The organism is Microvirga sp. GCM10011540 (genome assembly GCF_042650665.1).
GTDB classification, from domain to species: Bacteria; Pseudomonadota; Alphaproteobacteria; order Rhizobiales; family Beijerinckiaceae; genus Microvirga; species Microvirga lenta.
Genome location: NZ_JBHSBQ010000041.1, coordinates 1 through 54,710, shown reverse-complemented (window position 1 = coordinate 54,710; position 54,710 = coordinate 1). Strand labels below are relative to the sequence as shown.

The window sequence follows — 54,710 nt, the reverse complement described above, 5'->3', positions numbered from 1 at the left end:
CCTCGAGGAATGCTTCATCCTGGCTGACCATCGGAAGCGCGCCGTCATATGCCCGAACTCCCGCCTCGACAGCCTCGATGTCCGGATGGTTGGTCGGCTCGTCGAGGATCAGGAGGGCGGGGTCGGCCCGCCCAGCACGCGGCCTCCGGCAACGGGAAGGTCAATTTCAAATTTTCCCTTCCCGCTCCTCTTGACCTTGCGACGGTTGGAAGCCCGACCTTGAGCGTCTTGAGACCGAAACCAAGGAGAATTCTCATGGAACTCAGAATCGAGAGCATGACCTGCGGCGGGTGCGCCCAATCCGTCACCAAGGCGATCCAGTCAGTCGATCCCGACGCCAGGATCGAGACCAATCCCGCCGCACGCACCGTCAAGGTCGAAACGACCGCTACCTCGGCGGCCCTTCTAAGGGTTCTCGAGGAAGCCGGCTATCCGGCAACCACGAACTGAACTCGACCGGTATCATGAACAAGCTCACCCTGATCCCCGTCGCAGGTTCGGTCGCCGTCAGCGCCGGCCTCGCGACCGCACAGGGCCCAATGAACACGGATGATCCCATGCAAAATCACGATATGTCAGGCCATTCGATGCCGGCATCCGACAGCCCGTCGACGAAAGCTTACATGGCCGCCAATGACAGCATGCATAAGGACATGATGATCGAGTTCACCGGTGATGCCGACATCGACTTCATGCGCGGCATGATTCCGCACCATCAGGGCGCGATCGATATGGCGAAAGTCGTGATTGAGTACGGCAATGATCCAGAGGTCCGCAAACTCGCCGAAGAGGTGATCAAGGCCCAGGAAGGTGAGATCGCGATGATGAAGAAGTGGCTTGCCGACCGCGGCAAGTAGCCAGCGGGCCGGTCCGGAGACTGATCGCCAGGAACTGCCGGGAAGGGAAACGGGCCGCGCAACTCATCAAGGTTGCGCGGCCCGCCTTGAACAGGGCCATGCGGGCCGCGGGCTCAGCGCGATGTGCTCTTCATCGTGGTAGCGACCATCGATCTTGAGCGCTTGAGCCTCAAAGCCGAAGGGTCGAAAGCCAAGGTCATAGTACAGTTTCCGAGCCGCCAGGTTCTCGCTCGCCACAGAGGCCTGGATGATCTCCACGTGCTCGGCGGCATGACGAAGCACGGCCTCAACGAGTTGCACGAAGCCCGTCGGAGGCAGCGCCGAATCCGGAGTCCGCACCAACTTGGATTCGGCGCTTGACCTTACCATCATTGGAAGGACTACACCTCTCCTAAGTCGGATGATCAAGGAGAAATCCCGATGGCTAGCGCCACTGCAAAGCGAACGGAAAACACGGGGGCGACGCTGTCCCTGCCCATCGAAGGCATGACCTGCGCCTCGTGCGTCGGACGGGTCGAGAAGGTCCTGGCGGGCCTGCCGAATGTCACGGCGGCGAACGTGAACCTGGCGACCGAGCGCGCCGAGATCACCTTCCGTGGCCCGGCGGATCCTGCCGGCGCAGCCCGGGCCGTCGAGAACGCAGGCTACTCGGTCCCCGAGGACACGACGGAGCTTGCCATCGAGGGCATGACCTGTGCCTCGTGCGTGGGCCGCGTCGAGAAAGCCCTCAAGGCTGCCCCCGGAGTGCTTGAGGCGTCCGTCAACCTGGCGACCGAGAAGGCCACCATCCGCCACCTGGCGGGCGTGGTGACCCCGGCCGCCCTCGAGGAGGTCGTCCGGAACGTCGGGTACGAGGCCCGCCGCGTGGGCGACGAGCCTGTTGCCGACCGCGAGCGTGAAGGCCGCCAGCGGGAATACCGCGCCCTGACGCGGTCCCTCGGTCTCGCAGCCCTCCTGACCCTGCCCGTCTTCGCCCTCGAGATGGGCTCTCACCTCATCCCGGGTGTCCATGAATGGGTCATGGACACGATCGGCCACCGGGAGAGCTGGTACCTCCAGTTCGTCCTGACGACGCTGGTCCTGTTCGGCCCCGGCCTGCGCTTCTTCCGGAAGGGCATCCCGGCGCTGATGCGCCTTGCACCCGACATGAACTCACTCGTGGCACTCGGCACGGCCGCCGCCTACGGCTACTCGGTGGTGGCGACCTTCGCCTCCTCGGTCCTGCCCGCCGGTACCGTGAACGTGTACTACGAGGCAGCGGCCGTCATCGTCACGCTGATCCTCCTTGGCCGCACGCTCGAGGCCAAGGCCAAGGGCCGCACTTCCGAGGCGATCAAGCGGCTGATGGGCTTGCAGGCCAAGACGGCCCGCGTCGTCCGCAATGGGGAGACGGTCGAAGTCCCGCTCGATCAGGTCCGCGCAGGCGACCTGGTCCAGGTTCGCCCTGGGGAGAAGGTGCCGGTCGACGGTGAGGTGACCGAGGGCTCCTCCTTCGTCGACGAGTCGATGATCACCGGCGAGCCCGTTCCCGTGCAGAAGGCGGCCGGCGCAGCCGTCGTTGGTGGCACGATCAACAAGACCGGCAGCTTCACCTTCCGGGCGACCAAGGTCGGGGCGGACACCGTGCTGGCGCAGATCATCCGCATGGTCGAGCAGGCGCAGGGCTCCAAGCTTCCGATCCAGGCCCTGGTCGACAAGGTGACCATGTGGTTCGTGCCGGCCGTCATGGCGGCGGCCGCCCTCACCTTCCTGGTCTGGCTGATCTTCGGCCCCGAGCCCGCCATGACCTTTGCCCTGGTCAACGCGGTCGCCGTGCTGATCATCGCCTGCCCTTGCGCCATGGGCCTTGCCACGCCAACCTCCATCATGGTCGGCACGGGTCGCGGCGCCGAGCTCGGCGTGCTCTTCCGCAAGGGCGAGGCGCTCCAGAGCCTGAAGGAGGTCAAGGTGGTCGCCCTCGACAAGACCGGCACCCTGACCAAGGGCCGCCCGGAGCTCACCGATCTCATCGTTGCTCCCGGCTTCAGCGACGAGGAGGTCCTTGCGCTCGTGGCGGCGGTGGAGACCCGCTCGGAGCACCCGATCGCGGAAGCTATCGTCGAGGCCGCCAAGGCTCGTGGCCTGAGCCTTGCACCCGTGGACGGGTTCGATGCAGTCCCGGGATACGGCGTCTCCGCCGTCGTCCAGGGTCGAAGGATCGAGGTCGGCGCCGACCGCTACATGCAGCGGCTCGGATATCCCGTCGCAGACTTCGCCGCAGCCGCAGCCCGTCTCGGTGACGAAGGCAAGAGCCCGCTCTACGCCGCCGTCGACGGCCGGCTTGCGGCCATCATCGCGGTCGCCGATCCGATCAAGCCCTCGACTCCTCAGGCGATTGCGGCCCTTCATGCCCTCGGCCTGAAGGTGGCGATGATCACGGGCGACAACCGTCGCACGGCAGAGGCCATCGCCCGCCAGGTCGGCATCGACCAGGTCGTGGCCGAGGTCCTCCCGGACGGCAAGGTCGAGGTCGTGAAGCGGCTGCGCGAGGGTGGCCGCCAGGTGGCCTTCGTCGGCGACGGCATCAACGACGCCCCGGCTCTGGCCGAGGCGGATGTCGGCCTTGCCATCGGCACCGGCACCGACGTCGCCATCGAGAGCGCCGACGTGGTGCTCATGTCCGGAGACCTGCGCGGTGTCGCGAACGCCATCGCGCTGTCGAAGGCCACGATCCGCAACATCAAGCAGAACCTGTTCTGGGCCTTCGCCTACAACGTGCTGCTGATCCCCGTGGCCGCGGGCATCCTCTACCCGATCGACGGCACCTTGCTGTCGCCGGTCGTGGCGGCCGGAGCCATGGCGCTCTCGAGCGTGTTCGTCCTCGGCAATGCCCTGCGGCTGAGGGGATTCCAGCCTGCCATGACGAATGACGCCCTCGAAACGGACCCGAATGCAGCGCCCGCTGCCCTTGCCACCCGCTGATCGGACCGGGTCCGCCAACGAAGGCGGACCCGGCTTTTTTCCATGGAGCGAAACGATGCCCTCCCAGCCCGCCGTCATCGTCTACACGACCCCGACCTGCCCCGACTGCCATGCACTCAAGGCGTGGCTGACCCGCCTCGGACTATCCTTCGAGGAACGTGACCTGACGGATCCTGCGATCATGGCCGAGGCCAAGGCCCGCACCGGGGTACGCGTTGCACCGATCACCGTCATCGGCGATCAAGTCTTCTACGGAACCTTCCAGTCGCAGAAGGCGCGTATCACCGAGGCGCTCACACCTGCCTTCATCGGCTGACCAGGATCAAGAGAGGAGCAAGATCATGAACATCGGACAGGCAGCGGAAGCATCGGGCGTTTCGGCCAAGATGATCCGCTACTACGAGTCGATCGGGCTGATCCCGAAGACGGTTCGCACGGAAGCCGGGTACCGGGTGTACTCCGAGAACGACGTCAACACCCTCGGCTTCATCCGGCGGGCCCGTGACCTCGGCTTCTCGGTCGAGCAGATTTCGGAGCTCGTCACCTTGTGGCGTGATCGGCAACGCGCCAGCACGGACGTGAAGCGGATCGCCCTCGAGCATGTGGAGATCCTGGAGCGGAAGGCTCGCGAGTTGCAGGAGATGGCCGCGACGCTCAAGCACCTCGCAAAGCATTGCCACGGCAACGAGCGGCCGGAGTGCCCGATCATCGAAGGCCTTCAGAACGGCCATGAGGTGGGATTGATCGACATCCACTCGACCCCGCATTTCGGGGCCGTCGGCCTTCGCTCCGCACGTCGGGGCACAGCGCCGAAGAGGGAGCGCAACTAGCACGCTGCCTCATGTCGCTCGGGACCCCTTGCGGCTCTGCGAGCGGCCGCTGTACTTGCGCTTGGGACGCCGTTGGTCCGCTGCACCTGGAGGTGCGGCATTCGGCAAGGTTGGCATGGTGTCATGACGCGCCACGCCCCAAGCAGCTCCCGACCAGCGCGGCAAGGGCTGGGAAGTGGGCGAAAGGCAATCGGGAAAGGCAGGATAGCCAGTCGTCGCCAGGCTGCAAACAGACCGTCCACTCAGGGACTCCCGCATCCTGCCCGTTTCGGCAGCAGCCTCATGGAACGCCCTCAGGGGTGCCGCCCCGATCACGCAGGAAGCGGCTGGACCTCGACGGTCACATGCGACAACTCGTGGAGATGGGACAGCCGCTCCTTGTAGGCCGAAGGCGCCTTGGGAGCTGACGTGGCCAGCGATACGATCGCCGCGTGGTGTCCCGGACCGACCTGCCAGACGTGCAGGTCGGTGATCCGGTCGCCCTCGCCTTCCAGTGCCTCGCGGATCTCGTCTGGCAGGTCCTCGCCCTCCGGAACGACATCCAGGAGGATGGCTCCGGCGTCGCGGATGAGGCCCCACGACCAGCGGGCGATCACCAGGGCGCCGACGATGCCCATCAGCGGATCGAGCCAGAGCCAGCCGTAGGCGCTGCCGGCCAGCAGGGCCACGATAGCCAGCACGGAGGTCAGTGCGTCGGCCAGCACATGCAGGTAGGCAGCACGCAGGTTGTTGTCGCGTCCTCCACCATGGGAGTGGCCGTAATGGTGATGACCATGCTCATGATGGTGGCCGTGATCATGATGGCTATGGGCATGGTGATGCCCGTGATGATGGTGGTCGTCCTTGAGCAGCCAGGCGCTGGCGAGGTTCACCACGAGACCGATCGCCGCGACGGCGATCGCTTGGCCGAAGTCGATGGGAATGGGATTGGCCAAACGCAGCAGGCTCTCCCACCCGATCAGCAGGGCGATGAGGGCGAGGATGATGGCGCTGGCGAAGCCAGCGAGGTCGCCAAGCTTGCCCGTACCGAAGGTGAAGCGGGGGTTGCGGGCGTGCCGGCGGGCGTAGAAGTACGCTAGCGCGCTGATCAGCATGGCGGCGGCATGCGTGGACATGTGCCAGCCGTCGGCCACCAAGGCCATCGAGCCATAGACCGTGCCGGCAACGATCTCGACCACCATCATGGTGGCGGTCAGGGCGATCACGAACCAGGTCCGGCGCTCGTTACGCTCGTGGTCGTCGCCGAGGAACACATGATCGTGCCGCAAGGCTTGCAAGGAATCGCCGTGCATCGGAGTCACCTCTCGGGTTCGTTCGTGTGGGAGCCGCGGCTCACTTGAGGTACGTACGAACCACGTCGATAAGTTCCTGCGCGCCGCGGGCGCGGTCGGCGTCGGGCTCGCGAGCCGGATCGACCACGTGATGGCGGATGTGCTCCTCCATCAGCTCTGCGGTCAGCCCGTTGACTGCCCCACGCACCGAGGCGACCAGCATCAGCACGTCGGCGCAGCCGATCTCCGCCTCCAGGGCACGCTCCACGGCCTCGACCTGGCCGCGGATCCGGCGCACCCGCGCCAGCAACTTCGCCTTGTCCTTGGTGGTATGGGACATGATTGCTCGTACCGAGTAAAATAAGGTAGGGGGGTATATTACATTGATGGCAGGTCGGCAAGGTGCGAGATGGCCCTTGACCTTGCCAGCGTTGGAACCCGCAGGCTCCGAATCCTCACCATCGCAAAGGAGCGACAAGACATGTGCGGATGCTCAACCCACCAGACCGACAGGGCCGGACAGAACGTGTTGCCGAAGGACGGCAGCCTGACGCTGCGGGTCGAGGACATGACCTGCGGCCACTGCGCCGGCACGATCAAGAAGGCGGTCGAGTCCGCCCTGCCGGGAACCCAGGTCGATGCCGATCCGGCCTCGAAGCTGGTTTTGATCCGGGGCACCGCCGACCTCTCGGCGGTCACGGCCATCGTCGCCGAAGCCGGATACACGCCCTCCGCGGCTGCCTGACCCCCTGGCGCGCAAGGCGGTCGGGATCGTCGCACGCCCTTCCGGACCGCCTTGCCGAAGCAGGGCTTTCGTGACACTCATTCGATTCTGACGGACTGGAGAGTTCCTTGCGGCTGATCGGCCTCATCATCGCTGCCTTGCTTGCGCTCGCCGCGGGAATCCTCGTGATGTCCGTTCCGCAGGCGGTTGCGTCGGGCGGCCGGATCCTCCTGTCATCCGCAGTCGATGGGCACGTCCACGGGAGCGATGTGCATGTGGACGCGGATCACGAGCATGGGGTCCAGGCCCCGGCCCATGACCACGCCTCCGCTCCGAAGGACTGCGGCGATCCTGCCTCGGGAACCCACGGCAAGGCAGGAGCGGATTGCTGCGGCATGGGAGCCTGCCACGCCGTCCAGGCGCTCGCCGCCCCCATGCTCCATACCCCCTGCACCTCTGCCGCCGCCATCGCCCTGACCCGGGACGACCAGGTCGCAGGCGTCGCCCCCGACAGCCTCGACCGTCCCCCACGAACCCTCTGATCCAGGAGCGGGCGGCTCACGCCCGCACGCATCGGCATGGCTGTGGCCCAAGGCCAGCATGCCCGTCCTGAAGCCCAAGCCGGTCATCCTCCCGTGCCAGTGATCAGTACGCAGGTTCGCAGCGGACGGCGGACGCATCGTCCGTCCCCATCGCACCCCTGACGCCGATCACGCCGTGGAGGTCCGCCCGGAGACGGATCCCATGATGAAACCCCTTTCCCTCGCGGCGCTCGGGCTTGGCCTGGCCGCCTGCATGCCTACCCAACATCCCTCCTACCTCGTGTCGGCGGCCGACCCAGCCGTCGGAACCCGCCCCCCGGCCTACTCCTCCGTCACCGCGGGCATCCGTGGCTACGACGTCGTCGAGCCCCTCGACTGGCGCGAGCTGAACCGGCGCGTCGGCCCTCAGGGCAATCCCGAGCGGGGCGACTCGGACGATGCCGCACGACGGGGACGATAGGCGATGACCCACACATCGAACCCATCCGCCGACATGACGATCGCGTGGCAGGGCACACGCAAGGACAACAGCGAGATGAAACACGACAGGGGCAGCGGCCGGACAAGACCGCGACTGAAGCTGCTGGCCGGCCTGGCCGCCACGGTCTTCCTGGGTGGCTGCGTATCCTTCTCACAGGATGCGGGACTCTCCGTCGCGCAGACTGTCGCCTACACCGACCTGGGCAAGGATGTCGTCAAGATCACCGGCGAGGCCGAGGCGCTGGCGGCTCAGACCCGGGCCGAGGAGCTGCTGCGCCGTCCGCTCACCCCGGACGGCGCGGTCCAGATCGCGCTGCTGAAGAACAGGGGCCTCCAGGCCGCGTTCAACGATCTCGGGGTGTCGGAGGCAGCCTATGTCCAGGCCAGCCTGCCGCCCTCCCCGCGCGTGTCCCTGGGCCGCAGCGGCCTCCTGGGAGGTGGGGCCTTCGAGGTCGAGCGGCAGCTCATGATCGGCCTGTTCGAACTCGCGACCCTGCCGCAGCGCGCGGCCGTTGCGCAGCAGGAGTTCCGCGCCGCCCAGTTCCGCACGGCGGAGGCCGTGCTGAGCCTCGGGGCCGAGGCGCGGCGCCAGTACTACCGTGCCGTCGCCGCGAACCAGAGGGTCGCCTTCATGCAGCAGGCCCTCGCCACGGCCGAGACCGCGTCCGAGCTCGCCAAGCAGCTCGGCGAGACCGGTGCCCTCAACAAGCTGGAGCAGGCGCGCGAGCACGCGTTCTACCAGGAGCTCGGCGCCCAGCTCGCCCAGGCCCGGATCGAGCAGAAGGTCGAGCGCGAGCGCCTGATCCGCCAGCTCGGCCTGTGGGGACGCGACATCACCTTCACGCTGCCGGGCACCCTGCCACCGCTGCCGTCCCGCCTCGCGACCCAGAGGGACGTCGAGAGCGAGGCCCTGGCCCGGCGCGTCGACCTCCAAGCCCTGCGCAACGACCTCAATGCCGTCGCCGGACAGTACAGCCTCGACGTGATCCAGAGCGTCGTCAGCGACATCGAGCTGGTCGAGGGATCGAGCTTCGGCAAGTCGAAGACGGTCGACGACCACGGCGAAGTGGAGATCGAGAAGGAGAAGAGCCGGACCCGCGGCATCGAGGTGTCCTTCACGATCCCGATCTTCGACTTCGGGGAGACGACCCGCCGCGGCGCGCAGGAGGCCTACATGGCGGCCGCGAACCGCTTGGCGGAGCGGGCGGTCAACGTCCGGTCCGAGGCCCGCGAGGCCTATGCCGTCTACCGTGGCAAGCACGACCTCGCCCGCCACTACCAGAACCGCGTCCTGCCGCTCCAGAAGCGCATCCAGGACGAGGCCCTGCTCCAGTACAGCGGCATGCTCGTCGACGTGAGCCAGCTCATCATCGACGCCCGCACCCGCATCCTCAGCAACGTCGACGCCATCAACGCCCGCCGCGACTTCTGGATCGCTGCGACCGATCTCAAGGCCGCCCTGGTGGGCGGACTGAACGGCGGGGGCGGCGCAGGCGGAGGCGAGACCACTACGGCCGCGGCCGGCGGGGAAGCCGCCGGTGGCGGGCACTGACACTCGAGAGGAGATATCCAATGACCGTATCGCGAAGAGGTTTTCTCGGCGCCGGGGGATTGGCCCTCGCCGGGGCCAGCATGATCAGCGGGCGCACGCAGGCCGCGGGCCTGCCCGAGGCGCCGATCATGACGGAAGCCACCATGCAGCCGCCGCTCTACCCGACGAGCGGACCGGACTACCAGCCTGTCGTCACCCTCAACGGCTGGACCTTGCCGTGGCGGCAGAACGGCGACTGGAAGGAGTTCCATCTCGTCGCGGAGCCCGTCGTGCGCGAGATGGCGCCCGGCATGAAGGCCCACCTGTGGGGCTACAACGGCCAATCCCCCGGCCCGACCATCGAGGCGGTGCAGGGCGACAAGGTTCGCATCTTCGTCACCAACAAACTGCCGGAGAACACGGCGGTGCACTGGCACGGCCAGCTCCTGCCCAACGGCATGGACGGCGTCGGCGGCCTGACCCAGCCGCACATCCCGCCGGGCAAGACCTTCGTGTACGAGTTCATCTGCCAGAAGTCCGGCACCTTCATGTACCACCCGCACTCCGACGAGATGGTGCAGATGGCGATGGGCATGATGGGCTTCTTCGTCGTGCACCCGCGCGATCCGGCCGAGCGCCGCGTCGACCGTGACTTCGTGTTCCTGCTCAACGCCTTCGACATCGAGCCCGGCTCGTACGTGCCCCGGGTCAACGAGATGACGGACTTCAATCTCTGGTGCTGGAACACCCGCGTGTTCCCCGGCATCGATCCGCTCGTGGTGCGCCAGGGCGACAAGGTCCGTGTCCGGTTCGGCAACCTGACCATGACCAACCACCCGATCCACATGCACGGCTATGACTTCAAGGTCACCGGCACGGACGGCGGCTGGGTGCCGGAATCCGCGCAATGGCCGGAGGTCTCCGTGGATGTGGCGGTCGGCCAGATGCGCGCCTTCGAGTTCGTGGCCGACGCGCCCGGCGACTGGGCGATCCACTGCCATAAGAGCCACCACACCATGAACGCCATGGGCCACGACGTGAAGACCTACATCGGCGTCAACATGAACAAGACCGCACCAGCGCTGAAGAGGATTGCGCCGGGCTACATGCCGATGGGCGGTGCCGGCATGGGCGAGATGGGCTCGATGGAGATGCCGCTGCCCGACAACACGCTGCCGATGATGACGGGCTTTGCCCAGTTCGGTCCTGTCGAGATGGGCGGCATGTTCTCGGTCGTGAAGGTGCGCCCCGGGCTGGCGCACGACGATTACAAGGACCCCGGCTGGTACAAGCACCCGGAGGGCACCGTCGCGTACGAGTGGACGGGCGAGCAGCTCGCCGAGCCCGCCCGCGCGACGTCGCCCGACAGCGGCGTGAAGGCCACCGAGTTCAAGGCCATCGACCCCCGCAAGCGTCCGGTCCGTTCGGCCGGTGCCGGCGGTCACGGCAATCACTGATCCCAACCAGAACCAATGCCAAAGGAGCAACAATGATGGTTCGTACAGCCAAACCTCTCGCAGGGGCACTTGCTGCCCTTGCATTCTCGGCGGCCATGGCATTCGCCGCCCCAGGCGAGCCCGGGCACAGCCACAAATCCTTCGCGGCCGGCGAGCCGGGCAATCCGCAGAAGCCTGTCGCCCGCACGATCGAGGTCACCATGAAGGAGACCGAGGACGCGAAGATGCTGTTCGATCCCAGCACGGTCGAGATCAAGCGCGGCGAGCAGGTGAAGTTCGTGCTCAGGAACGCCGGCCAGGTCGACCACGAGTTCATGCTCGACTCGGTCGCGAATAACGCCAAGCACAAGGTCCAGATGGAGAAGAACCCGGACATGGAGCACGACGACCCGAACGGGAAGCGGCTCGCACCGAACGGCTCCAGCGAGATCGTCTGGCGCTTCACCAAGGCCGGCACCTTCGAGTTCGCCTGCCTGATCCCAGGCCACTACGAGTCCGGCATGAAGGGCACCGTCGTCGTCAAGTGACGGACCCAATCCCCTCGCCATCCAGCTACGAAAAGGAGTTTCCCATGAAGCGTATCACTATCGGCCTGATCGCCGCCCTGAGCCTCTCCAGTGCCGCCCTCGCCCAGAACCTGCCGACGGTCACCGGCACGGTCGAGAAGGTCGACACCGCCCAGGGCAAGATCACCATCGACCACGGCCCGATCCAGAACCTGGACATGGAGGCGATGACCATGGTGTTCCGCGCCCAGGACCCGAACCTGCTCAAGGGCCTCAAGGCCGGCGACAAGGTGCAGTTCACCGCCGACCGGGTGAACGGCCAGATCTCCGTCACCTCGATCAAGAAGGGCTCGTAAGGCCCTCGCCGCCCCGCGAACTGAGGTGTTCGAGACCCACCTTCCGTGGGGCGGTCCTCCTGCATCAAGAAAGACACTGCCATGAAACGCTTCGCCGTCACCCTCACCGCCTTTGGGGCACTGTCAGCCGCCCTGGCCATTGCCGGCCCCGACCGTCTTGCGCAGGCGCAGCCTGCCAAGGGAGCGCCTGCCGCCTACGAGCGCGTCCGGGAGGTCATGGACGACCGCTTCAAGGACATGAAGCTCACCGGCGATCCCGACAGGGATTTCGCCGCGCTCGTGATCGCCCATCACGAGGACCTGATCTTCCTTGCCCGGACGCAACTGGAGCACGGCGCGGACGAGCAGCTCCGCCGGATGGCCCAGCAGTTCATCAATGAGCAGCAGGTCCAGATCTCGGCATTGAAGGAGTGGCAGGTCCGTAACCGCCAAGAGGACTACCGTGCCAAGGTCGACCAGCCACCGCACGGTTCCGGACCGCTTGACCAGAAGGGCACGCCGGCCCCGCAAGCCCAGGCGGCCGCTCCGGCGCAGCCCGCGGTCGCCAGCCAGCTTCCGATGGTGTCGGGAACGGTGGAAAAGGTCGACGCGGGTGCCGGCAAGATCACGATCGACCACGGTCCCATCCCCAACCTCGACATGGATGCCATGACCATGGTGTTCCGGGTTCAGGATCCTGCCCTGCTCCAGGGCGTGAAGGCCGGAGACAAGGTGCAGTTCCAGGCTGACCGAGTGAACGGCCAGATCTCCGTCGTAAGGTTCGCGACCGGCGCGGCGCAATCGGCAGCACCCCAGCCGGCCGCGGCGGCCAACCTCCCCATGGTCACCGGCACCGTCGAGAAGGTCGATGCCACCCAAGGGAAGGTGACCATCGACCACGGGCCAATCCCGAACCTGAACATGGATGCCATGACGATGGTTTTCCGGACACAGGATCCGGCAGTCCTCAAGGGCGTGAAGGCGGGCGACAGGATCAGGTTTCAGGCCGACCGCGTGAACGGGCAGATCTCGGTCGTCAGGATCCAGAAGGGAAGGTAGCGGACGCGCCGGACGGCACCCGGGCCAGGCGCTTGACCTTCCCACCGTGGGAAGACCGAAGCTGACCGCTTTGCATGGAAACGCAGTGGAGAACCACCATGAGCGATGACCAAGTCACCAAGAGGCACGGCCACCATCACGGTCATGCCGCCCACGGGGGCCACGACCATCATCACCATGAGCCTGCAACGGACGCCGGGAAGGTGAAGGATCCGGTCTGCGGGATGATGGTCGACCCGCACACGACCACCCACCGGGCCCAGTACCAGGGCAAGCCGTACTACTTCTGCTCGCCCGGCTGCCAGTCGAAGTTCATGGCGGACCCCGCGAAGTACGCGGAGCCCTCGGCCGAGAGGACGGCAGAGGCCGTGCCCGAGGGTACGATCTACACCTGCCCGATGCATCCGCAGATCCGCCAGGTCGGCCCGGGATCCTGCCCCATCTGCGGCATGGCGCTGGAGCCCGTCGTGGCCACCGCCGAGACCGGCCCCAGCCACGAGCTGACGGACATGACCCGTCGGTTCTGGATCGGCCTTGCCCTGACGCTTCCGGTCTTCGCGCTGGAGATGGGCGGGCACCTCATCGGAATCGACCATCTCATCCCCCGCACGACCTCCAACTGGATCCAGATGCTGCTCGCGACCCCGGTCGTGCTGTGGGCCGGATGGCCCTTTTTCGTCCGCGGCTGGCAGTCGCTCGTGAACCGCAGCCTCAACATGTTCACCCTGATCGCCATGGGCACCGGGGTGGCGTGGGTCTACAGCATGGTCGCGACGCTGGCGCCCGACGTGTTCCCGGCGGCCTTCCGCGGCCACGACGGCTCCGTCGCGGTGTATTTCGAAGCGGCGTCCGTCATCACGGTGCTGGTGCTCCTCGGACAGGTGCTGGAGTTGCGCGCCCGCGAGAGCACCGGCGGTGCCATCCGTGCCTTACTCGACCTTGCGCCCAAGACGGCAAGGCTCATCCGGGACGATGGCACCGAGGAGGAGGTCCAGCTCGACACCGTGCAGGTCGGCAACCGCCTCCGGGTCCGACCCGGCGAGAAGGTTCCGGTGGATGGAGCGGTCGTCGAGGGACGCAGCTCCGTCGACGAGTCGATGGTCACGGGCGAGTCGATGCCGGTGACCAAGGACGTCGGCGCGAAGGCGATCGGCGGCACGATGAACCAGTCCGGCGGCATCGTCATCGAGGCCGAGAAGGTCGGGCGCGACACCATGCTGGCGCAGATCGTGCAGCTCGTGGCGGAAGCCCAGCGCAGCCGCGCGCCGATCCAGCGCCTCGCCGACCAGGTCTCGGGCTACTTCGTGCCGGCCGTGATCGGGGTGGCCGTACTCGCCTTCATCGCCTGGGCGATCTGGGGACCGGAGCCGCAGCTCTCCTATGGCCTCGTGGCCGCAGTGGCGGTCCTGATCATCGCATGTCCGTGTGCGCTCGGCCTTGCCACGCCGATGTCGATCATGGTCGGCGTCGGCCGCGGTGCCCAGGCGGGCGTGTTAATCAAGAACGCCGAGGCGCTGGAGCAGATGGAGAAGGTCGACACGCTGGTGGTCGATAAGACGGGAACTCTCACCGAGGGCAGGCCCGCCGTGACGGCCATCGTTCCCGCGCAAGGCCTTAGCGAGGCCGAGGTGCTGCGCCTGTCGGCCAGCGCGGAGCGGCCGAGCGAGCATCCGCTCGCCATCGCCATTGTCGAGGCGGCCGAGAAGCAGGGTATCGCCACCGCGCCGGTCTCCGACTTCGACTCGCCCACCGGCAAGGGTGCGCTCGGCACCGTTGAGGGCCGCCGCGTCGTGCTTGGCAGCGCCAAGTTCCTGGCAGAGCATGGCATCGACGTCAGCCCCCTCGCAGAGCAGGCCGACAGGCTGCGTGAGGATGGCGCGACGGCCATCTTCGTAGGCATCGATGGAAGGGTGGCAGGCGCCATCGCCATCGCCGACCCGGTGAAGGCTACGACACCGGAGGCGCTGGCCGGGCTGAAGGAGGAAGGCATCCACGTCGTGATGCTGACCGGCGACAATTGGACGACGGCACGGGCTGTCGCCAAGCGGCTTGGGATCGACGAGGTCGAGGCCGAGGTTCTCCCTGACCAGAAGAGCGCGGTGGTCGAGAGGTTCAAGCGCGAAGGCCGCGTGGTGGCCATGGCCGGCGACGGTGTCAACGACGCGCCGGCACTCGCCGCGGCGGACGTTGGCATCGCCATGGGCACCGGCACCGACGTAGCGATGGAGAGCGCGGGCGTGACCCTGCTCAAGGGCGATCTCACCGGGATCGTGCGGGCGCGGCGGCTGTCGCAGGCGACCATGCGCAACATCCGCCAGAACCTGTTCTTCGCCTTCGTCTACAACGCGCTCGGGGTGCCGGTCGCGGCCGGCGTGCTGTACCCGTTGTTCGGCATCCTGCTGTCGCCGATCATCGCCGCGGCGGCGATGGCCCTGTCGTCCGTGAGCGTGATCGGCAACGCCATCCGTCTTCGCACCGCGCGCCTTTGAGCAGATACCTGAATGGAATGGAGTCAGGAACATGAAGTCGAACGTAACGATCGGTCGCCGCTCGCTCCTGGTGGGCCTCGCCACCGCCGCCGGCGCCTTTGCCGCCTTTCCGGTGCGGGCGCAGCAAGCCCTGCCGAAGATGACGGTCACCAAGGATCCGAGTTGCGGCTGCTGCGGTGCCTGGGTCGAGCATGTCCGTGAGGCGGGCTTCGCCGTCGAGGTGATCGAGTCCGCGGAGGTGAACCGCCTCAAGGTCCGCCTGGGCGTGCCGCAGGCCCTCGCCTCCTGCCACACGGCCGAGATCGGCGGCTACGTCATCGAGGGGCACGTGCCCGCGGATGCCATCAAGCGCCTGCTCACCGAGAAGCCCAGGGCCAAGGGACTTGCAGTGCCCGGGATGCCCGTCGGCTCCCCCGGGATGGAAGTGGAGGGTGTCGAGCCCGACACCTACGAGGTGGTCCTGTTCGGGCCGTCCGGCCAGACGACGTTCGCCCGGTACCGGGGGGCAAGCGCGGCCTGATGCCGGTGAACGGCCATTCCTGAAAATCGAGTCCCTGCCCAGAGCGGGGACTCGCACTCGTGAGCGGCGGCCTACTGATTGCCTTCCTTCGCTGCGTTCTTCTTCAGCCACTCCCTCATTTCGGCGATCTCCTTCTGCTGATCGTCGATAACCTTCTGAGCCATCCGCTTGGCCTCGGCGTTGTCGCCTGTCTTCAGCACGACCTGGGCCATGTCGATGGCGCTCTGGTGGTGGGGGATCATCCCGCAGATGAACGCGACGTCGGCGTCCTTGGCCATCATGCCGGTCATCATCGGCCCGTGCATCTTCATCATGGCCTGCATATAGCCCTTCTGGGCCTCGGTCATGTTGGCCATCATGCCCTGCATGTTCTGCGACATGCCCTGCATGTCCATGCCCTGCATCATCTTGCCATGGCCGCCGGCCTGCGCCGCAGCCTGGCACTCCGCCGGCAGGCTGTCGGCGGACATGGCCATCTGGCCCCCCGACGGATGGTGCATCGGCTGCTGCTGGGCCAAGGCCCCCCAAGCGTTGACAGAGAGGAAGGCGGAGGCGAGCGTGATCATTCGAATGGTCATGGTGGTGTTTCCTGTTCCAGGCACCGCGAATTCATCAGCCCTGCGGAGGCGGCGCCTGGCGCGCCGGCGGGCTGGCTTCCGTCGCACGCGGTGTGACCGCGCAACTCCCGGTCAGGCGTGCTTCGGCGGTCGCTCGATCCCCGACGGCATGAACGGGATCGGCGTCAGGTCAGGCGGGACCGGGACGGACTCGGACAGCGGCAAGGCATGTGCCGCGCTGCCCAGCGCCGGAAGGACGGCCATGATGCAGCCGGGATGACAGCAGGACTGTCCCGGAGTGTCGGACCGGGACGGCGCGCCATGGTGCCGATCGGGCTGGCCATGGGTTTCAGGGAGAATTCGCGCGGCCTCCTCGGCGTGGCCGGAGAAGCCGGAACCGGTGTCGGCCATCCGTGCGGCCGCATGCAGCGGTGCGCTCGCGAGGCCGATGGCGACCAGCGCGACGATCCAGCGGCTGAGCATGAAGCGGATCAGGTCATCCACGGCACGATCCTGGAGGGTCATGGCCCCAACGATGGCCTTCGGCGCCTGGTTCCGCGAGGCGGCTGACGTGCGCCCGGCCTGGGGAGGCGCGACGCCATCCCAAGGCTTGATCGCTCACCACATTAGGAGTTGCCGGAACCCGCGAACGGCGCGACTCTCGCCGGGTCAGTTCCGGAGGGACATGCCATGAGAAAGCTCATCCTTGCCATCGCCGTCGCGGCAGGTTTCGCTGCCACCCCGGTCCTCGCCTGTCCGATGCACCAGGCCGCAGCCCCGGCGACGGGCTCGACCTTAGCGGCCGGTCCGATGATGTGCGGCACGCCGACGGCCACGGCCCAGGTCCAGCAACCGGGCCAGACGACCCAGCCCTCACAGCCGGGTCAGTCCGCGGGCGGCATTTGCCCATGCTGCCGGAACATGGCCATGATGCAGCCTAAGCCACAACAGCCGGGTGACATGCAGCAGGACGCACCCGCAAGTCCTCCGGCACCCTCCCCGGCCCCGGAACCGCCCAGACCGAACTGATCCAGTTAACCTGGGGCGTCACGTCCGCGCCGTGTCCGCCAGAATACCTGGCAGTGCCCCGTCACGCCGAGGATGGTGGTCACCAGGAAGGCGGCCTTGAGGCCGAGCGCGATGGTGACGTTCTGGCGGATGTTGGCCATGGTGTCCCGCGACAGGCGCACCATGCGCACGACGTCCATCAGGCGGTCAGGTCGCCGGTCGTGACGACCTTGCCATAGGCAAACGCCAGGGCGGACATGTAGGCGGCATGGACCTGCGCGGCCGGAACCGTCGTGCCGTTGAACTCGACGTCGCGCGTGGCGCAGGCGTCCTCGACGATAGTCATCGCATAGCCGAGGTCGGCAGCCGCTCGGCTGGTGGCGTCGATGCACATGTGGCTCATCGCGCCCACGACCACGACATCCTTGATGCCGTCCGCGTCCAGGGCCTGCTTCAGCCCGGTCTCGCGGAAGGAGTTGGGATAGTTCTTGGTGATCACCAGCTCACCCTCGGCCGGGGCAACAGTCGGGATGATCTCGGCCCCCTCGGTGCCAGGCACGAAAAACGGCGCGTCAGCCGGGTTCTCGTGGCGGATATGGATAACCTTGTCTCCGGCGGAGCGGCCCGCCTCGATCACCTTGGCCGCATTTGCGGTGGCCTCATCAATGCCGACGAGGGCAAAGCTGCCGGTGGCGAGGTAGTCTTTCTGAAGGTCTACGACGATGATCGCGCGCTTGCTCACAGGGCTTTTCCTTTGTTGCCGTTGAACGTGAACCTTGGATACTGCGCCCCGTTGCGCAATATAATTGGCAAAAGTGACAAACTCCGAGGCGATATTGCCAATCTCCCGAAGCACACCGGAAATCGGGATCATCCTGTACCCTGGCTCCCAGACGGCTGCGGCTCTAGGCATGACCGACCTTCTCACCTTCGCCGAGGAGCTCGCGCGGGCAAAGCTGAACAGTGACGGTCGGCTCCTGCGGGTCAGCCACTGGGAATGGCGGGATCAGGTCGGGGAGCCGATTCGAGCCTTCGACAGCGTCCCAGGTGCTGAGGGGAACCCGTCCATCCTCGTCATTCCGCCCGGCCTGGGTCAGCCACTCTCCCGTGAGCTGGCGGCGCAGTGGGCTCAATGGCTGAAGGGTCAGCATGCGCAGGGCACCTCCCTCGGGTCCATCTGCAAAGGCGCCTTCCTGCTCGGCGAGACGGGACTGATGGATGGCCGAACCGTGACGACGCACTGGTCGTACGAGGAGCAGCTCCTGTCCCGGTTCCCTGGCGCCAAGGTCGACACTGACAGGCTTATCATCGATGACGGGGACATCATTACGGCAGGAGGGGTGATGGCATGGATCGACCTGAGCCTGAAGCTTGTCGACAGGTTCCTCGGGCCGACGATCATGGTCGAGACCGCTCGCACGTTCCTGGTCGACCCGCCCGGCCGGGAGCAAAGCTACTACAGCGCCTTCGCGCCGAAGCTCAATCACGGCGACGCCGCCATCCTGAAGGTCCAACACTGGCTTCAGGCGACCGAGGGAAAGGAAACGAACCTCGCCGCCCTGGCCGTCCAGGCAGGACTGGAGCAACGGACGTTTATCCGGCGCTTCCAGAAGGCGACGGGGCTGACGACCAGCGAGTACATCCAGCGCCTTCGCGTCGGAAAGGCGCGTGAGCTGTTGCAGTTCACGAAAGCACCGGTGGAAAGGATCGCGTGGGAGGTCGGCTATACCGACCCGAGCGCATTCCGGAAGGTGTTCGGCAAGATCGTCGGCCTTACACCCCAGGAATACCGTCAACGCTTCAGCGTCTGACGAACTCCGGCAGGCACGACGTCCCACTTGGCTGCTATGCGTGCGGCTCTGGCAGCGCCAAGGGCAGCCGGCCCGCATCGTGCCCGATCGCCATCCGGCGCACAACGACGTAGACGGCCGGCGTCAGGATAAGCCCGAACAGCGTCACGCCGATCATCCCCGCGAACTCAACTCCGTCGATGTTCTTGGCCGTAGGAGGAGTTCGTCTTCGCATGAGCCCCATGGATCGGCTTTGATGTGGAGTGCTCCGGCGAAGTGAGGAGCCGCCGGCCCAGCGGGGCCGGCGGCTCCCCTGATGCGATCGTCAGTGGCTTTCGGCAGCGGCCAAGGAGCGCGAGGGCAAGCCCTTGTCCCGGCCGCCATCCGCCGTCTTCACGCCCTTGAAGCGCAGCAACCGCAGCGCGTTCAGGGTCACGATCGCGGTGGCGCCGGTGTCGGCCAGCACGGCGATCCACAGGCCCGTGATGCCAAGCATGCTGGTGACCAGGAACAGGCCCTTAAGCGACAGCGCGAAGATCACGTTCTGATGGATGTTCGCCATCGTGGCACGTGAGAGCGCGACAAGATGGGCGACGTCGGTCACGCGGCTCTTCAGGAGCGCGGCATCCGCCGTCTCGATCGCCACGTCCGTGCCGCCGCCCATGGCGATTCCGACATGGGCCGTCGCCAGCGCAGGGGCGTCGTTGATGCCGTCGCCGACCATCGCCACCTTGGTCTTCCGTTTCATCTCGTCGACGAAAGCTAGCTTGTCCTGCGGCAGCAGCTCGGCCTTCCATTCGATGCCAAGACCGTTGGCGATCGCCTGGGCCGTGCGGCGGTTGTCGCCGGTCAGCATGACCGCATCGACACCCATCGCCTTGAGCAGCGCCACGCCTTCACGGGCATCGCGCCGCGGCTCGTCCCGCAGGGCGACCAGGCCAAGGACTTCCTTCGAGTGCTCGTCGAAGAGAACCGCGACGGTGTTGCCGCCGTCCTCGAGCTTCTCGATAGCCTTGCGCTCCAGGGCCCCGACCCTTGCCGCCTGGGCGGCATGCGTCGGCGAGCTCACGGCCAGACGGCGGCCACCGACGGTGGCATGCACGGCCTTGCCGGGCGTCGCCGAGGCGTCGCGCGCGGACGGGATGGCAATCCCGGCGGTTTCGGCGCGGCCGACGATCGCCTTGGCGAGCGGGTGGTTGGAGCCGGTCTCGACGGCGGCGGCAAGCCCGATCACCTCGTTCTCGTCGCCCTTCCCGAACGCGAGGACCTCGGTCACGCGCGGCTTGCCCTCGGTCAGCGTGCCGGTCTTGTCGAAGGCGATGGCACGCACCTTGCCGATGGTCTCAAGCGCGTTGCCGCCCTTGATCAGGAGACCGCGGCGCGTGCCGACGGCGAGACCCGAGGCGATGGCGGCCGGGGTGGAGAGCACCAGCGCGCAGGGGCAGGCGATCAGCAGCAGGGCGAGACCACGATAGATCCAGGCATCCCAGTCGGCACCCATCGCCAGCGGCGGAACCACGATGACCAGGGCCGCGATCAGCATCACCGCCGGGGTGTAGTAGCGGCTGAACCTCTCGATGAACCGCGCGGTCGGCGCCTTGGAGGACTGGGCCTGCTCGACGAGCTGGATGATGCGCGAGATGGTGTTGTCGGCGGCCGTCCTCTCGACACGGACCTGGAGGACGCCGTCGACGTTGATCGAGCCGGCGAAAACGCTCTCCCCGGTCGACTTCGGGCGCGGCACGGACTCCCCGGTGACGGGGGATTCGTCGACACTGGAGGTCCCCTGGACGATCCCGCCGTCGGCTGGCACGCGGTCGCCCGGACGCACCAGCACGAGGTCGTTCACCCTCAGGGAGGCGGCAGGGACGCTGCGTTGACTGCCATTCGGATCGAGCAGGACCGCCGTCTTCGGCACCAGCGAGGCCAGCGCCCTGATCCCGGCGCGTGCACGGCCCGCGGCGACACTCTCCAGGAGTTCGCCGACCGCGAACAGGAACACGACCGCGGCGGCTTCTTCCGCCTCGCCGATCACCAGGGCGCCGATCGCCGCAACCGACATCAGCGTCTCGATCGAGAAGGGCGAACCCGATATCGCAAGCGCGAGGGCCGTGCGGGCGAACGGGATCACGCCTGCCAGGACCGCCGCGGCAACGATCCATTCCGCGTACAGCGGGAAGAATTGCGCGATGGCGTAGGCCCCGCCCATCAGGACGCCGAGCCCGATGACATGCCTGCCTTTCCTTGTCTGCCACCAGCGCTGGTTGCGCGCTACGGGTGCCGGCGCGGCCTCGACGGAGGCGTCGGCCGGCGACGGGATCCGGCGCGTGTCGGAGACCCCGAAGCCGAGGCTCCTGATCGTATTCTCGATCTCGCCGACCCGGGCGGCTGCGCCGGGGGCGAGCGTCAGTTCGAGCATCTCGTTGGCGAAGTTGACCTGAACGTTCGAGACGTCAGGCATGCGAGCGAGGGCCGTCTCGATTTTCCCGACGCAGCTTGCGCAATCCATGCCCTCGACCCGCATCGAAACGCTGGGCGGCGAGCTGGGGGCCGGCCGCGTGGCGGAGGCATGGGCCGCCTGCTCATGGCCGCCGTAGCTTCCGTGATCGTGGTCGTGATGATGGTGGTCATGGCCCTGCGTATGGTCGGCTCCGCAACCGCCGCCATGATGCTTGTGGGCACGATCGTGCCCTTCGTCGTGGTTGTGATCGTACCCCCCGCAGCAGCCATGATGCGCATGGCCGTCATGAGAGGCGTGCGCGCCGGACGGGGATGCGGCGGGGACCGCCGACGTGGGCAGTTGCTCAACGCCGAACCCGAGGGAACGGATCTTCCTGGCGATGTCCTTGGCGGAGGTCGTGCTGGCGGGATCACGGGAGAGGGACAAGGTCTCGCTGGCGAAATTCACGCTCACGCCGGACAATCCGGGCATGCGCCCAAGGGCCGTTTCGATCTTCCCGGAGCAGCTCGCGCAATCCATGCCTTCCACGCGGAAGCTGAGCCTTTCACCGGCCCCCGAGGCGGACTCGATCAATCTTGCTGTCATGAGGGTTTCCTTTCTCTCCGGCGCATCCGCGTTCGTCGAACTGGCCACAGTCAATTATACACTTGAACAGTTATTCAAGTGTCGATACGGAAGGTGAGGATTACAACGCTTGGAAGGTCAAGCGCCGAATTGCAGGGGCCTTCCCGCCACCTCTCCAGTGCCTTAATCCGGGACCGCCATGCGGCCGGCGCGGCGTACCGTACGCGTTGTGGCGGCTCGCAATTGCGTGATAGCGTGACGCTGGCCCATCAAGATGAACGTCGCTTCACAAGCAGGAAGCGCTCGTGCGGGGCGAACCGCAGGTGAATAAAATCCATGAGCATGCGTAGGCCGAAAGAAGATGCCGGGCCCCAGGGGGGCGCAGAACCCACCGCCGTGGTGACCTGTGGCGTTGCCCAGAGCCCATCGGCGCTGTCGCAGAATGAGATCACCATTCTGGCGGAAACCTTTCGCCTCCTGGGCGATCCGTCCCGGCTGAGGATCATGCTCTGCTGCTTGCAGGGCCCGATCTCCGTCGGCGAGATCGCCGAGCGCCTGGAGCTCTCGCTGTCACTGGTCAGCCACCACCTGCGCCTTCTGCGCGGGGCGCGCCTTGTCAGAGGTGAGCGGCAGGCCAAGCAGATCTTCTACGAAGTCGCGGACCAGCACGTCAGTCATGTCCTGCTGGACATGGCCACGCACATTGCGGAAGACCACGCGGACGACTACGGCGGCGCGCCCGGCCTCTGATCCCGTTCCGGTGTCGGAACGGGCCGTCCGGATGGCCGCCTTCGCCACCGGACGCCGCACCTCCAGGTGCAGCGGATCAATGGCGCACCCGGCTTACGGGCTCGCGCGTCCAGCGTTGCAGAACGTGCGCCTGTAGTCGGACGGGGATGTGCCCAGTTGGGCGGCGAACTGCTGTCTCATCGACAAGGGCGTGCCAAAGCCGACTTCATGGACGATGTGTTCGACAGGCAGCTCGGTGGTCTCGAGCAATTGCTGCGCCCTGGTGACCCGTTGGGCATTCAGCCACTTGGTCAGGGTCGTGCCCGTTGTCTCGCGGAAGCGCCTGGTGAAGGTGCGGCGGCTCATGCGGGCGACGTCCGCCAGGGTATCGACGGTCAGGGGTTCCGACAGGTGCTCCAGCGCCCACTCCAGCACTCCGGGCAGCCTACTCTCGCGCGGGAACTGGGGAACGGGCTTCTCAATGTACTGCGCCTGCCCACCCTGCCTGTGCGGTGGCGTGACCAGCATTCTCGCCGTGCGATTGGCCACATCGGCGCCGTGACGCTCCCGGACCAGGTTCAGGCAGCAATCGATGGCAGCGACGGTCCCGGCCGAGGTGACGATGTTGCCGTCCTCGACATAAAGCACGTCCGGGCGGAAATTCGTCGTGGGGAAGCGACGCGCGAAGGCCTCGCGGGCCATCCAATGGGTTGTCGCCTGCCGGCCATCCAGCAAGCCGGCGTCACCGAGTACGAAGGCCCCGAGGCACAGCCCGACGATGAGCTTCCCGCGCGCGTGCGCCTGCCGCAGGGCCTCGACGAGCGCGTCCGGCGCCCGCAGTTCGGGATCTCCCCACGCCGGCGCGATGATCACATCGGCATCCGCCAGGGCATCAAGGCCGTCCGGCACCCGGATCTCAAGACCCGTGTCGGTGCTGACCATCCCTGGCGTCACGGCGCAGTACCGGAGTTCGTAGGACGGATAGCCTGCCGGGCCGGGGTTCGCGCCGAACACCAGTCCGGGCACCGTCAAATGGAACAGGCTCACGCCGTCGAAGGCAAGCACGGCAACACGTACGGAGGACATGACACTCACACAGGAAATGATAACTGGCCCATATCTAACGATGGATATCATTCGGGTCAACGCGCCCGGACCTGGCAGAAGGGTCCCGGAATACGGAAGGCATGGTGCCATTCCGCCAGAGCGAGGCTTGGCAAGGCCTCGGTCCTTTGGCCCAAAACCATCGCTTGTTGTCACGTAGGCCACTGTTCGGAGCCATGACGCGCCGGTAATGCTGCTTGCCATCAACCTCGTACCCGGAGCAGCAACATGCAGACCTTCACGACCCTACGTGCCATCGCGATTTCCCTCGCCCTCGGAGTGGCGGCCCTACCGGCACAGGCAGCCCAGCCCACCTCGGCGCCCGGCACGGCATCCGTGCAGATGCAGCACATCCGCAACGCCACGACCAAGATCGACTACGCAGGCAGGACCTTCCTCGTCGACCCGTTCCTGGCGAAGAAGGACACCTATCCCGGCTTCGAGGGGTCTTTCCGCAGCCACCTGCGCAACCCGACGGTCGAGCTTCCGATGTCGGTCGAGGAGGTCATGAAGGACGTGGATGCGGTGATCGTGACCCACACCCACCTCGACCACTGGGACGGTGACAAGCATCAGCAGTTGCCCAAGGGCATCCCCCTGTTCGTGCAGAACGAAGCCGATGCCAAGACCATTCGCGCGCAGGGCTTCACCGATGTTCGCGTCCTGGGCGAGAACACGAAATTCGAAGGCGTGCGCCTGACGAGGACGGGCGGACAGCACGGCACGGACGAGATGTACGCCAACAGCCAGGTGGCCGAAGCTCTGGGCAAGGCCATGGGGGTTGTGTTCCAGGCTCCCAACTCGCCGACCGTGTACCTCGCCGGTGACACCATCTGGCGCAACGAGGTCGATCAGAGCCTGGCCAAGTTCAAGCCCGACGTGATCATCCTGAACGCCGGCGAGGCCCGCATGCTGGGCTACTTCGGATCGATCATCATGAGCAAGGACGATGTCCACCGCGCGTACAAGGCCGCACCGAACGCTACCATCCTGGCCGTCCACATGGATGCGATCAACCACATGGCGTTAAGCCGCAAGGACCTGCGGGAATACGTCGAGCAGAACGGCATGCAGGATCGTGTCCGAATTCCCGCCGACGGGCAAATCCTGAAGTTCTGACCCATGGTGCCCACCCTAATTGGGGTGGGCTCTCCATTGTTTTCGAGCGGATCAACTCCGCCAGACGTCCATGCCCGGCGCAAACGACATCACGCAGGCCACAATCGGGAGCGTTGAAGTGACTGCATCGATTTTTGGAACGCGGCATGGAAGCGCGCCGGTTCCCTTGTCCATTCTCGACTTTGCCATGACAGGCAAGGGGATTACGGCGCATGAGGCCCTGTCCGCCAGCATCGAGCTGGCGCGTCTGGCTGATCGGCGGGGATTCACCCGCTATTGGGACGCCGAGCATCATGCCTTGCCTGCCGTTGCCACGTCATCGCCCCCGATCCTGCTGGCCCGTCTCGTCGGCGAGGCGAAGACGATCCGTCTCGGCTCGGGAGGCATGATGCTGTCGAACTTCCCGCCCTTGGTCGTTGCGGAGCAGTTCGGACTCTTGGCGTCGCTTGCCCCGGGGCGCATCGATCTGGGCCTCGGCCGGGCACCGGGCACGGACATGACGACCGCGGCCGCCTTGCGGCGCGGGCAGATCGGCGCTGAGGATTTCCCGGACCAGGTCATGGAGCTGATCGGCCTCCTAGATGATAATTTCCCTGGAGGCCGTCCTTACGGCGACGGCGTGTTCGCCGTTCCGGGTCCGAGGCAGGACAGGGAGAACGGCGTTCCGCGCTCGTTCGAGCGCCCCCCGGTGTGGCTGCTTGGGTCGTCGGGCTACTCGGCGCAGCTTGCCGCGCATCTTGGATTGCCGTTTGCCTTCGCGGCACACCTTGCGGATGAGAACGTCGAACCCGCCCTCGCCCTCTACCGTCACAACTTCAGGCCCTCCGCCGTGCTTGATCGGCCCTATGCCATGGCCAGCTTCGGCGTCCTGGCCGCGGATGACGAGCGCGAGGCGCGGCGCCAGGCTTGGGCGTACTCCCACGGCATGATGCGCATGTCCCAGCGCAGGTCCCCTGTCGTTCCCACCCCGGAGGAGGCCGAGGCCTATCCGTACTCGTCGTCCGAGCGGGAAATGATCGAGATGTGGAACGCCAAGATCATGAGCGGGACCGGTGCGCAGGTCGTGGAGCGGTTGAACGCCTGGCAGCGGCGTCTGGGCGCCGACGAACTCATGCTGTTGAACCTCGGGCATTCGCCTGCCGCCATCCATCGCTCGACCGAGCTCATCGCGGATGCCTATGGGATGCCGGATCGGGGGGCCGGCACATAGTGCTCTGGTGCGGGCACCCCGAAGGCAGAGACTACACCACTGCCCAGAACGGTCAGGCCAGGCAGACGACCTCGCCGCATTTGTCGAGGGCAGCGACGATCCTGCCGATGGTCCTGGGGCCGGGATAACCGAGCACGCCCACGCCGCCCGCGACGAAGGACGGCGTCGCTGCCAGCCCCAGGCTGGCCGCGAGCTGGATCTGCTCCCGCAGCATTTCACCAACCTTCTCGCTGTCGGCCACGGGCTCGATCTCGCGTCTGGACACACCGAGGTCCTCGGCGACCTTGAGCGCCCGGGTGCCGTCGTTCGTGCCCGGCATGGCGAACAGGCGCTGGTGGAACTGGTAGGCCACGGCCGGGCCCTTCAGCAGGGAAAGCGCCAGTTCCACCTTGGCGGCCTGCATCGATCCGAGGGACAGGACGGCGTTGTTGATCAATCCGAGGCGCAGTTCCGGCCGCTTCTTCACCAGAAGGTTCAGGTCCTTCACCGCCACCCGGCAGTAGGGGCAGTTGTAGTCGAAGAACTCGTAGAGCGTGACGGCGGTGCTCTTGGAGCCGACCCAGATCAAGCCGGGCAGATGCTCGATCTCGTTGGTCAGCTCGACCGGCAGGCGCGCGTTGGGCACGGGCTTGCCGTCATCACCTGTCAACGGGTGCCAGCCCTCCCCACTCTGAGCCCGGGCAGCGTTGAAGGATGACGGTGCCAGAAGGGCGAGCGCGGCGCCCTGGATGATCCGGCGGCGGTCGAAATTCATGGTATCACTCCGATCAGATTGGATGTCATGGCAAGGGGTGGATGGCCGTCACAGGACGACCACCTTGGCACCGGCCGGGACGCGGCTGTAGAGGTCGATCACGTCCTGGTTCATCATGCGGATGCAGCCGGAGGACACGGCTTCGCCGATGGTCTCAGGCTCGTTGGTGCCGTGAATGCGGTAGAGCGTATCCTTGCCGTCCTTGAACAGGTACAGGGCGCGGGCGCCGAGCGGATTGTCGGTGCCGCCCTCCATGCCGCCGGCCCACTTCTTGTAACGCTGCGGCTCGCGCTTGATCATGTCGGGTGTCGGGGTCCAGCGCGGCCACTGCGCCTTGCGCTGCACGGTCGCCGTGCCCTTGAACTCCAGCCCTTCCTTGCCGACGCCGACGCCGTAGCGCAGCGCCTTGCCGCCCTCCTGCACGAGGTAGATGAAGCGGGCGTTCGTATCGACCACGATGGTGCCGGGCTTCTCCGTGGTCGCGTAGTCGACGAGCTGACGCACGTTGCGTGGCTTAAGCGTGGCGGGATCGACACCCGGCACCGGGTGCTTGTCGGTGCTGACCGCGGCGTAGCGTTCGGCTGTGACGGGATCGACAGCAGGTGCGGCAGCCACTGACGGAGGCGGCGCGCTCGCAGTGGTGTTGCAGGCCGCCAAGGCCGCTGGCAGCATCAGGACGAGCGCACGGAAGAGGCCGGTGAGCCGTATGAACTTGAACATGGACTTCCTGTCAGGGAGGGGAACGGGGGTCGGAGGAGCCGGGCGGGTTATTGCTTGCCCTGCGCACGGGCGGCGGTGACCGCCTGCTGGAACTGCTCGTAGCTGAGCGCGCCCGAGGCCTTGAACGGGCCAATCAGGTAGGCCGGTGTCCCCGACAGCCCCAGCGCGTCGGCCTGATCGAGATTGCGCTGGATCAGTGCCTGGATCTCGGCGCCGTGCTGCTTCAGGTCCGCGTTCAGGCGCTCCATGTCGACGCCGGAGGCCTGGACGGCCTCAGTCATCGTCTCCTTGCCGATCCTGCGGCCGGGAATGGCCATAAGGGCGTGGTGCATCTGCTCGTACCTGCCCTGGTTCCTGGCGGCCAAGGCGAGCCGGGCACCGTGGAAGGAGGCCGGCGTGAGGATCGGCCAATCCTTGTAGACTAGCCGAATCCTACCGTCGTCCTTCACCAGCTTCTCCAGGTCCGGGGCCGACTGCTTGCAGAAGGGGCAGTTGTAGTCGAGGAACGCCACGATGGTGACATCGCCCTTCGGGTTGCCGCCGACGGGGGCCTGCGGATCATTCAGGATCGCATCGACCGAGATCTCCCTGTCCTGTGCCACGGCCAGCATGGGGAGCGCGAGGACGGCGAGGACCAGTGCCCCCAGCAACGCGGCAAGGAAGGACTTGGTGAGGTGGGGCATCGGTTTACTCCCGTGGGCGAGGATGGGACGAGCGGCCAGGTCACAGGCCAGCGAGATTGATCGTGTCGAGGAAGAGGTTGGCATCGACGGGTCCGACCAAGCGGGTTCGGGGCATCTCCCGGCCGTCCTTCGAATCGATGGCGAACATCGTCGGCGGGCCTGCTACCCGAAGGTGCTCCATGAGCGCCCGGTTGCCGGCATCAGCGGCGGTCACGTCCGCACGCACCAGCGCGATGCCCTCAAGCCGCGTCCTGATGACGGGATTGGAGAAGACGCGGGCGTCGATGCCCTTGCAGATCAGGCACCACTCCGCCGTGAAGTACGCCAGCACCGGCTTGTTCCGCGCGCGAGCCCGCCTGACCGCCGCATCGAAGGCCTCCCGCGTGGAGACATGGGCGAAGGCCAGTTCCGCCGCCTGCGCCTGCACCCGTTGGGGCGCGAGCGCCAAGCCCGGGAGAAGGGCTGCGTACGTCAGGATCGTCCGACGCGAGCACACATCGGCCCGCGCGAAGACACGGGAACGGGAGGAACTGACAGCCATCACGCACCGGCCGCCGTGAGCTTCCGGAGGAAGCCATCCGCATCGATCGTGCCGATGGTCCGCACCGGAGCGATCTCCTGTCCTGTCTTCGGATCCAGGAACAGGATCGTCGGCGGCCCCATGATGCTGAAGCGCTGCATGAGGGTGCGGCTGGCCTCGTCGTAGTCCGTCACGTCCACCTTGATGAACGCCACGTCCTTGAGCCTTTCCCGCACGTCCGGGTTGCCGAAGACGTTCCGCTCGATCTCCTTGCAGGTGACGCACCAATCCGCCGTGAAGTCGACGAGGATCGGCTTGCCCTGTGCCAGGGCCGTGCTCACCGCCGCATCGAACTGCTCGGGCGTGGTCACGCGGGTGGCCGCCAGCCCGGTCGTTGGCGCAGATTGCGATCCACGGGCCAGGAAGGCGAGCGGCTGGAGCGGATCGGTTGCTCCGCCTGCCGTGCCAACGACCAGGGTGCCGCCATAAAGCACCGCCGCTATGCCTGCCGCCTTCGCGACCCGGCGGGCCGGGCAGCTCGGCGCCGGATCGAAGGCACCGAGGAACACGCCGGCTCCGATGGCGAGCATGGCCCATAGGGCAAGTGTCACTTGGGCGGGGACGACGCGGCCGAGCATCCAGACGGCGACACCCAGGAAGACGACGCCGAAGACCTGGTTGACGCGCACCAGCCACGGCCCGGATCTCGGCAGGGCCTTGGCCCCGATGGTACCGTAGACGATCAGCGGCAGGCCCATGCCGAGGCCAAGCATGAACAGGGCCGCGGCCCCGCGTGCCATGTCGCCGGTCTGGGATACGTAAAGCAGCGCCGCTGCCAACGGCGGCGTCACGCAGGGGCCGACGATCAGGGCCGAGGTGAAGCCCAAGGCCGCCGCACCGGGAAGCGTGCCGCCCATCCCGGAGGTCCGGCCGGAGATGAAGCTGGTCAAGGAGCTGGGGAGCTGGAGCTCGAACAGGCCGAACATCGACAGCGCGAGGGCCGTGAACACCACGCTCATGGCGCCGAGCGCCCACGGCGTCTGCAAGGCCGCCTGCAAGTTCTGGCCGGACCAGGCCGCCGCGACCCCCAGGAGCCCGTAGGCGGCAGCCATGGCCAGCACGTAGACCGTCGAGAGCGCGAAGCCCCGGCCGGCCGAGAGCGGCCCCCCGCTGCGGGCCAGCATGCCCGACAGGATCGGGATCATCGGCAGCACGCAAGGAGTGAGGGCGAGCAGAAGTCCGAATCCGAGGAAAGTCGCCAGGACCGAGGCGAGGCTTCCGTCCATCCAGCCATCGCCCTGCCCGTTGTCCTGTGCCGCCGCCTGGTTCGAGATGGCAGCGCTCGCCGTCGTGCCCGAGGCGCCGGCATCCGCCACCGGGAGCGTTGCGAGCTGTATGGCCTTCGTCTCGGGCGGATAGCAGATGCCGAGTTTTTCAGCGCAGCCTTGATAGGTGACATGGATCGTCTGCGGCGAGCCGGCGGCGGCCAGCGAGCCGGCCGACATCGTCGCGCGGGCCGCGTCATGGTAGACCTCGGTTGTGCCGAAGGTCGGATCGTCCTTCTTGATGCCGGGGCTGGTCTCGGCCGGGATCGGCTGGGTGTCGCCGGGAGAGGCCGAGACAATCATCTTGTCGCGGTAGAGATACATGTCCGGGGCAATCGCCCATTCGAGGATGACGCCTCCGTCCGCGCTCCTGGAGGCACTGAGACGGAAGACCTCGTCCGGTGTCGGAATCTTGAATTGCGCCCACGCTCCGGGTGCCCCAAGGAGCAGGGCCATGAACGCGAACAGGATTCGAATGGGGTTCCGGGACAAGTGGGGCCTCGCGACAGGGGTGACTTCCCCTACCCTCCCGGCCAACCTTAAGGCAGCCTTAAGCCTGGCCCGGGATGAAGCCCGAGGAGGTTCCTGATGCGTATTCTCGTGGTTGAGGACGATGAGGTGTTGCTCGACGGACTCAGGGTGGGCCTGGAGCTTCACGGCTACACGGTCGATGCCATGGCCTCGTGCGGCGATGCCCGTACGGCCCTGGAAACCGCCGAGTTCGATGCGGTCGTGCTCGACCTGATGCTCCCGGACGGCTCCGGTCTCGACGTCCTGCGCGACCTGCGCAGGCGACAGGACACCACCCCGGTTCTCCTGCTGACCGCCAGGGACACCGTAGTCGACCGGATCGGCGGACTCGACAGCGGGGCCGACGACTATCTCGGCAAGCCCTTCGATCTCGACGAGGTGGCGGCCCGCCTGCGCGCCATCGCCCGCCGGGCCTCGGGACGTGCGTCCCCGGTCATGGCCTGGAACGGGATCGTGCTCGATCCGGGCCGTCGCACGGTCGAGGTCGACGGACGTGCGGTCGGCCTGTCGCGGCGCGAGTTCGCGATCCTCGAGTCGCTGATGGCGCACCCGGGCACGGTGTTGTCCAAGGACCAGCTCGCCGACCGCCTGTACGGCTGGCAGGACGACGTCGAGAGCAATGCGGTGGAGGTGCATATGCACAACCTCCGCGCCAAGATCGGGCGCGACGCCGTCGAGACCGTCCGTGGCCTCGGCTACAGGCTCAGGAGCGCCTGACGTGACCTCCATCCGCACCCGCCTGTTCGTCATCCTGGTGGCGGCCACGGGCCTCGTCTGGCTCTGCGCCGCCGCGTGGGTCTACGTCCATACCCAACGCCAGCTCCAGACTGTCCTCGACAACCGCCTCATGGAAGCCGCCCGCATGGTCAGCTCGCTCGTGGAAGGCGATGCCATCGCGCTGGCGGCCCGCGCCGGGACTCCGGTCTCCGTTCCCGAGGCCGTGCCGCTCAGCTACGAACGCCAGCTCTCATGCCAGATCTGGTCGTTCGACGGCCGCTTGATCGGCCGCTCCAGCGGAGCACCGGAGACCGAGCTGTCGAACGAGGCCAGCGGGTTCTCGGAACGGGAGGTCGGCGGCGAGCCGTGGCGGGTCTATTCCGTGGCCGACCGCGACAAGGGCATCCGGGTGCTGGTCGGTGACCGGAGCGGGCTGCGTGACCGCCTCGTGACGGACCTCGTCGGCGGCCTGCTCCTGCCTGCCGTCCTGATGATGCCCCTACTGGCCTTCCTGATCTGGGCCAGCGTCGGGCGCGGGCTCCGGCCCCTGCGCCGCCTCACGCACGGCCTCACCGAACGCGGTGCCGAGGATCTGTGCCCGATCAGCCTTGGCAACCCGCCCTCGGAGATCCGCCCCGTCGTCGAGGCCCTCAACGGCCTCTTCGGCAAGGTCGCGGCAGCGCGCGAGCACGAGCGCAGCTTCACCGCCTTCGCTGCGCACGAGCTCCGCACCCCGCTCGCCGGGCTGCGCACCCAGGTCCAGGTGGCGCTGGCGGCGAAGGACCCGGAAACCCGCGAAGGGGCCCTGAGGCAAACGCTGGTGGCCGTCGACCGCACCACGCGTCTCGTGCGCCAGCTCCTCGAGATGTCCGCGCTCGATGCGGCGACCGACGGCGCCGGGGAGCAGGACATCTGGGTCGGGCAGGCCATTGAGGAGATCACGGCAGGCCTCGGCACGGGCCGGGGCGGCATCACGGTGGAGATCGATCCGGCGCTTCGCGGCATGACATGCCGCATGAACCGCGAGCTGTTCCACCTCGTCGTGCGCAACCTTCATGAGAACGCCGTCCAGCACTCCCCCCCGGGCGGCCGGGTCAGGTGGTTCCTCGACGATGGCGTCCACCCGCCCGCCGTCGCCGTGGAGGACGAGGGTCCCGGCATTCCGGAGGACGAGATCGGCCGCGTGACCGACAGGTTCTTCCGGGGCCGCCACCGCAGCGCCGTGGGCAGCGGCCTCGGCCTTGCCATCGTGGAGGCGGCCCTCAAGCGGGCGAAGGGCACGTTGGCACTTCGCAACCGCCGGGACCGCTCCGGGCTGCGGGCCGGGTTCGGCCTCCCACTGGCGGGCAACGGGAGGGCGGACGATATCCCCCGACGGCACCCGGCCGCGACCGCTCCTTAAGGCTGCCTTAAGCTGGACCCCTGACCAGGATCCCCATGCAGCCTGTTTCCATCGGTCCCCTCGTGTTCGCCGGTGATCGCCTCGCGGCCATTATCGGCATCGGCATCTTCATGGTCGCGACGGCGATCCTGTCCTCCCGCCTTGATCCCCGGCTCGGGCGCTGGTCTACGTGGACCCTGGTCGCTGGATTGATCGCTGCCCGGTTGGGCCATGTCATCGAGAACGCTGCCGGTTTCGCGGCGGAGCCCTGGCGCATGCTTGCCGTTTGGCAGGGCGGGTTCGCCTGGCCCTGGGGAGCTGCCGCCGTTGCCGTTGTGTTCGCGGCCCTGGTGAGGACGCGCCGGGCCGCCATTGGCGCTGCGGCCAGCCTCGCCATCGCCCTGCTTGCCTGGAGCGTCGCGTGGCAACTGACCAACACCACGCCCACGACGCCGACGCCCGATGTCGCGCTCGAGAGGCTTGGGGGAGGCTCGGCAACCCTCAGGTCGCCCGGCGGGCGGCCCGTGATCGTGAACCTGTGGGCGAGCTGGTGCCCGCCCTGTCGGCGCGAGATGCCGATGATGGCGGAGATCGCGGCAAGCCGGCATGACGTCACGTTCCTGTTCGTGAACCAGGGCGAAGGGCGTGCCGCCATCGAGCGCTACCTGGAGGGCGAGAGGCTCACACTGCCGAACATCCTCCTCGATCCGCGGCGGGACGTAGCGCGCCACTACGCCATGCCGGGCCTGCCGGCGACCCTGTTCATCGGGAGCGACGGACGGCTTCGGTCGGTGCATGTCGGCGAGATCTCGCGGGAGGCCTTGGCTGCGGCGGTCTCACGCCTCGTGCCGGAGCGCCCGGGGGACCAGTGAGGAGTTGGGGTGAGCCCCCGCAGCCTGGGAACGGCCTTACGACGCGCCGCATGCTTCCCTGCTCTGGCGCCCTGTCTTCACAGGCCAAGCTTGTTGTCCTACCATGCGCCAAACGACGCTGCGGCCATGGGCCTAAGCGCGGCGGGGGCCATGCGGAGGAACGCCATGACACGCGAAACCGAGCGGTCGCCCCAAGAACCACCCATTGACGATCACGAGCCCCCTGAGCCCGGAGGGATCAGCCGCCGTGGGCTCCTGAGCAGCGTCAGCCTGGCAGGCTTCGGGGCCGCCGTGGGTGCCACCGTCCCCCTGTCCTCGAATCCAACCGGCACCATGATTCCATCGGCCCTGGCGCAGGGGGCTCCCGCGCTGGGCGGTGCTGCCCAGCCCTCCGGCCCGCAGCCCCTCGATTATCCCGGCAAGGAGAAGGGGCTCGCTGTCCTCGGCGAGCGGCCCCTGGTGGCGGAGACGCCCGAGCACCTGCTCGATGACGAGACGACGCCGATCTCGAAGTTCTTCATCCGCAACAACGGCCAGATCCCCGAGCCGGCAGCGAACCCGGATGCCTGGAAGCTCACCGTCGACGGCGAGGTCAACAACCCGCTTGAGCTGACGCTGGCCGAGCTGAAGTCCCGTTTCCAGCCCAGGACCTACCGCATGGTACTCGAATGCGGCGGCAACGGCCGCTCGTTCTTTCAGCCGCAGGCGAGAGGCAATCAATGGACCAACGGCGGCGCGGGCTGCGCCGAATGGACCGGCATCCCGCTGACTGAGGTGCTCCAGGCCGCGGGACTGAAGGACACTGCCAAATACACCGCCCATTACGGTGCCGACCCGCATCTGTCGGGCGACACGACAAAGGAGTCGCTGTCGCGCGGCATGCCCATCGCCAAGGCGATGGAGCCGCACAGCCTGATCGTCTACCTGATGAACGGCGAGCCGCTGCCCAATATCCATGGTGGACCACTGCGGCTGGTCATTCCCGGCTGGCCGGGCTCGCTGTCGCACAAGTGGCTGACGCGGATCACGATCCGCGACCGCGAGCATGACGGACAGGGCATGACCGGCACCTCCTACCGGGTGCCGAACACGCCGATGGTGCCGGGCGGCAACGCGGACGAGAAGGACTTCCGCATCCTCGAATCCATGCCCGTGCGCAGCATCATCACCGCTCCGGCGAACGGAACGAGGCTGCCGGCTGGAACGCGGGAGGTGGCGCTGCGCGGCGCTGCCTGGGCCGGCGATCTCACGGTGAGCCGCGTCGACGTCTCCACGGATGCCGGTCAGACCTGGACCCAAGCAAAGCTGGCACCCACCCGCAACCGCTACGACTGGAACCGGTGGACGGCGACCGTGCCGCTGCCGTCGGACGGCTACTATGAGATCTGGACGCGGGCCACGGACGCGAACGGCCGGATGCAGCCGCCGGTGGCCCACAACTGGAACCCGCAGGGCTACGGCGGCAACGCCATGCACCGCGTGGCCGTCCTGGTGGGTTGAGGGTCGTTGATCGTGCGATTGTTTTACTGGCTGCCGATACTCGCCCTAGCGGCATCGGCCTCTTTCGCCACCGCGCAGGCCCAGCAGGGACCTGCGCAGGCCTTCACGCCCAAGGACGAGCAGGTCGAGGACCTGCCGGAGGGGCCGGGCCGGGACGAGACCTTCGGCCTGTGCACGGCTTGCCATGGCTACAGGCTGGTGTCGAACCAGGGCATGACCCGTGACAAATGGGACGAGACGATGACGTGGATGACGGAGCGGCACGGCATGCCCGACATCCAGGGTGCCGACCGCGACCTGATCCTCGACTATCTCGCCACGCACCACCCGCCCAAGGCACCGTCGCGGGCGGGCGGGTTCAGGAACCCGTTCGCGCCGCAATAGGCGAGATTCCTGGCGCCTCGAAGGGGCGAGCGTCTCGCCCCCAGGACAAAGAGATCGGGCCGGAGGTCAGGACGGCTTTCGCGCGACGAGATCCACGAGAGCCGATACGCCGTGGTGTCCGCTCCCCTCCTAGATGACGCTGTCGTGCTCGGCCAGGCTGACGATCTCGAAATCGTGGAAGGCCTCGCGCAGCATCGTCGCCGTGTACATGTTCTCCGCGTGCGGCGGGCCACCGGTCCCGTACCTGATCTGCTCCGGCCGATAGCCTTGGAGCAGGAGCAGCCCCCCGGGAGCGAGCGTGCGCCGTATGCCCTGAAAGATTGCCTCGCGCAGTGTCGGGTCGGCGAACTGGATGAAGATGGCGGCCACCACGTCGAAGCTGCCCTCCGTCCACTCCCAGGTTGCCAAGTCAGCCTGAACGAAGCTCACCTCGACCTTCCTGTCCGCCGCCAGCCGACGCGCCTTGTCGAGCGCCACCGGGGAGAAGTCGGTCGCGGTGACACGCAGCCCCTGCTCGGCCAGCCAGACCCCGTTGCGGCCCTCGCCGTCCGCGAGCGCAAGCGCCCGCTGGCCCGGCAGGAGAAGATCCTGCTGGCTGGATAGGAACGCGTTGGGAGCCGTGCCGAACAGGTAATCGTCACCGGCGAACCGACCGTTCCACCGCTCCTGATCCGATTGTTCGCTCATGAAACCTCCTTGCTGAAGCGCGTCGACATGGGCGTGGCTCAATCGCCTTCCTGGACGGGCGCCCCGGCAGCCTTGAGGGCCGCGAAGCCGCCCGCGACGTGCGCCACGTTCCTGATGCCCATTTCGTTCAGGGCCTTTGCCCCGAGGGCCGAGCGGTTGCCGGAAGCACAGTAGAGCAACAGGCGCTTGCCGCCGAGCTCGGGCTTGTGGGAGGCGCTGGTCGGATCGGCCTGGAACTCCAGGAAGCCGCGGGGCACGTGCACCGCCCCCCGCACCTTTCCGGTCCGTAGCAGCTCCTCGCCCTCGCGGACGTCGACCAATACCACGCTCGGGTCGTCCACGAGCCTCATGGCTTCCTCGGCCGAAAGGGTCTCGATCGTCTTGTTGGCCTCGGCCACCAGGTCCTTCGCAGTCTTCGTCATGTTCGTCTCCTTATTCGTCCCATGGGGTGCCATCGAGCGTATCAAGGGGGATCTTGAGGTAGCGCTTGCCGTTGTCCTCGGGTTCGGGCAGGCGCCCGCCCCGGACGTTCACCTGGAGCGAGTGCAGGATGAGCGTCGGCATCGGCAGCTCGCGGTCGCGGGCCTCGCGGAGGGCCACGAACTCCTCCTCGGTCCCGGCCTTCACGAGGTGCGTGTTTCTCGCCCTTTGCTGGGCAACCGTGCTCTCCCAGCGCGGCTCGCGCCCGCCCGGCATGTAGTCGTGGCCGGTGAACAGGCGCGTGTCGTCGGGAAGTGCCATGATGCGCTGGATGCTGTTCCATAAGGCACGGGCCGAGCCGCCGGGGAAGTCGGCGCGGGCCGTGCCGCCGTCGGGCATGAAGATCGTGTCGTGAACGAACGCCGCGTCGCCGACCACATACGCGATCGAGGCGAGTGTATGCCCGGGCGTGAACATCACCTCCACGTCCATGGTGCCGATCCTGAAGCGGTCGCCATCGGCGAAGAGGCGATCCCACTGGGATCCGTCGGTCGGAAAGCTGTCGGGCCAGTTGTAGATGCCCTTCCAGAGCTTCTGCACCTCGACCACCTTCTCACCGATGGCGGTGGGCACGCCCGTCCGGTCCTTGAGATAGCCGGCCGCCGAGAAGTGGTCGGCATGCGGGTGCGTGTCGAGGATCCACTCCAGGGTGAGCCCCTCGCGCTCGATATATGCGAGCATCTCGTCGGCGGAGTGGGTCGCCGTGGCGCCCGACTTCGGGTCGAAGTCCAGGACGGGATCGATGATCGCGGCGCGCTTCGTCTCCGGGTCGGCGACGACGTACTGCACGCTGTTGGTGCGCTTCTCGAAGAAGCCGGTCACGAGAGGCTTCCCGCGCAAGGGCTGCTTACCGGAGGTCATGTTCCGTTGCTCCATGGGTCAGGGGATCACGCGGTGGCGGCGAGCGCCAGGACGCCGCGTGTGACGATGTAGATGCCGACCACGATGACGAGGCCGGCGAAGACGGTGCCCAGCATCCGCTTGCGCGATGCCATGAGCTTGCCGAGCGCGGCCCCGGCGAATCCGCCGAGCAGGCCGCCGAGGACGAACAGGCCGGCGAGCCACCAATCGACCAGGCCCGAGAGCGCGTAGCTCGCGGCCGTTGCCGCGCCGAAGGCCGAGACGGCCACCAGGGACGTGCCGATGGCGAAGGTGAGCGGCATGCCCGTGGCGAGCATCAGGCCCGGCACGATCAGGAATCCGCCGCCGATGCCGAAGAACCCGGAGAACAGGCCGACGCCGAAGCCGATGCCGAGCAGCGGAGGCAGCAGCCGCCTTGCCGTTGCGGCCGACAGGCGGACGTCCGGATCGCCGCCGGATCCGCGCCTGCGCAGCATGACGGCACCGACGACGACCATCACCACGCCGAACAGGGCCAGCAGCCTGTCGCCGTCGAGGGTCTTGGCGACCGCGGACCCGGCGAAGGCGCCGAGCACCCCGGCCGCCGCGAACACGGCGGCGCAGCGCCCCTTCACGTTGCCCAGGCGCCAGTGCGTGAGCAGGTTGCCGAGCGCGCTCGCCGAGACGGCGATGGCGCTGGTGCCGATCGCCACGTGGGGCGAGGCCACGCCGACGACGTAGACCAGGAGCGGCACGGCAAGGATCGAACCGCCGCCGCCGACGAGGCCGAGCACGAGACCGACGAGGCCGCCGGATCCGGTCGCGAGGAGGCTTGTCACGCCATCAGGCATCGTCCGTCCCTCCTGCGGCCGCGCGCCGGAAGGTCACCTGCGGCCAGTCGGACGGCACGGCCCGGAACAGGGCCATGCCGGCGATCATCGACGCGACGAAGACGAGGACCTGCCACGGACCGAACGCGAGCGCGGTGAGCGCCGGGCCGGGGCACAGGCCGACGAGGCCCCAGCCGATGCCGAACAGGGCCGCCCCGCCGATCAGGCGCGTGTCGAGGTCACGGCGGGTCGGGAGTTCGAGACGGGGCGCGAGCACGGGAACGCCGCGCCGCCCGGCAATCAGGGTGCCGACAGCCGATACCGCGACAGCGCCGCCCATGACCAGGGCGAGGCTCGGATCCCAGTTGCCGAAGATGTCGAGGAAGCCGAGCACCTTGGCCGGGTTCACCATCTGCGAGACGATCAGCCCAAGCCCGAACAGCAGGCCGGAGGCGAAGGCGGAGAGGATCAATGGCATGGCTTACATCCCGAGGAGGTGACGGGTGATGAGAACGGTGGCGATGGCAGTGGTCATGAATACGGCCGTCGCCGCCAGCGAGCGCGGCGATCCCCGTCCGATGCCGCAGACTCCGTGGCCGCTGGTACAGCCCGCCCCGAGGCGGGTCCCGAAGCCGACGATCAGCCCGGCAACGACCAGCAGGGCGAGAGGCGCGTCGAGGAGGACGGGCGGCAGGACGCCGCCGAAGGTGCGGTAGGCCAAGGGCGCGATCAGCAGGCCGACCAGGAAGGCCGCGCGCCAGCCGATCTCGGCGCGGTTCGGGTGCAGCAGGCCGCCAAGGATGCCGCTGATCCCGGCGATGCGTCCGTTGAGCACCAGGAACAGGGCGGCGGATGCGCCGATCAGGGAACCGCCGACAAGGGCGGAAACGGGGGTGAAGTTCTCCATGGCATCTTCCGGTCGATGAGGATTGCGTTGCGTGGGCGTCAGGGCTTGGGGGCCGCCTGCTTGCAGTAAAGCTCGTAGAGGGTGGCGAAGAGGCGCTCAATGCGTGGGTCCGCGACGCGATACCAGATCGTCTGGCTTTCGCGTCGGGTCGTGACGACTCCTTCGTCCCGCATCTTGGCGAGATGCTGCGACAGGGCCGACTGCGACAGTCCCACCGCCTCGGCCAGGGAGGTGACGTTCGCCTCACCCCATTCGACCAGCTTGCACAGGATCATCAGGCGCCGCTCGTTGGCGAGCGTGCGCAGGATGTCCGCCATCTCGGTGGCCTGCCGTTCAAAGGCTGCGAGATCCATTCGAGTACCCTGCATCAACACTTAGATTAGTTAGTGCTAATTTCGCTATCTCTAATCTGATATCAAGGGACACCTTTGGATCAAGGCGCGGCCGGGGGCTCGGCGCGAACGCCGCACCCCTTGACCTGGATCAATGAACACCTGATATTTCAGAAAATACTGAAAATTCGGAATCATCATGAACCTCCCTCCCCTCGTTCAGACCTTCGTGCTTCATTTCGGCGAGATGGGCTCCCGCTGGGGCATCAACCGCACCGTCGGGCAGATCTACGCCCTGCTGTTCATCTCCAAGGAGCCGCTGAACGCCGAGGACATTGTGGAGGGGCTCGGCGTCTCGCGCTCCAACGTCAGCATGGGGCTCAAGGAGTTGCAGGCGTGGAATCTGGTGCGCCTCCAGCACAAGCCGGGCGACCGGCGCGACTATTTCTCGACGCCCGACGACATCTGGCAGATCGTGCGCACCCTGGTCGAGGAGCGCAAGAAGCGGGAGATCGACCCGACCATGACGCTCCTGCGCGAGGTGCTCATGCAGGAGCCCGCCAGCGTCGAGGAGCGCCATGCCCAGGAGCGCATGCGCGAGATGCACGATCTCTTCGAGCTGCTCACCGGCTGGTACGCCGACGTGCAGCGGCTCGACACCGAGCGCCTCGTCCAACTCCTGACGCTCGGCTCGAAGGTGCAGAAGATCCTGGAGATGAAGGATCGTCTCTTCGTCGTGCCGGGCTCGAAGAAGAGCCGCCGCGACGACCCCAAGGACAAGTGACATGTTCGACCAGTTCGACGCCCTGCTTCTGGCGCGTTTCCAGTTCGCCTTCACGGTCTCGTTCCACTTCATCTTCCCGTCATTCTCGATTGGGCTGGCGAGCTATCTCGCGGTGCTGGAGGGACTGTGGCTGTGGACCGGACGCGAGGTCTATCTCAACCTGTTCAAGTACTGGCTCAAGATTTTTGCACTGGCGTTCGCCATGGGCGTGGTCTCGGGCATCGTCATGTCGTACCAGTTCGGCACCAACTGGTCGGTGTTCTCCGACAAGGCCGGGCCGATCATCGGCCCGCTGATGGCCTACGAGGTCATGACAGCCTTCTTCCTGGAGGCCGGCTTCCTCGGCATCATGCTGTTCGGCATGGGCCGCGTCGGCCGCAGGCTGCACTTCGCGGCCACGCTCGCGGTCGCCGTCGGCACCTTCATCTCGGCCTTCTGGATCCTGTCAGCCAACTCGTGGATGCAGACACCCGTGGGCTACGCGATCAACGAAGCCGGGCAGTTCGTGCCACAGGACTGGTGGGCGATTATCTTCAACCCGTCCTTTCCCTATCGCTTGGTGCACACCGTGATGGCGGCGTACCTCACCACGGCTCTTGTGGTCGGCGGCGTCGGCGCCTGGCACCTCCTGCGCGAGCGCAGCAACAAGGGCGCCCGGGTGATGTTCTCGATGGCGATGGGCATGATCTCGGTCGTCGCCCCGCTCCAGATCCTCGCCGGCGACATGCACGGCCTCAACACGCTCGAGCACCAGCCCGCCAAGGTCATGGCCATGGAGGGCCACTTCAAGAGCCATCCGGACGGTGCTCCCCTGATCCTGTTCGGCATTCCCGACCAGGAGACCGGCTCGGTTCGCAATGCCATCGAAATCCCGAAGGCGTCCTCGCTCATCCTCAAGCATGACCTGAATGCACCGCTGAACGGGCTCGACACGGTGGATCGCGCCAACTGGCCTTACGTGCCGGTGGTGTTCTGGTCCTTCCGCGTCATGGTGGGCTTAGGCTTCGCCATGCTGGGTCTCGGGCTGCTCAGCCTGTGGGCGCGCTTCCGTGGCCGTCTCTATGACTGGCGCCCGCTGCACTGGCTGGCGCTGGCCATGGGCCCGGCGGGCTTCGTGGCGGTGATCGCCGGCTGGGTCACCACCGAGGTCGGACGGCAGCCGTTCACCGTCTACGGCCTGCTCAAGACGGCCCAGTCGGCCTCGCCGCTCGAAGCCCCGGCGGTGGCGGCATCGCTGCTGACCTTCATCGTCGTCTACTTCATCGTGTTCGGCGCGGGCACCGGGTACATCCTCAAGCTCATGGGCAAGGCCCCACATCGCGGCGAGACCGGGCCCGAGGTAGGCTCTGACCATACCATCCGCACCGCGGGCATCACCCCGGCTCCCGCAGTCAATCCAGGCCGCACCCTCGGCGCGGAGGCTTGAACCATGACTCTTATTTTTGACCTGCCCACCCTCTGGGCCTTCGTCATCGCATTCGCGGTCTTCGCCTATGTGGTGATGGACGGCTTCGATCTCGGCATCGGCATCCTGTTCCCGTTCTTCGCGCCGGGACCGGAGCGCGACAGTGCCATGAACTCCGTCGCCCCGGTCTGGGACGGCAACGAGACCTGGCTGGTGCTGGGCGGCGGTGGCCTGATGGCAGCCTTTCCGCTCGCCTACGCGATCATCCTGCCGGCCCTCTACGCTCCCATCATCGCCATGGTGCTGGCGCTGATCTTCCGCGGCGTCGCCTTCGAGTTCCGCTGGCGTGATCCCGGCCACCGCCGCTACTGGGACGTCGCCTTCACGACCGGATCCGTCGTGGCGACGCTGGCGCAGGGCATAACGCTCGGCGCCCTGCTTCAGGGCATTGCGGTCGAGGGACGCTCCTATGCCGGCGGCTGGTGGGACTGGCTCACGCCCTTCAGCCTGCTGGTCGGCGTCAGCCTCGTGGTCGGCTACGCCCTGCTCGGAGCGACCTGGCTGGTCATGAAGACCGAAGGCATGGTCCAGAATCACAGCTACCGCCTCGCCGGCAAGCTCGCTCTCGGGTTGATCGCCTCCATCGGGCTGGTCAGCGCTGCAACGCCATTCCTGAGCGGCGCCTATTACGAGCGCTGGTTCGCCTGGCCGCAGGTGCTGTTCACCGCCCAGGTGCCGCTGCTGGTCGGCCTCTGCTCGGGGGCGCTGCTGGTGAGCCTGGTGCGCCGCTGGGAATACTGGCCGTTCCTGCTGACGCTGGGGCTGTTCGCCCTTTGCCTGCTGGGACTCGGTGTCAGCATGTTCCCGCACGTGGTGCCGAACGCCGTCACGATCCACGAGGCCGCGGCGCCGGAATCGAGCCTTCAGTTCATGCTGGTCGGCGCGAGCGTGCTGATCCCGATCATCCTCGCCTACACCGGGTACTCGTACTGGGTGTTCCGCGGCAAGACTGGCCACGAGGGATATCACTGATGACCAACAAACTCGAGCAGCGCTCCTCGCTGAGACGATGGCTGTGGTTCGTCGGCCTCTGGGCCGCCGGCGTCGGCACGACGGGAGCGGTCAGCCTCGTCATCAGGTTCTGGCTGAAATCGTAATCGGGCCGTTCCCGGGGTGCGCCATCACAACGCGCGGAAGCATAGACATGAAGGATCAAGATATGACCACGAAAGTTGGCGCGAAGGATTCCATCCTCAAGTACGGCCTCAAATGCCGCTGTCCCGAGTGCGGGCAGGGCCGCCTGTTCAATGGCTTCCTCACGCTCGCGCCCGGTTGCGAGGCGTGCGGCCTCGACTACTCCTTCGCCGATCCGGCCGACGGACCCGCCTTCTTCGTCATGATGACGATGGCCATTCCTGCGACGGCGTTCGGCGTCTGGATCGAGCTGGCCTACGAGCCGTCCGTGTGGGTGCATCTGCTCACGACGTTGCCGGTCATGCTGCTGAGCTGCATCCCGCCGATCCGGCCCATGAAGGGCATGCTGGTCGCGAGCCAGTACTTCCACAAGGCCGAGGAAGGCCGCTTCGCCGTTCCCCACAAGAGCGCGGCCTAGGGGCGGATTACTGCCTATCGGGCACTCCTCGAACCCGATGGGAAGCTCAGTCCTGCTTACCGGGCTTTTTCCAGCGCGTCAGCGGCTCCTGAGCATGGTCTTCCCGGACGACGATCCGCCTGGGCGGATCCAGCGGAACGAAACCGATTTCGTCCATCGCCTCGCCCATCGACTTGGGCCTGGTGGCCGGGCAGGGTTCGTCGGCGGGGCGGGACAGACGCTTGTCTGGCAAGGTCATCCTCCTGGAACCTGGGTATCCACGGCGCAAGCCCAGTGACGGCGTCATCCCTGCTCCTCGGGCTTTCTCCAGCGCGTGAGCCGCCTGGCGGGTGGTCCCAGTCGCCGGAGGGTGATCCGCCTGGGCGGGTCCGGCGGCTTGAACCCCATCTCATCGAGAGCTTCCCCAAGCGTCTTGACCTTCGTGACCTGGCGGGTTTCTCCCGTAAGGCTGGGTTTGGGGTTCTCGGCCAAGGCTTCCCTCCTGGATGCCGGCCATCTTGCCCGCGCCGCGGCTCGCCCACAACCGGGATTAGGGGCGTCCTGACCTGATCCGAAAGAGGTATCGAATACCGCGTTGACAAGCTTGGCGGTGTTTCCTATTTGTTCCGAGCATGGCCCAGGCATCCGCACATACCGCTGACATCGGACCGCGCGTCTCGCGCACCGCGGTTGTGCGCCCGGCCTGCATATCCCCGATACGCTGATTTCCCCCTGAACCCGCCCTGATCGGTTCACCCGGACGGCCCTGCCGTTCGCCTTGGGACGAGCGTATCCATGCCCATCACCTCCCCTTCCGCCACCGTCGCCGACGATCGATCCAACCTGCTTTCCCGAATTCGGGAAAGCGCCTCATTTCTCACCTTCACCCCACGCGGCACCGTTCGTTGCCAAGGGGCGCCGTTGTTCCGAAGTCAGGCAGCACGCGAGCTCGCCTGCCTGCTCGACGTCGATCCCGACGTGGAGTCCTGGACCTGCCTGCCCACGATCCTCACCGCAGGCGCCGCCGCCCACGTGCCGGACTTCGCCGTGATCCGATCGACGGGAAGTGTTCTCGTCGATGCCGTTCCGACCGACGCCTCGGTTCCTCCCCCGTGGGTGCGGGGCGCTGCCGATGAGGCTGGTCATGGCTACGAGGCACACGCCGAGGCCGACCTTCGCGAGGGCTTCCGGCTCGACAACGCCCGCGACCTCCTGCGCTATGCCAACCACCGCATTTCCCTCGGGGATCGCGTGCGTCTTCTGACCATGCTCGAGGAGCAGGGGCCGATGCCGCTCGCTGCCTGCATGCAGGTCATCCGCGACGGACGCGACCCGATAGGCGTGATCGCGGCCATGGCCCTGCGCCGCTTCGTGGAGATCGATCTCGACGAGGCCCGCATCGGCCCGGAGACCCGCGTCTCCCGCTGCCACGACTGAACCCATCGCTTTCAACCCATCCGCATCGCCGGGACCGAACCATCGGGACCGGGAGCGACAGAGCATGCCCAATGACCTTCATGATCACCAAGGACGGCCCCGCGCCCCAGCTCGGCCCCGAGATCGACCGCCTGAACGGCCTCGTTCACGCGCTCGAGGATATCCGCCGTGGGCGACACCCCGGCGGGGACACGCTCGCCGCCTGCCCGAAGCTCCAGCACTGGGAGGTGATCCAGCGACCCGATCCCTCGCTCACGGGGATCATGTTCAACCATCCCCGCATCGGCGACGGACGGCCGGGCCTCACAACGGGCTTATGGGTGCTGGCGCCCTCCCTCGGATACGCGCGGACCCTGTCCCGGTTCTACGCCCTCGGAAAGCCTGCCGCCGGATCCGGCTACGACGCCCGCTAACCGTCCCACCATCCACCCTTCACCCCCTTTCAAGGGCCGCCGACAACGGGTCGCCGCGCCCTCGTGGACAGACACAATGACCAGGAAACGACACCACCTGAACAGGCGCCGGGACACCGAGCGCAGACCGACGGACGTCGGCAAGACCCTGGCCCGCAACCTGATCGTCCGGGCGCTGCGCCACGCCGACCTCCACCACGTGCTGCACGGTCGCCCGTGCATCGTCGGGTTCGTGGTGCCCGATGCCGACGAGCGCGCGATCTTCCTCGAGGCGGGAAGAAGCATCCTGCGCACGTTCGCCGGGCAGATGATCGAGAACGAGTACGAGGTCTTCGAACTGGAGAGCGTCGGTCTCAAGCAGGCCAAGAAGTCCGAGGCCAACGTCCGCCGGATCCTGATGGAGAACAGCCAGGTCTTCGCCTTTGCGGCCGACCCGGGCGCCTTCCCGCCCGTGTTCCGGCTCTCGGCCGACGCGATCGTGACACCGGATCCCGTCGACCCGCACGCCCTGCGGGGCGCACTTAAAGCCGTGCTCGGCCGCGTGTTGCCCGCCACCGTCCTCACGACAGCGAGCACGCTGCCGCTTCCCACCCTCTCCGCCGCGATCAAACCTGGACGGAGTATCGGCCAAACCATTCGGAGGCTTGAGAGGGTCAGTCAGGATGAGGAGCCTGCCCCTGCCGGAAGACCGGGCAGGCACGATGAACCGACGCTCGACGACCTGCACGGTCTCGGGGAGGCCGCCGAATGGGGGCGTTCGCTGGCGCGGGATCTCGCCGACTACGCGGCAGGCCTGATCCCATGGTCGGAGGTGGATCGCGGGGTTCTCGTCAGCGGCCCGACCGGGACGGGGAAGACGACCTTCGCCCGGGCGCTGGCTGGGACATGCAAGGTGCCGATCCACATCCACTCCCTCGCCCGCTGGCAGGCCAAGGGGTATCTCAACGACCTGCTCAAGGCGATGCGCGGCGCCTTCGACGAGGCCAGGAAGGATGCGCCCTGCATCCTGTTCCTCGACGAGATCGACTCGTTCGGTGATCGCGAGAGGCTCACGGGCCACAACGAGCAGTACTGCCGCGAGGTCATCAATGCCTTCCTCGAGTGCCTGGACGGCATCGACGCGCGCGAGGGTGTGGTCGTTGTGGGGGCAACGAACCTGCCGGACAGGATCGACGCCGCGATCCTGCGACCCGGCCGCCTCGACAGGCACGTCGTTATCCCCCTGCCTGACGTCGACGCCCGCAAGGGCATTCTGCGGCACCACCTGCGCGACGCGCTGTCGAGCGTCGATCTGACGGACGTCGCCGATCGGATGGAAGGAGCGTCAGGGGCCGTGATCGAACAGGTGGTGCGCGATGCCCGGCGCAAGGCCAGGACCGAGCTCCGGGAGCTTTCGCTGGAAGACCTGCACGCGTCATTGCCCGCCAGGGTGCGGCTCCCGGAGGACGCCTTCCGACGGGCCTGCGTCCACGAGGCGGGGCATGCTGTCGTCGGCGTCCTCCTGGCCAGGGAGTCCGGGCGGACCCCGACGGAGGTCCGCGTGTTCCGAGAGGTAACAATCGGCGCATCGGCGGCCGGGCATACCGCCTACCGTCGGCACGTCGGTGCCGTGCGAACGAGGTCTGCTTACCTGGCCGAGATCACCGGACTTCTCGCGGGAATTGCCGCCGAGGAGATCGTGCTCGGCTCCCGTGGCGACGGAGGCGGAGGATCGGATGGCTCGGACCTCCAGCAGGCAACGGTGCTCGCAGCCGCGATGGAGGTGTCGCTTGGACTGGGTGGCACCCTCGCCTACCTGGCCCCGAATGACGACGCGGAACTCCTCGCCCGCCTCCGGGCGGACACGCCCCTCAGGCGCAGCGTCGATCGCGTGCTCGGGTCGTGCCTCGGATGCGCCAAGACGGTCCTCCTCGCGAACAGGGCGGCACTCGACGAGCTCGCGGCCGTCCTCTCGGCCCGCGGGCGGGCGTCCTTCGGCGACGTTCTCGGGATCGTCGAGGGTGCGGATCGCTCCGGGGCGCAGGCCAAGGATTCACCGATCAAAGGATCCTTGGGGGACACCCCAGGAATCTTTGCCATGGGATCTTGACGCGCCCAGGGGCGGCTTGCTAGGAACCCCGTCCCATGACGTTGAACCTTGAGCATACGCAGATATCGCCCGTAGGCGAGCGGCCCGGCCGCGGTGCAGCGATGCACGCCTCGGAGGCAAGGTTCTCCCGGGCGTAATCCGAACGCCACCGTCGCCCCCCTCGCCATCCCGCAGCCTTCGGCCGGATCCGTCCGTGCCGGAACGGCCTGCCGTGCGAGGATACGATAGCCCCCGACGCATCATCCCCGACAAGTCCTCCCGATACCCGGTACCGCGATCGCCTTGATCCCGGTGCCGCGCTCATCCGGCCCGCGACCGGCGTCGCGTCCCGACCCACTCCACGGATCACCCGCTTCGGGTGACCGCAGCCAGAGGAGGCTTCACATGACGAACGCATTCGCCGCCTCCATCCGCGGCCGTCGCCGCCAGGCAGCGGCGCTCCGCCTCATATCGGCCTGACGCATCGCGGGCCTCGCGCCCGCTCCCTCAGACAGTCCCTGTTTTCCCGCTGGAACCCGGCTGCCGCCATGCGCCGGGCCGAGGAGTCACGCGCCATGCCGAAGAAGACCAAGAATCCCCTGCGTACCTGCCCTGCCATCTTCCGTTTGAACGGCGACTGGGGGCCGTTCATCGAGGAGGACGGCATCCACTTCCGGGTCTCGGACCCCGACCCCGAGGCCGAGTACTTCGAACGCTCGGATGCCTGGGACCGCTGGATTCTGATCGACCCCGATTTCGAGTTCCTCGGCGGGGCCGTTCCGCCCGCTCCCTAGGCGAGCGGTCCAACCGCATTCGACCAGGTCCGACAACCCGAGAGGCATCCATGAACACCCGCATCGACGAAGCCGACCAACACCTCGCCCCAGCTCCGGCCGCCGGAGGCAGCGTGGCCACGACCGACGGGGGCTGGCGCATAGCGGGCTGAACCTCCCGGCCCATCCCGATAAGCCCTGGATGCCGCCGTCCGCCTCCATCGCCAGCCGCCTTCCTCCCCTGCGCACCAAGGGTTCGTTCACCGGAACCCTCGTCGATCCCGTCGACAGCCGCATCCTCGTCTTCGAGAGCACGCTCGAGGAGGGATGGGCCTGCATCCTGCGGACCGACCATCGCACGAGGGAGGTGCACGACCAGCCCGCGCCGGTCGCGTACGTCGACGACGACGGCATCAGGCGCTCGCACACGTTCGACTTCCGCGCCGTCCTCGATTGCGGCCGCAAGATCGCCTACGCCGTCAAACCCTCCTCGCGGGTGGCGTCCAGCGGCATCGGGCGGACCCTCGAACTGATCCGGCAGCAGGTCCGCCCGGGGTTCGCCGATGCGTTCGTCCTGCGCACCGAGGAGCACATCACGAAGGATCGCGTGCACAACGCGCGGCTCATCCTGCACTCGTGGGCCAGCCGCGATCCCGACCATGTCGAGGCAATTGCCCGGGTCGTGCGCAGGATGCGCGGCTCCGCGCTCGTCCGTGACATCGCCGACGCAAGCGGCCTCGGGGGACATGCCCTGAGGGCCATCGCCTGCCTCATCGGCGACGGCGTGCTGCGCCTCGCACGGCCTGCCCGCATCTCGCACTCCGCATTCGTCTCGCCCGGTCCGCGGGCCCTCTGACCAGGCACACAGGAAAGGTTCATCCCATGACCCACCAGACCAACTCCGTGACCACGCCCCGCTTCGGCGCGGGCAAGCTCGACCGGATCCGCATCGGCGACATCGCCTATCGCCGGGTGAAGTGCGACCGCGATGCGATGACGCTCGTCCGCTGTGACGGCGAGGGCCTGCACGAGGTCTTCACCCACGCGCATCTCTTCCGGCTTCTCGACGAGGACCACCTTCACGTCGACCGCGACTTCTTCGCGCCCGGCAAGGGCCGCCTGCGCCTGATCTACGGCGATCTCAAGCTGACCGATCTCGACCCCGAGACCCAGAAACTGGTCAACTGGAGGAGCGAGTTCGTCGAGCGCTTCCTTAAGCTCTCTCGCAGCGACAAGCGCTTCACGCGCTCGGACACGTCGCTCGGGAGGGCGATCGAGAGGATCGGCGACGACATCGATGCGGACAGGAAGATCGGGAAGCCGAACGTCAGGCCCGGAAGGATTCCCGATCAGCCGCAGCGGCCGAGCCCGACCCAGCTCCGGCGCTGGATCAAGCGCTTCGAGGACGGCGATTGCGAACGGGTTGCCCTCGTTCCGCGCTATGCCCGCTCCGGCAATACCAAGACCGTGCGCATGGAAGCCGAAGTCCGTGGTGTCCTGAACCGGATCGTCCCGACCTACGCGAGCAACCTCAGGCCTTCGGGCAAGGAAATCCACGCCAGGATCGCGGAGGAGATCGGCAAGCTGAACGCGGAGCGTGCGGCACGGAGGCTACCCGGGCAGAAGCTGACCGAACTGAAGGTGCCGAGCCTCAAGACCGTCTACCGCGCCATCCACAAGCTCGATGCCTTCCATGTCCTCGCGGGTCGCAAGGGCAAGGAGCACGCCCGCAAGAAGTTCTTCGTCGTGCACGAGGGCGTCGAGGTGACCCGCCTCCTCGAACGGGTGGAGATGGACACGTGGGAGGTGCAGTTGATGAACCTCCTCGTCGACCTCGGCCTCTGGGAAGGCATGACCGAGGAGCAACGCAAGGCGGTCACGCGCGTCCGCTGCTCGCTGACGGCCGCCATCGACTGCGCCTCGAGGTATCTCCTCGCGCTGGACCTCAGGGTCGGTTCGCCTTCGGGAGCCGGCGCGGTCGCCGCGCTCCAGATGATCACTGCCGACAAGACCGCGCTCTCGACCGCATGCGGCGCGCAGATCCCGTGGCACGGGCGCGGCACGCCCGAGTCGATCCTGACCGACCGGGGCCCGGAGTACATCCACGATTACTTCCGCAGCACGGTGTCGGACCTCGCGGTGACGCACATGCTCGCGCCGGCCGGACTGCCGCAGATGCGCGGCACCGTCGAACGTCTCTTCCGCACCATCGACAGCACGCTGCTGTCGAAGTTGAGCGGGCGCACGCACTCGAACCCGCAGGACCGGGGCGACTACAAGGCCTCCGAGCAGGCCAGCCTGACGGTCGAGGAGTTGCGCGAGATCCTGTATCGCTGGGTCGAGGTTTACCACAACACCCCGCACGAGGGGCTGGGAGGGGAAACGCCCGAGGAGGCATGGGCCCGTCTGGCCAAGGACTGCGAGGTTCGCCCGGCACCGAGTCCGAGCCAGGCCCGTCACATCTTCGGGGTCCGCGCCCACAGGCGGATCGGCAACCGCGGCATCCGCTTCCTGGGCCTGCATTACCAGTCCTTGCAGCTCCAGCAGTACCGCCGCCAGGTCAACCAGCAGCCCGTCCTGATCCGCGTCGATCCCCGTAACCTCGGCGAGATTTCCTTCTTCACGGACGAGGGCTGGATGTCCGCGGCGTGCGTGCAGGACTTCGCGCAGGGACTGACGGCAGCCGAATGGATGGCGGCCACCCGCCGCCTGCGGGAGCGCTTCGCCAACCTGGCGGCGCTCAAGCGTCCCGTGGTGATCGCGGCGATCCAGGCCATCCGTGAGATGTCGGCGGCCGCCATGACCCGTGCAGGTCTCGCGTCCCCCGTCATGACCGAGGAGGAGTTCAGGAAGGCGGAACTCGACCTCTACCGCACCTTCAGGATCCGCGACGGCAAGGTCGCGCAGTCCGACGAGGAGGATGTCCTCGGCATCGGCGACGACGCCGTCCCCGAACCCATCGCCGACGAGACCGACGACGAGCACGACCACACCGACGACCGGGACGCGGCCGGGGACGCGATCACGTCCCCGTACGGCGACGCGGACGACTGGAGGCTGGAGGACTGAGCATGACGAAACCGCAATTCGAGGACATCGGCGACGACTTTCCCTGTGATCCCAGGCAGGAGGCCCGGGATCGCGCGGCCGAGGAGAGGCGCGCCCGGCGCATCGTCGCATTGGAGAAGCTGCACAAGAGCTACCTGAGGACGCCGCGGGACGCCCAGCTCGAGGACGAGTTCGAGCGCCTCATCGACGGGGCCTCGCTGTCGCTGAACGGCCGTCGGCCGGAAGGGCGCGCGTTGGTCGTCATCGGCCAGAGCGGGGCCGGCAAGACCCTCGCGCTGCGCCGCCTCATCGACGGACGCCGGGAACTCACGCCGCAGAACATGGCGGTCGGTCCGACGATGCCGTTCGTGTCGATCACCGCGCCCTCGCCGTGCACCCTGAAGCAGCTCGCGATCGAGCTTCTGCGGGCCCTCGGGTATCCGCTCGAGCGCGACGTCAAGGAGAACGTCGCCTGGAACCGGGTCCGCGAGCAGCTCCGCCTGCGCAAGGTCCTCATCGTGCACATCGACGAGATGCAGCATGCGGTGCGCTTCCCCGACGGTGCCGAAACCCAGAAGGTGAGCGACACCCTCAAGAACGTGATGCAGCAGGCGGACTGGCCCGTCAGTTTCGTCCTGTCGGGCCTGCCGTCCCTCGTGGAGTTCGCGCAGCGGGACGTTCAGTTGGGTCGCCGCTGCCGCTTCCTCAGCTTCACCCCCCTGAAGTTCCCGAACGACGCGAAGGGCCTGCACCACATCGTCCGGACCGTAGCTACCAAGGCGGCCGACCTCGAGCCGGTCGGCCTGGACGGCAGCGAGTTCCTCGCCCGCCTCTGCCGTGCGGCCGAGGGCCAGTTCGGGCGCGTGGTCCAGATCTGCCGGACCGCGGCGGAGGACGCGATCCGCGCCGGGGCCGCGCAGCTCACCATCGCGGACTTCGCCAGCGCGTATGCGGCCACCACGGGCTGCCCGGCCGACACGAACATCTTCCTCGCCCGGGACTGGGAATTCGTCCGCCCCGGCGTGGCCCCTGCGGAGAACCCGTCCTCGGACGAACCCGCCGAACCCAAGACCTCGAAGAAAAGGAAGTCCGCATGACCATCCACGCCGCACTCGCCATCCGCATCCCGCACGGTGACCAGGAAACCCCGACGAGCTTTGCCTCGCGCCTGTCCACCCTCCACGGCTGCACCGCCTTCAACGTCTTCTGCCTCGACATGGGGACGACGGCCTACGACGTGGTTCACGGCCGGGACCGGGCGCTCGCGCGCCTTGAGGGCCTCGGCGGTCTGCCGTCCGGCAGGCTCCTGCCCTTCAGCATCCGCCGCACCGATGACGGCTTCGTCCTGAACGGACAGGCGCTGAGGAAGCAGAGCCTGCGCCGCGAGCGGATCCATGTCTGCCCGCTCTGCATCGCCGACGACCTCGGGACCCAGCCCGGTCCGGTCGAGGTCCGCCCATACGCCCGCGCATCCTGGAGCCTGGCGTCGATCCGCTCGTGCGCCCGGCACCGCGCGGCCCTGATCCCACTGGAGGAGTGCCTGCCCGGCATGCGTCTGGGCGGTGTCCGCGCGTACGACTTCGCGCAGGTCATGTGGTCCGCAGCAGGCATCCTCGACGGGATCGGCGGGTACGCTGTGGAGCGTACCGAGTCCCCGTTCGAAACCTACCTGCTCAGGCGGCTGTGGGGACCGAAGGTGGAGATTCCCTTCCTCGACGCGCTCCCGTGGTACGCGGCGGCGCGGTCCTGCGAGATGGTCGGGGCTGTGGCCCTGGCCGGAGCCCGCTGCCGCACCGGCGGCATGTCGGAAAGGGCATGGTTCGACGCGGGCATCGAGGGCTTCCGCATCCTCGCCGATGGCGAGGATGCCTTCAGGGAACTCCTGGACCGCCTCCAGGCGTCGTTCAAGGCCACCAGGCAGAACTGGGGTCCCCGGTCGATGTTCGGCCGCCTTTACGAGTGGCTGGCGCACGAGGACGGCGACGAGGCCTATGATCGGCTGAGGGAGATCATGAAGCGGCACATGATCGAGACCCTGCCCCTCGGCCCCGGTGACGAGGTGTTCGGGGAAATCATCACGGTGCGCCGCCTGCACTCGGTGCGGACGGCGGCCCAGGAAACCGGGCGGCACCCGAAGCGCCTGAGGAAGCTCCTGCTCGAGGCAGGTGTGATCGGCGAGGCTGAGCTCGGTCTCACCGACGATCGCATCCTGTTCCAGGCTGATCTTGTCGGCGGGTGGTTGGAGCAGGCCGCCGGGGCGATGCCCCTGACCAAGGCCGGGGAGTACCTGAACGCGCCTCGCGTGCAGGTCCGCAAGCTCTATGACTGCGGCCTCATTCGCCCGTTTGCCGAGGGCGGTCGCCATGCGCACCTGAAGGACCACGCCTTCTCGCGGGAAGAGCTCGACGCCTTCCTCGGACGGCTTCTCGCCGACGCGGAAACGGTTCCCTCCCCGCCGCAGGGAGCGGCCGACATTCCGGCTGCCGCGAAGCAGGCCTGCTGCTCCGCCGAGGAGATCGTCCGGCTCGTCCTCGATCGCGGACTGTCCTGGACGGGGCGTCTGCGGGACGTGCCCGGGTACCTCTCCCTGCTCGTCGACGTCGGCGAGGTGCGCGAACGTGTTCGCTGGGAGGACCACGGCGGGTACTCGCTCCGCGAGGTCGAGCGTCTCCTCGCCACCTCGACGCATGGCGTGCTGGCGTTGGTCGGGGACGGGCACCTGCCCGCACGCACGGCCGTGAACCCGGTCAACCGCTGTCCGCAGACGGTCATCCCGCGGGAGTCCCTCGACACGTTCCGTGAGACGTTCGTCAGCCTAGCGGAGATGTCCAGGGAGCGGGCCGTGAATCCGAGGGGTTTGCTGCGGGAATTGCGCGAGGCCGGGGTGGCTCCCGCCATCGTTTCGGGCGACGCGAAGAAGTCCTACTTCTTCCGCCGGACCGAATTGCCGCCCCATCACTGATCATGGGGTCGAACGGCACCAACGGACACCCAAGAACGGGAGCCGGATTTGAAGGATAAGCCTGGGAAACCCGCGAAGCACGAGGAGCCTGCGGAACCCGAACCCCACTCCACCGACGATCCCGGTCCGGCCACGAAGACCAGGTAGCTCGGGGAAGCGCTCGACGAGCTGGGCTTCGTTCCGCCGAATCCGCCCAGGCGGATCATCCTCCGGCGCTTCGGCCCGCCCAAACGGCTCAAGCGCTGGAGGAAGCCCAAGGACGCGGATTGAGCCACGCCCGTTCCACGGCGCTTCCTGCCTGACTTTCGGTACTTGCCACCAAGCCCTCGGGTTCCGCGCCCGAGGGCTTTTTCGTGCCTGCGATCCGAGGCTTGAAACAAGCTCATGCAACTGCGGCGGGCTGTTGCGTCAATCCAGCCGATCTATGTGTCAAAGTCTTGAGTCAGGCGCAGCGATTACAATGACTTACAGGAAATCTGCGGCACACTATGGTTCCAGTTACACCGACCTGTGAAAAACTGCACAGGTCGGCTTTATCGTACGCATCCGCCGAGGACCGCGGAATTTCGGCTGCGGCGTGGTAAAGTGGCCGCATGGAGATCGACCACGACAAGATTGACGAGGCCGTGCTCGCCCTGATGTAGCTGACGCTGCACGATGGG

Annotated in this window: 60 protein-coding genes and 2 pseudogenes (1 of these 62 running past the window's edge); 38 read left to right on the top strand and 24 right to left on the bottom strand. The window is 67.1% G+C overall.

Going from position 1 to position 54,710, the window contains the following annotated elements; genetic code table 11:
* Positions 1-133 (bottom strand): annotated as a pseudogene (locus tag ACFOYU_RS14630) (ABC transporter ATP-binding protein) (its annotated part extends 41 nt beyond the left edge of the window); the annotation flags it as partial.
* 122 nt (positions 134-255) lie between these two features.
* On the opposite strand from ACFOYU_RS14630, the gene ACFOYU_RS14625 reads away from it, so the two are divergent.
* The 5 genes from ACFOYU_RS14625 to cueR all read left to right on the top strand — a co-directional run bounded on the left by ACFOYU_RS14625 (position 256) and on the right by cueR (position 4,648).
* Complete coding sequence (locus tag ACFOYU_RS14625) at positions 256-450, top strand: heavy-metal-associated domain-containing protein (protein WP_377034166.1); 195 nt, start codon at positions 256-258, stop codon at positions 448-450.
* A 14-nt stretch (positions 451-464) separates the two neighbouring features.
* A complete protein-coding gene (locus ACFOYU_RS14620; protein ID WP_377034165.1) occupies positions 465-857 on the top strand; it encodes a DUF305 domain-containing protein in 393 nt (130 codons plus the stop codon).
* Positions 858-1,277: 420 nt separating this feature from the next.
* Complete coding sequence (locus tag ACFOYU_RS14615) at positions 1,278-3,818, top strand: heavy metal translocating P-type ATPase (protein WP_377034164.1); 2,541 nt, start codon at positions 1,278-1,280, stop codon at positions 3,816-3,818.
* Between the two features lie 55 nt (positions 3,819-3,873).
* Positions 3,874-4,134, top strand: a complete 261-nt coding sequence (locus ACFOYU_RS14610) for a glutaredoxin family protein (RefSeq protein WP_377034163.1) — start codon at positions 3,874-3,876, stop codon at positions 4,132-4,134.
* A gap of 25 nt (positions 4,135-4,159) precedes the next feature.
* Entirely contained in the window at positions 4,160-4,648 is a 489-nt protein-coding gene (cueR, locus tag ACFOYU_RS14605) for a Cu(I)-responsive transcriptional regulator (RefSeq protein WP_377034162.1), read from the top strand.
* A 311-nt stretch (positions 4,649-4,959) separates the two neighbouring features.
* Here cueR and dmeF read toward each other — a convergent pair whose 3' ends face one another.
* The gene (gene dmeF / locus ACFOYU_RS14600) at positions 4,960-5,940 is read right to left on the bottom strand and encodes a CDF family Co(II)/Ni(II) efflux transporter DmeF (RefSeq protein WP_377034161.1); all 981 of its coding nucleotides are present in this window, start codon (positions 5,938-5,940) and stop codon (positions 4,960-4,962) included.
* A 40-nt stretch (positions 5,941-5,980) separates the two neighbouring features.
* A complete protein-coding gene (locus ACFOYU_RS14595; RefSeq protein WP_377034160.1) occupies positions 5,981-6,259 on the bottom strand; it encodes a metal/formaldehyde-sensitive transcriptional repressor in 279 nt (92 codons plus the stop codon).
* Positions 6,260-6,400: 141 nt separating this feature from the next.
* On the opposite strand from ACFOYU_RS14595, the gene ACFOYU_RS14590 reads away from it, so the two are divergent.
* From ACFOYU_RS14590 to ACFOYU_RS14545, 10 genes are all read left to right on the top strand, one after another.
* Positions 6,401-6,664, top strand: coding sequence for a heavy-metal-associated domain-containing protein (locus ACFOYU_RS14590; RefSeq protein ID WP_377034159.1), 264 nt, complete (start codon positions 6,401-6,403; stop codon positions 6,662-6,664).
* A gap of 107 nt (positions 6,665-6,771) precedes the next feature.
* Complete coding sequence (locus ACFOYU_RS14585) at positions 6,772-7,185, top strand: hypothetical protein (RefSeq protein WP_377034158.1); 414 nt, start codon at positions 6,772-6,774, stop codon at positions 7,183-7,185.
* A 202-nt stretch (positions 7,186-7,387) separates the two neighbouring features.
* The gene (locus ACFOYU_RS14580; RefSeq protein ID WP_377034157.1) at positions 7,388-7,645 is read left to right on the top strand and encodes a hypothetical protein; all 258 of its coding nucleotides are present in this window, start codon (positions 7,388-7,390) and stop codon (positions 7,643-7,645) included.
* Positions 7,646-7,648: 3 nt separating this feature from the next.
* A complete protein-coding gene (locus tag ACFOYU_RS14575; protein ID WP_377034156.1) occupies positions 7,649-9,217 on the top strand; it encodes a TolC family protein in 1,569 nt (522 codons plus the stop codon).
* Between the two features lie 20 nt (positions 9,218-9,237).
* Positions 9,238-10,653 (top strand): multicopper oxidase family protein, encoded by a 1,416-nt coding sequence (locus ACFOYU_RS14570; RefSeq protein WP_377034155.1) that lies wholly within the window; start codon positions 9,238-9,240, stop codon positions 10,651-10,653.
* A gap of 35 nt (positions 10,654-10,688) precedes the next feature.
* Positions 10,689-11,180 (top strand): plastocyanin/azurin family copper-binding protein, encoded by a 492-nt coding sequence (locus ACFOYU_RS14565; protein ID WP_377034224.1) that lies wholly within the window; start codon positions 10,689-10,691, stop codon positions 11,178-11,180.
* Between the two features lie 44 nt (positions 11,181-11,224).
* A complete protein-coding gene (locus tag ACFOYU_RS14560) occupies positions 11,225-11,515 on the top strand; it encodes a copper-binding protein (protein WP_377034154.1) in 291 nt (96 codons plus the stop codon).
* A gap of 81 nt (positions 11,516-11,596) precedes the next feature.
* A complete protein-coding gene (locus ACFOYU_RS14555) occupies positions 11,597-12,553 on the top strand; it encodes a copper-binding protein (protein WP_377034153.1) in 957 nt (318 codons plus the stop codon).
* A gap of 98 nt (positions 12,554-12,651) precedes the next feature.
* A complete protein-coding gene (locus ACFOYU_RS14550) occupies positions 12,652-15,042 on the top strand; it encodes a heavy metal translocating P-type ATPase (RefSeq protein WP_377034152.1) in 2,391 nt (796 codons plus the stop codon).
* A gap of 31 nt (positions 15,043-15,073) precedes the next feature.
* Positions 15,074-15,562 carry a DUF411 domain-containing protein gene (locus ACFOYU_RS14545; RefSeq protein ID WP_377034151.1) on the top strand — a complete coding sequence of 163 codons (489 nt, stop codon included), beginning with the start codon at positions 15,074-15,076 and terminating at the stop codon, positions 15,560-15,562.
* A 71-nt stretch (positions 15,563-15,633) separates the two neighbouring features.
* Here ACFOYU_RS14545 and ACFOYU_RS14540 read toward each other — a convergent pair whose 3' ends face one another.
* The gene (locus ACFOYU_RS14540; protein ID WP_377034150.1) at positions 15,634-16,140 is read right to left on the bottom strand and encodes a DUF305 domain-containing protein; all 507 of its coding nucleotides are present in this window, start codon (positions 16,138-16,140) and stop codon (positions 15,634-15,636) included.
* Positions 16,141-16,251: 111 nt separating this feature from the next.
* Positions 16,252-16,623 carry a hypothetical protein gene (locus ACFOYU_RS14535; RefSeq protein ID WP_377034149.1) on the bottom strand — a complete coding sequence of 124 codons (372 nt, stop codon included), beginning with the start codon at positions 16,621-16,623 and terminating at the stop codon, positions 16,252-16,254.
* A gap of 186 nt (positions 16,624-16,809) precedes the next feature.
* On the opposite strand from ACFOYU_RS14535, the gene ACFOYU_RS14530 reads away from it, so the two are divergent.
* Positions 16,810-17,148, top strand: a complete 339-nt coding sequence (locus tag ACFOYU_RS14530; protein ID WP_377034148.1) for a hypothetical protein — start codon at positions 16,810-16,812, stop codon at positions 17,146-17,148.
* A gap of 5 nt (positions 17,149-17,153) precedes the next feature.
* Here the strand turns inward: ACFOYU_RS14530 and ACFOYU_RS14525 are convergent, their stop codons facing one another.
* Both ACFOYU_RS14525 and ACFOYU_RS14520 read right to left on the bottom strand, forming a co-directional pair.
* Complete coding sequence (locus tag ACFOYU_RS14525) at positions 17,154-17,327, bottom strand: hypothetical protein (protein WP_377034147.1); 174 nt, start codon at positions 17,325-17,327, stop codon at positions 17,154-17,156.
* Positions 17,327-17,869 (bottom strand): cysteine hydrolase family protein, encoded by a 543-nt coding sequence (locus tag ACFOYU_RS14520; RefSeq protein WP_377034223.1) that lies wholly within the window; start codon positions 17,867-17,869, stop codon positions 17,327-17,329. The genes ACFOYU_RS14525 and ACFOYU_RS14520 overlap by 1 nt, the downstream gene beginning before the upstream one ends.
* Before the next feature lie 169 nt (positions 17,870-18,038).
* On the opposite strand from ACFOYU_RS14520, the gene ACFOYU_RS14515 reads away from it, so the two are divergent.
* Positions 18,039-18,938 (top strand): GlxA family transcriptional regulator, encoded by a 900-nt coding sequence (locus ACFOYU_RS14515; protein ID WP_377034146.1) that lies wholly within the window; start codon positions 18,039-18,041, stop codon positions 18,936-18,938.
* 34 nt (positions 18,939-18,972) lie between these two features.
* Here ACFOYU_RS14515 and ACFOYU_RS14510 read toward each other — a convergent pair whose 3' ends face one another.
* Positions 18,973-19,095, bottom strand: coding sequence for a hypothetical protein (locus tag ACFOYU_RS14510; RefSeq protein WP_377034145.1), 123 nt, complete (start codon positions 19,093-19,095; stop codon positions 18,973-18,975).
* Positions 19,096-19,242: 147 nt separating this feature from the next.
* Positions 19,243-21,963, bottom strand: a complete 2,721-nt coding sequence (locus ACFOYU_RS14505) for a heavy metal translocating P-type ATPase (protein ID WP_377034144.1) — start codon at positions 21,961-21,963, stop codon at positions 19,243-19,245.
* A 315-nt stretch (positions 21,964-22,278) separates the two neighbouring features.
* Here ACFOYU_RS14505 and ACFOYU_RS14500 point away from each other — a divergent pair, with 315 nt between their 5' ends.
* Complete coding sequence (locus ACFOYU_RS14500) at positions 22,279-22,692, top strand: ArsR/SmtB family transcription factor (protein WP_377034143.1); 414 nt, start codon at positions 22,279-22,281, stop codon at positions 22,690-22,692.
* A 93-nt stretch (positions 22,693-22,785) separates the two neighbouring features.
* Here ACFOYU_RS14500 and ACFOYU_RS14495 read toward each other — a convergent pair whose 3' ends face one another.
* The gene (locus tag ACFOYU_RS14495) at positions 22,786-23,757 is read right to left on the bottom strand and encodes a GlxA family transcriptional regulator (RefSeq protein WP_377034142.1); all 972 of its coding nucleotides are present in this window, start codon (positions 23,755-23,757) and stop codon (positions 22,786-22,788) included.
* Between the two features lie 246 nt (positions 23,758-24,003).
* On the opposite strand from ACFOYU_RS14495, the gene ACFOYU_RS14490 reads away from it, so the two are divergent.
* Both ACFOYU_RS14490 and ACFOYU_RS14485 read left to right on the top strand, forming a co-directional pair.
* Positions 24,004-24,894, top strand: a complete 891-nt coding sequence (locus tag ACFOYU_RS14490; RefSeq protein WP_377034141.1) for an MBL fold metallo-hydrolase — start codon at positions 24,004-24,006, stop codon at positions 24,892-24,894.
* A gap of 118 nt (positions 24,895-25,012) precedes the next feature.
* Positions 25,013-26,104, top strand: coding sequence for an LLM class flavin-dependent oxidoreductase (locus ACFOYU_RS14485; RefSeq protein ID WP_377034140.1), 1,092 nt, complete (start codon positions 25,013-25,015; stop codon positions 26,102-26,104).
* Positions 26,105-26,156: 52 nt separating this feature from the next.
* On the opposite strand, the gene ACFOYU_RS14480 is transcribed toward ACFOYU_RS14485, so the two are convergent.
* The 5 genes and pseudogenes from ACFOYU_RS14480 to dsbD all read right to left on the bottom strand — a co-directional run bounded on the left by ACFOYU_RS14480 (position 26,157) and on the right by dsbD (position 30,598).
* On the bottom strand, positions 26,157-26,858 hold the full coding sequence (locus ACFOYU_RS14480) for a DsbA family protein (protein WP_377034139.1): 702 nt from the start codon (positions 26,856-26,858) through the stop codon (positions 26,157-26,159).
* A gap of 51 nt (positions 26,859-26,909) precedes the next feature.
* A pseudogene (locus tag ACFOYU_RS14475) lies at positions 26,910-27,578 on the bottom strand (L,D-transpeptidase); the annotation flags it as partial.
* A 47-nt stretch (positions 27,579-27,625) separates the two neighbouring features.
* The gene (locus tag ACFOYU_RS14470) at positions 27,626-28,261 is read right to left on the bottom strand and encodes a DsbA family protein (protein ID WP_377034138.1); all 636 of its coding nucleotides are present in this window, start codon (positions 28,259-28,261) and stop codon (positions 27,626-27,628) included.
* Between the two features lie 40 nt (positions 28,262-28,301).
* A complete protein-coding gene (locus ACFOYU_RS14465) occupies positions 28,302-28,802 on the bottom strand; it encodes a thioredoxin family protein (RefSeq protein WP_377034137.1) in 501 nt (166 codons plus the stop codon).
* Positions 28,802-30,598: a protein-disulfide reductase DsbD gene (gene dsbD, locus ACFOYU_RS14460; protein WP_377034136.1), complete on the bottom strand. Its 1,797-nt coding sequence runs from the start codon at positions 30,596-30,598 to the stop codon at positions 28,802-28,804. The genes ACFOYU_RS14465 and dsbD overlap by 1 nt, the downstream gene beginning before the upstream one ends.
* Before the next feature lie 96 nt (positions 30,599-30,694).
* Between dsbD and ACFOYU_RS14455 the strand changes: the two genes are divergently transcribed.
* The 5 genes from ACFOYU_RS14455 to ACFOYU_RS14435 all read left to right on the top strand — a co-directional run bounded on the left by ACFOYU_RS14455 (position 30,695) and on the right by ACFOYU_RS14435 (position 35,491).
* Complete coding sequence (locus ACFOYU_RS14455; RefSeq protein WP_377034135.1) at positions 30,695-31,354, top strand: response regulator; 660 nt, start codon at positions 30,695-30,697, stop codon at positions 31,352-31,354.
* Position 31,355: 1 nt separating this feature from the next.
* Positions 31,356-32,756, top strand: a complete 1,401-nt coding sequence (locus tag ACFOYU_RS14450) for an ATP-binding protein (protein ID WP_377034134.1) — start codon at positions 31,356-31,358, stop codon at positions 32,754-32,756.
* A 35-nt stretch (positions 32,757-32,791) separates the two neighbouring features.
* A complete protein-coding gene (locus tag ACFOYU_RS14445) occupies positions 32,792-33,607 on the top strand; it encodes a prolipoprotein diacylglyceryl transferase family protein (protein ID WP_377034133.1) in 816 nt (271 codons plus the stop codon).
* Positions 33,608-33,772: 165 nt separating this feature from the next.
* A complete protein-coding gene (locus ACFOYU_RS14440) occupies positions 33,773-35,107 on the top strand; it encodes a molybdopterin-dependent oxidoreductase (RefSeq protein ID WP_377034132.1) in 1,335 nt (444 codons plus the stop codon).
* Positions 35,108-35,119: 12 nt separating this feature from the next.
* Complete coding sequence (locus ACFOYU_RS14435) at positions 35,120-35,491, top strand: hypothetical protein (RefSeq protein WP_377034131.1); 372 nt, start codon at positions 35,120-35,122, stop codon at positions 35,489-35,491.
* A gap of 129 nt (positions 35,492-35,620) precedes the next feature.
* Here ACFOYU_RS14435 and ACFOYU_RS14430 read toward each other — a convergent pair whose 3' ends face one another.
* The 7 genes from ACFOYU_RS14430 to ACFOYU_RS14400 are packed head-to-tail and all read right to left on the bottom strand — an operon-like array spanning position 35,621 to position 39,588.
* Positions 35,621-36,178: a class I SAM-dependent methyltransferase gene (locus ACFOYU_RS14430; RefSeq protein WP_377034130.1), complete on the bottom strand. Its 558-nt coding sequence runs from the start codon at positions 36,176-36,178 to the stop codon at positions 35,621-35,623.
* A 38-nt stretch (positions 36,179-36,216) separates the two neighbouring features.
* A complete protein-coding gene (locus tag ACFOYU_RS14425; protein ID WP_377034129.1) occupies positions 36,217-36,600 on the bottom strand; it encodes a rhodanese-like domain-containing protein in 384 nt (127 codons plus the stop codon).
* A gap of 10 nt (positions 36,601-36,610) precedes the next feature.
* Complete coding sequence (locus ACFOYU_RS14420; protein WP_377034128.1) at positions 36,611-37,519, bottom strand: MBL fold metallo-hydrolase; 909 nt, start codon at positions 37,517-37,519, stop codon at positions 36,611-36,613.
* Between the two features lie 26 nt (positions 37,520-37,545).
* Positions 37,546-38,349, bottom strand: a complete 804-nt coding sequence (locus tag ACFOYU_RS14415; RefSeq protein WP_377034127.1) for a sulfite exporter TauE/SafE family protein — start codon at positions 38,347-38,349, stop codon at positions 37,546-37,548.
* Positions 38,342-38,806: a DUF6691 family protein gene (locus ACFOYU_RS14410; RefSeq protein WP_377034126.1), complete on the bottom strand. Its 465-nt coding sequence runs from the start codon at positions 38,804-38,806 to the stop codon at positions 38,342-38,344. Before ACFOYU_RS14410 ends, ACFOYU_RS14415 begins: the two co-directional genes overlap by 8 nt.
* A gap of 3 nt (positions 38,807-38,809) precedes the next feature.
* Positions 38,810-39,235, bottom strand: a complete 426-nt coding sequence (locus ACFOYU_RS14405) for a YeeE/YedE family protein (RefSeq protein WP_377034125.1) — start codon at positions 39,233-39,235, stop codon at positions 38,810-38,812.
* Positions 39,236-39,273: 38 nt separating this feature from the next.
* Positions 39,274-39,588: an ArsR/SmtB family transcription factor gene (locus ACFOYU_RS14400; protein ID WP_377034124.1), complete on the bottom strand. Its 315-nt coding sequence runs from the start codon at positions 39,586-39,588 to the stop codon at positions 39,274-39,276.
* Between the two features lie 178 nt (positions 39,589-39,766).
* Between ACFOYU_RS14400 and ACFOYU_RS14395 the strand changes: the two genes are divergently transcribed.
* From ACFOYU_RS14395 to ACFOYU_RS14375, 5 genes are all read left to right on the top strand, one after another.
* Positions 39,767-40,351, top strand: coding sequence for a GbsR/MarR family transcriptional regulator (locus tag ACFOYU_RS14395; protein ID WP_377034123.1), 585 nt, complete (start codon positions 39,767-39,769; stop codon positions 40,349-40,351).
* A gap of 1 nt (position 40,352) precedes the next feature.
* Positions 40,353-41,777 carry a cytochrome ubiquinol oxidase subunit I gene (locus ACFOYU_RS14390; RefSeq protein WP_377034122.1) on the top strand — a complete coding sequence of 475 codons (1,425 nt, stop codon included), beginning with the start codon at positions 40,353-40,355 and terminating at the stop codon, positions 41,775-41,777.
* Positions 41,778-41,780: 3 nt separating this feature from the next.
* A complete protein-coding gene (cydB, locus tag ACFOYU_RS14385; RefSeq protein WP_377034121.1) occupies positions 41,781-42,788 on the top strand; it encodes a cytochrome d ubiquinol oxidase subunit II in 1,008 nt (335 codons plus the stop codon).
* The gene (locus ACFOYU_RS14380; RefSeq protein WP_377034120.1) at positions 42,788-42,913 is read left to right on the top strand and encodes a DUF2474 domain-containing protein; all 126 of its coding nucleotides are present in this window, start codon (positions 42,788-42,790) and stop codon (positions 42,911-42,913) included. Before cydB ends, ACFOYU_RS14380 begins: the two co-directional genes overlap by 1 nt.
* Positions 42,914-42,975: 62 nt before the next feature.
* On the top strand, positions 42,976-43,368 hold the full coding sequence (locus tag ACFOYU_RS14375; RefSeq protein ID WP_377034119.1) for a DUF983 domain-containing protein: 393 nt from the start codon (positions 42,976-42,978) through the stop codon (positions 43,366-43,368).
* 46 nt (positions 43,369-43,414) lie between these two features.
* Here the strand turns inward: ACFOYU_RS14375 and ACFOYU_RS14370 are convergent, their stop codons facing one another.
* Positions 43,415-43,600: a hypothetical protein gene (locus ACFOYU_RS14370; protein ID WP_377034118.1), complete on the bottom strand. Its 186-nt coding sequence runs from the start codon at positions 43,598-43,600 to the stop codon at positions 43,415-43,417.
* A 50-nt stretch (positions 43,601-43,650) separates the two neighbouring features.
* Positions 43,651-43,839, bottom strand: a complete 189-nt coding sequence (locus ACFOYU_RS14365) for a hypothetical protein (protein WP_377034117.1) — start codon at positions 43,837-43,839, stop codon at positions 43,651-43,653.
* Between the two features lie 429 nt (positions 43,840-44,268).
* Between ACFOYU_RS14365 and ACFOYU_RS14360 the strand changes: the two genes are divergently transcribed.
* The 8 genes from ACFOYU_RS14360 to ACFOYU_RS14325 all read left to right on the top strand — a co-directional run bounded on the left by ACFOYU_RS14360 (position 44,269) and on the right by ACFOYU_RS14325 (position 54,048).
* On the top strand, positions 44,269-44,784 hold the full coding sequence (locus tag ACFOYU_RS14360; RefSeq protein WP_377034116.1) for a hypothetical protein: 516 nt from the start codon (positions 44,269-44,271) through the stop codon (positions 44,782-44,784).
* A gap of 71 nt (positions 44,785-44,855) precedes the next feature.
* Complete coding sequence (locus ACFOYU_RS14355; protein WP_377034115.1) at positions 44,856-45,197, top strand: hypothetical protein; 342 nt, start codon at positions 44,856-44,858, stop codon at positions 45,195-45,197.
* 76 nt (positions 45,198-45,273) lie between these two features.
* Entirely contained in the window at positions 45,274-47,286 is a 2,013-nt protein-coding gene (locus tag ACFOYU_RS14350) for an AAA family ATPase (protein WP_377034114.1), read from the top strand.
* A 554-nt stretch (positions 47,287-47,840) separates the two neighbouring features.
* Complete coding sequence (locus ACFOYU_RS14345) at positions 47,841-48,059, top strand: hypothetical protein (RefSeq protein WP_377034113.1); 219 nt, start codon at positions 47,841-47,843, stop codon at positions 48,057-48,059.
* Between the two features lie 181 nt (positions 48,060-48,240).
* Positions 48,241-48,894, top strand: coding sequence for a hypothetical protein (locus ACFOYU_RS14340; protein ID WP_377034112.1), 654 nt, complete (start codon positions 48,241-48,243; stop codon positions 48,892-48,894).
* A 26-nt stretch (positions 48,895-48,920) separates the two neighbouring features.
* Positions 48,921-51,107 (top strand): Mu transposase C-terminal domain-containing protein, encoded by a 2,187-nt coding sequence (locus ACFOYU_RS14335; RefSeq protein WP_377034111.1) that lies wholly within the window; start codon positions 48,921-48,923, stop codon positions 51,105-51,107.
* A gap of 2 nt (positions 51,108-51,109) precedes the next feature.
* Entirely contained in the window at positions 51,110-52,183 is a 1,074-nt protein-coding gene (locus ACFOYU_RS14330; protein WP_377034110.1) for an AAA family ATPase, read from the top strand.
* Positions 52,180-54,048, top strand: coding sequence for a TniQ family protein (locus tag ACFOYU_RS14325; protein WP_377034109.1), 1,869 nt, complete (start codon positions 52,180-52,182; stop codon positions 54,046-54,048). The genes ACFOYU_RS14330 and ACFOYU_RS14325 overlap by 4 nt, the downstream gene beginning before the upstream one ends.
* The last annotated feature ends 662 nt before the right edge of the window (positions 54,049-54,710 follow it).

Coding starts and splice junctions, on each gene's coding strand:
- cueR (WP_377034162.1), top strand. CDS start 4,160: ATGAACATCGGACAGGCAGCGGAAGCATCGGGCGTTTCGGCCAAGATG.
- ACFOYU_RS14550 (WP_377034152.1), top strand. CDS start 12,652: ATGAGCGATGACCAAGTCACCAAGAGGCACGGCCACCATCACGGTCAT.
- ACFOYU_RS14420 (WP_377034128.1), bottom strand. CDS start 37,519: ATGACCTCCGGTAAGCAGCCCTTGCGCGGGAAGCCTCTCGTGACCGGC.
- ACFOYU_RS14560 (WP_377034154.1), top strand. CDS start 11,225: ATGAAGCGTATCACTATCGGCCTGATCGCCGCCCTGAGCCTCTCCAGT.
- ACFOYU_RS14430 (WP_377034130.1), bottom strand. CDS start 36,178: ATGAGCGAACAATCGGATCAGGAGCGGTGGAACGGTCGGTTCGCCGGT.
- ACFOYU_RS14510 (WP_377034145.1), bottom strand. CDS start 19,095: ATGATCGGCGTGACGCTGTTCGGGCTTATCCTGACGCCGGCCGTCTAC.
- ACFOYU_RS14350 (WP_377034114.1), top strand. CDS start 45,274: ATGACCAGGAAACGACACCACCTGAACAGGCGCCGGGACACCGAGCGC.
- ACFOYU_RS14545 (WP_377034151.1), top strand. CDS start 15,074: ATGAAGTCGAACGTAACGATCGGTCGCCGCTCGCTCCTGGTGGGCCTC.
- ACFOYU_RS14470 (WP_377034138.1), bottom strand. CDS start 28,261: ATGCCCCACCTCACCAAGTCCTTCCTTGCCGCGTTGCTGGGGGCACTG.
- ACFOYU_RS14505 (WP_377034144.1), bottom strand. CDS start 21,963: ATGACAGCAAGATTGATCGAGTCCGCCTCGGGGGCCGGTGAAAGGCTC.
- ACFOYU_RS14490 (WP_377034141.1), top strand. CDS start 24,004: ATGCAGACCTTCACGACCCTACGTGCCATCGCGATTTCCCTCGCCCTC.
- ACFOYU_RS14340 (WP_377034112.1), top strand. CDS start 48,241: ATGCCGCCGTCCGCCTCCATCGCCAGCCGCCTTCCTCCCCTGCGCACC.
- ACFOYU_RS14615 (WP_377034164.1), top strand. CDS start 1,278: ATGGCTAGCGCCACTGCAAAGCGAACGGAAAACACGGGGGCGACGCTG.
- ACFOYU_RS14425 (WP_377034129.1), bottom strand. CDS start 36,600: ATGACGAAGACTGCGAAGGACCTGGTGGCCGAGGCCAACAAGACGATC.
- ACFOYU_RS14540 (WP_377034150.1), bottom strand. CDS start 16,140: ATGACCATTCGAATGATCACGCTCGCCTCCGCCTTCCTCTCTGTCAAC.
- ACFOYU_RS14390 (WP_377034122.1), top strand. CDS start 40,353: ATGTTCGACCAGTTCGACGCCCTGCTTCTGGCGCGTTTCCAGTTCGCC.
- ACFOYU_RS14495 (WP_377034142.1), bottom strand. CDS start 23,757: ATGTCCTCCGTACGTGTTGCCGTGCTTGCCTTCGACGGCGTGAGCCTG.
- ACFOYU_RS14465 (WP_377034137.1), bottom strand. CDS start 28,802: ATGGCTGTCAGTTCCTCCCGTTCCCGTGTCTTCGCGCGGGCCGATGTG.
- ACFOYU_RS14570 (WP_377034155.1), top strand. CDS start 9,238: ATGACCGTATCGCGAAGAGGTTTTCTCGGCGCCGGGGGATTGGCCCTC.
- ACFOYU_RS14415 (WP_377034127.1), bottom strand. CDS start 38,349: ATGCCTGATGGCGTGACAAGCCTCCTCGCGACCGGATCCGGCGGCCTC.
- ACFOYU_RS14355 (WP_377034115.1), top strand. CDS start 44,856: ATGACCTTCATGATCACCAAGGACGGCCCCGCGCCCCAGCTCGGCCCC.
- ACFOYU_RS14500 (WP_377034143.1), top strand. CDS start 22,279: ATGAGCATGCGTAGGCCGAAAGAAGATGCCGGGCCCCAGGGGGGCGCA.
- cydB (WP_377034121.1), top strand. CDS start 41,781: ATGACTCTTATTTTTGACCTGCCCACCCTCTGGGCCTTCGTCATCGCA.
- ACFOYU_RS14580 (WP_377034157.1), top strand. CDS start 7,388: ATGATGAAACCCCTTTCCCTCGCGGCGCTCGGGCTTGGCCTGGCCGCC.
- ACFOYU_RS14445 (WP_377034133.1), top strand. CDS start 32,792: ATGCAGCCTGTTTCCATCGGTCCCCTCGTGTTCGCCGGTGATCGCCTC.
- ACFOYU_RS14590 (WP_377034159.1), top strand. CDS start 6,401: ATGTGCGGATGCTCAACCCACCAGACCGACAGGGCCGGACAGAACGTG.
- ACFOYU_RS14480 (WP_377034139.1), bottom strand. CDS start 26,858: ATGAATTTCGACCGCCGCCGGATCATCCAGGGCGCCGCGCTCGCCCTT.
- ACFOYU_RS14625 (WP_377034166.1), top strand. CDS start 256: ATGGAACTCAGAATCGAGAGCATGACCTGCGGCGGGTGCGCCCAATCC.
- ACFOYU_RS14380 (WP_377034120.1), top strand. CDS start 42,788: ATGACCAACAAACTCGAGCAGCGCTCCTCGCTGAGACGATGGCTGTGG.
- ACFOYU_RS14345 (WP_377034113.1), top strand. CDS start 47,841: ATGCCGAAGAAGACCAAGAATCCCCTGCGTACCTGCCCTGCCATCTTC.
- ACFOYU_RS14330 (WP_377034110.1), top strand. CDS start 51,110: ATGACGAAACCGCAATTCGAGGACATCGGCGACGACTTTCCCTGTGAT.
- ACFOYU_RS14525 (WP_377034147.1), bottom strand. CDS start 17,327: ATGGACGTCGTGCGCATGGTGCGCCTGTCGCGGGACACCATGGCCAAC.
- ACFOYU_RS14565 (WP_377034224.1), top strand. CDS start 10,689: ATGGTTCGTACAGCCAAACCTCTCGCAGGGGCACTTGCTGCCCTTGCA.
- ACFOYU_RS14410 (WP_377034126.1), bottom strand. CDS start 38,806: ATGCCATTGATCCTCTCCGCCTTCGCCTCCGGCCTGCTGTTCGGGCTT.
- ACFOYU_RS14515 (WP_377034146.1), top strand. CDS start 18,039: ATGACCGACCTTCTCACCTTCGCCGAGGAGCTCGCGCGGGCAAAGCTG.
- ACFOYU_RS14455 (WP_377034135.1), top strand. CDS start 30,695: ATGCGTATTCTCGTGGTTGAGGACGATGAGGTGTTGCTCGACGGACTC.
- ACFOYU_RS14530 (WP_377034148.1), top strand. CDS start 16,810: ATGAGAAAGCTCATCCTTGCCATCGCCGTCGCGGCAGGTTTCGCTGCC.
- ACFOYU_RS14620 (WP_377034165.1), top strand. CDS start 465: ATGAACAAGCTCACCCTGATCCCCGTCGCAGGTTCGGTCGCCGTCAGC.
- dmeF (WP_377034161.1), bottom strand. CDS start 5,940: ATGCACGGCGATTCCTTGCAAGCCTTGCGGCACGATCATGTGTTCCTC.
- ACFOYU_RS14555 (WP_377034153.1), top strand. CDS start 11,597: ATGAAACGCTTCGCCGTCACCCTCACCGCCTTTGGGGCACTGTCAGCC.
- ACFOYU_RS14405 (WP_377034125.1), bottom strand. CDS start 39,235: ATGGAGAACTTCACCCCCGTTTCCGCCCTTGTCGGCGGTTCCCTGATC.
- ACFOYU_RS14335 (WP_377034111.1), top strand. CDS start 48,921: ATGACCCACCAGACCAACTCCGTGACCACGCCCCGCTTCGGCGCGGGC.
- ACFOYU_RS14375 (WP_377034119.1), top strand. CDS start 42,976: ATGACCACGAAAGTTGGCGCGAAGGATTCCATCCTCAAGTACGGCCTC.
- ACFOYU_RS14400 (WP_377034124.1), bottom strand. CDS start 39,588: ATGGATCTCGCAGCCTTTGAACGGCAGGCCACCGAGATGGCGGACATC.
- ACFOYU_RS14325 (WP_377034109.1), top strand. CDS start 52,180: ATGACCATCCACGCCGCACTCGCCATCCGCATCCCGCACGGTGACCAG.
- ACFOYU_RS14575 (WP_377034156.1), top strand. CDS start 7,649: ATGACCCACACATCGAACCCATCCGCCGACATGACGATCGCGTGGCAG.
- ACFOYU_RS14595 (WP_377034160.1), bottom strand. CDS start 6,259: ATGTCCCATACCACCAAGGACAAGGCGAAGTTGCTGGCGCGGGTGCGC.
- ACFOYU_RS14395 (WP_377034123.1), top strand. CDS start 39,767: ATGAACCTCCCTCCCCTCGTTCAGACCTTCGTGCTTCATTTCGGCGAG.
- ACFOYU_RS14440 (WP_377034132.1), top strand. CDS start 33,773: ATGACACGCGAAACCGAGCGGTCGCCCCAAGAACCACCCATTGACGAT.
- ACFOYU_RS14610 (WP_377034163.1), top strand. CDS start 3,874: ATGCCCTCCCAGCCCGCCGTCATCGTCTACACGACCCCGACCTGCCCC.